This is a genomic window from Hydrogenophaga sp., assembly GCF_031426985.1.
In the GTDB taxonomy this organism is placed as follows: Bacteria; Pseudomonadota; Gammaproteobacteria; order Burkholderiales; family Burkholderiaceae_C; genus Hydrogenophaga.
The window spans coordinates 1-56,176 of sequence record NZ_JASJOY010000177.1; the positions used below are offsets into that span (position 1 = coordinate 1).

General features: G+C 66.2%; 50 protein-coding genes and 1 pseudogene (1 of these 51 cut by a window edge). 13 read left to right on the forward strand and 38 right to left on the reverse strand.

Annotated features, from left to right (window positions below; genetic code table 11):
* The 5 genes from RMP09_RS18760 to RMP09_RS18780 all read right to left on the reverse strand — a co-directional run.
* A partial coding sequence (locus tag RMP09_RS18760) for an electron transfer flavoprotein subunit alpha/FixB family protein (RefSeq protein ID WP_310567496.1) occupies positions 1-658 on the reverse strand: 658 nt, incomplete at its 3' end.
* A gap of 37 nt (positions 659-695) precedes the next feature.
* Positions 696-1,445 carry an electron transfer flavoprotein subunit beta/FixA family protein gene (locus RMP09_RS18765; RefSeq protein WP_310567497.1) on the reverse strand — a complete coding sequence of 250 codons (750 nt, stop codon included), beginning with the start codon at positions 1,443-1,445 and terminating at the stop codon, positions 696-698.
* A 42-nt stretch (positions 1,446-1,487) separates the two neighbouring features.
* A complete protein-coding gene (locus RMP09_RS18770) occupies positions 1,488-3,023 on the reverse strand; it encodes a class I adenylate-forming enzyme family protein (RefSeq protein ID WP_310567498.1) in 1,536 nt (511 codons plus the stop codon).
* A 12-nt stretch (positions 3,024-3,035) separates the two neighbouring features.
* A complete protein-coding gene (locus tag RMP09_RS18775) occupies positions 3,036-4,166 on the reverse strand; it encodes an acyl-CoA dehydrogenase family protein (RefSeq protein ID WP_310567499.1) in 1,131 nt (376 codons plus the stop codon).
* Between the two features lie 9 nt (positions 4,167-4,175).
* A complete protein-coding gene (locus RMP09_RS18780) occupies positions 4,176-5,372 on the reverse strand; it encodes an acyl-CoA dehydrogenase family protein (RefSeq protein ID WP_310567500.1) in 1,197 nt (398 codons plus the stop codon).
* Positions 5,373-5,489: 117 nt separating this feature from the next.
* Between RMP09_RS18780 and RMP09_RS18785 the strand changes: the two genes are divergently transcribed.
* Positions 5,490-6,374: a LysR family transcriptional regulator gene (locus RMP09_RS18785; RefSeq protein ID WP_310567501.1), complete on the forward strand. Its 885-nt coding sequence runs from the start codon at positions 5,490-5,492 to the stop codon at positions 6,372-6,374.
* 330 nt (positions 6,375-6,704) lie between these two features.
* On the opposite strand, the gene RMP09_RS18790 is transcribed toward RMP09_RS18785, so the two are convergent.
* The 9 genes from RMP09_RS18790 to RMP09_RS18830 form a co-directional block, all read right to left on the reverse strand.
* Entirely contained in the window at positions 6,705-6,833 is a 129-nt protein-coding gene (locus RMP09_RS18790) for a hypothetical protein (RefSeq protein WP_310567502.1), read from the reverse strand.
* 83 nt (positions 6,834-6,916) lie between these two features.
* Positions 6,917-7,417 (reverse strand): GNAT family N-acetyltransferase, encoded by a 501-nt coding sequence (locus tag RMP09_RS18795; RefSeq protein WP_310567503.1) that lies wholly within the window; start codon positions 7,415-7,417, stop codon positions 6,917-6,919.
* On the reverse strand, positions 7,417-7,710 hold the full coding sequence (locus tag RMP09_RS18800; protein WP_310567504.1) for a DUF1778 domain-containing protein: 294 nt from the start codon (positions 7,708-7,710) through the stop codon (positions 7,417-7,419). Before RMP09_RS18800 ends, RMP09_RS18795 begins: the two co-directional genes overlap by 1 nt.
* A 560-nt stretch (positions 7,711-8,270) precedes the next feature.
* Positions 8,271-10,199: an alkyl/aryl-sulfatase gene (locus RMP09_RS18805; RefSeq protein ID WP_310567505.1), complete on the reverse strand. Its 1,929-nt coding sequence runs from the start codon at positions 10,197-10,199 to the stop codon at positions 8,271-8,273.
* A 42-nt stretch (positions 10,200-10,241) separates the two neighbouring features.
* The gene (locus RMP09_RS18810; RefSeq protein ID WP_310567506.1) at positions 10,242-11,741 is read right to left on the reverse strand and encodes a tripartite tricarboxylate transporter permease; all 1,500 of its coding nucleotides are present in this window, start codon (positions 11,739-11,741) and stop codon (positions 10,242-10,244) included.
* Between the two features lie 10 nt (positions 11,742-11,751).
* Positions 11,752-12,213, reverse strand: coding sequence for a tripartite tricarboxylate transporter TctB family protein (locus RMP09_RS18815; RefSeq protein WP_310567507.1), 462 nt, complete (start codon positions 12,211-12,213; stop codon positions 11,752-11,754).
* A gap of 31 nt (positions 12,214-12,244) precedes the next feature.
* Entirely contained in the window at positions 12,245-13,213 is a 969-nt protein-coding gene (locus RMP09_RS18820; RefSeq protein ID WP_310567508.1) for a tripartite tricarboxylate transporter substrate binding protein, read from the reverse strand.
* An 87-nt stretch (positions 13,214-13,300) separates the two neighbouring features.
* Positions 13,301-14,857: an AMP-binding protein gene (locus RMP09_RS18825; protein WP_310567509.1), complete on the reverse strand. Its 1,557-nt coding sequence runs from the start codon at positions 14,855-14,857 to the stop codon at positions 13,301-13,303.
* A 55-nt stretch (positions 14,858-14,912) separates the two neighbouring features.
* A complete protein-coding gene (locus RMP09_RS18830; protein WP_310567510.1) occupies positions 14,913-16,094 on the reverse strand; it encodes an acyl-CoA dehydrogenase family protein in 1,182 nt (393 codons plus the stop codon).
* Between the two features lie 148 nt (positions 16,095-16,242).
* Here RMP09_RS18830 and RMP09_RS18835 point away from each other — a divergent pair, with 148 nt between their 5' ends.
* Positions 16,243-17,169 carry a LysR family transcriptional regulator gene (locus RMP09_RS18835; RefSeq protein WP_310567511.1) on the forward strand — a complete coding sequence of 309 codons (927 nt, stop codon included), beginning with the start codon at positions 16,243-16,245 and terminating at the stop codon, positions 17,167-17,169.
* Positions 17,170-17,782: 613 nt separating this feature from the next.
* Here the strand turns inward: RMP09_RS18835 and RMP09_RS18840 are convergent.
* The 5 genes from RMP09_RS18840 to RMP09_RS18860 form a co-directional block, all read right to left on the reverse strand.
* Positions 17,783-18,388 (reverse strand): hypothetical protein, encoded by a 606-nt coding sequence (locus RMP09_RS18840; RefSeq protein WP_310567512.1) that lies wholly within the window; start codon positions 18,386-18,388, stop codon positions 17,783-17,785.
* 166 nt (positions 18,389-18,554) lie between these two features.
* Positions 18,555-18,818, reverse strand: coding sequence for a hypothetical protein (locus RMP09_RS18845; protein WP_310567513.1), 264 nt, complete (start codon positions 18,816-18,818; stop codon positions 18,555-18,557).
* 253 nt (positions 18,819-19,071) lie between these two features.
* Complete coding sequence (locus tag RMP09_RS18850; RefSeq protein ID WP_310567514.1) at positions 19,072-21,291, reverse strand: copper-translocating P-type ATPase; 2,220 nt, start codon at positions 21,289-21,291, stop codon at positions 19,072-19,074.
* 72 nt (positions 21,292-21,363) lie between these two features.
* Positions 21,364-21,600: an SHOCT domain-containing protein gene (locus RMP09_RS18855; RefSeq protein ID WP_310567515.1), complete on the reverse strand. Its 237-nt coding sequence runs from the start codon at positions 21,598-21,600 to the stop codon at positions 21,364-21,366.
* Between the two features lie 4 nt (positions 21,601-21,604).
* The gene (locus RMP09_RS18860) at positions 21,605-21,814 is read right to left on the reverse strand and encodes a hypothetical protein (RefSeq protein ID WP_310567516.1); all 210 of its coding nucleotides are present in this window, start codon (positions 21,812-21,814) and stop codon (positions 21,605-21,607) included.
* A 604-nt stretch (positions 21,815-22,418) separates the two neighbouring features.
* Here RMP09_RS18860 and RMP09_RS18865 point away from each other — a divergent pair.
* Genes RMP09_RS18865 through RMP09_RS18875 form a run of 3 tightly spaced genes read left to right on the forward strand, consistent with a single transcriptional unit; the run spans position 22,419 to position 25,378 of the window.
* On the forward strand, positions 22,419-22,994 hold the full coding sequence (locus tag RMP09_RS18865; RefSeq protein ID WP_310567517.1) for a 2'-5' RNA ligase family protein: 576 nt from the start codon (positions 22,419-22,421) through the stop codon (positions 22,992-22,994).
* Positions 22,995-23,028: 34 nt separating this feature from the next.
* Complete coding sequence (gene tadA, locus RMP09_RS18870; protein WP_310567518.1) at positions 23,029-24,402, forward strand: tRNA adenosine(34) deaminase TadA; 1,374 nt, start codon at positions 23,029-23,031, stop codon at positions 24,400-24,402.
* Between the two features lie 34 nt (positions 24,403-24,436).
* Positions 24,437-25,378 (forward strand): LD-carboxypeptidase, encoded by a 942-nt coding sequence (locus tag RMP09_RS18875; RefSeq protein WP_310567519.1) that lies wholly within the window; start codon positions 24,437-24,439, stop codon positions 25,376-25,378.
* 67 nt (positions 25,379-25,445) lie between these two features.
* On the opposite strand, the gene RMP09_RS18880 is transcribed toward RMP09_RS18875, so the two are convergent.
* Complete coding sequence (locus RMP09_RS18880) at positions 25,446-25,571, reverse strand: hypothetical protein (RefSeq protein WP_310567549.1); 126 nt, start codon at positions 25,569-25,571, stop codon at positions 25,446-25,448.
* Between the two features lie 18 nt (positions 25,572-25,589).
* Here RMP09_RS18880 and RMP09_RS18885 point away from each other — a divergent pair.
* Positions 25,590-25,715: pseudogene (locus tag RMP09_RS18885) on the forward strand (LD-carboxypeptidase); the annotation flags it as partial.
* 67 nt (positions 25,716-25,782) lie between these two features.
* Here the strand turns inward: RMP09_RS18885 and RMP09_RS18890 are convergent.
* A complete protein-coding gene (locus RMP09_RS18890; RefSeq protein WP_310567520.1) occupies positions 25,783-26,106 on the reverse strand; it encodes a hypothetical protein in 324 nt (107 codons plus the stop codon).
* Between the two features lie 400 nt (positions 26,107-26,506).
* Here RMP09_RS18890 and RMP09_RS18895 point away from each other — a divergent pair, with 400 nt between their 5' ends.
* Both RMP09_RS18895 and RMP09_RS18900 read left to right on the forward strand, forming a co-directional pair.
* Positions 26,507-27,451 carry an adenylate/guanylate cyclase domain-containing protein gene (locus RMP09_RS18895; RefSeq protein WP_310567521.1) on the forward strand — a complete coding sequence of 315 codons (945 nt, stop codon included), beginning with the start codon at positions 26,507-26,509 and terminating at the stop codon, positions 27,449-27,451.
* A gap of 12 nt (positions 27,452-27,463) precedes the next feature.
* A complete protein-coding gene (locus RMP09_RS18900; RefSeq protein WP_310567522.1) occupies positions 27,464-29,956 on the forward strand; it encodes a penicillin acylase family protein in 2,493 nt (830 codons plus the stop codon).
* An 18-nt stretch (positions 29,957-29,974) separates the two neighbouring features.
* Here the strand turns inward: RMP09_RS18900 and RMP09_RS18905 are convergent, their stop codons facing one another.
* The 7 genes from RMP09_RS18905 to RMP09_RS18935 form a co-directional block, all read right to left on the reverse strand.
* On the reverse strand, positions 29,975-30,742 hold the full coding sequence (locus RMP09_RS18905) for an ABC transporter ATP-binding protein (RefSeq protein ID WP_310567523.1): 768 nt from the start codon (positions 30,740-30,742) through the stop codon (positions 29,975-29,977).
* A gap of 10 nt (positions 30,743-30,752) precedes the next feature.
* Positions 30,753-31,874: a M14 family metallopeptidase gene (locus tag RMP09_RS18910; protein WP_310567524.1), complete on the reverse strand. Its 1,122-nt coding sequence runs from the start codon at positions 31,872-31,874 to the stop codon at positions 30,753-30,755.
* Positions 31,875-31,910: 36 nt separating this feature from the next.
* On the reverse strand, positions 31,911-32,627 hold the full coding sequence (locus RMP09_RS18915) for an ABC transporter permease subunit (protein ID WP_310567525.1): 717 nt from the start codon (positions 32,625-32,627) through the stop codon (positions 31,911-31,913).
* Positions 32,627-33,328: an ABC transporter permease subunit gene (locus RMP09_RS18920; protein WP_310567526.1), complete on the reverse strand. Its 702-nt coding sequence runs from the start codon at positions 33,326-33,328 to the stop codon at positions 32,627-32,629. Before RMP09_RS18920 ends, RMP09_RS18915 begins: the two co-directional genes overlap by 1 nt.
* Before the next feature lie 29 nt (positions 33,329-33,357).
* The gene (locus RMP09_RS18925) at positions 33,358-34,209 is read right to left on the reverse strand and encodes a transporter substrate-binding domain-containing protein (protein WP_310567527.1); all 852 of its coding nucleotides are present in this window, start codon (positions 34,207-34,209) and stop codon (positions 33,358-33,360) included.
* Between the two features lie 207 nt (positions 34,210-34,416).
* A complete protein-coding gene (locus tag RMP09_RS18930) occupies positions 34,417-34,851 on the reverse strand; it encodes a cupin domain-containing protein (protein ID WP_310567528.1) in 435 nt (144 codons plus the stop codon).
* A gap of 41 nt (positions 34,852-34,892) precedes the next feature.
* Positions 34,893-35,201, reverse strand: a complete 309-nt coding sequence (locus tag RMP09_RS18935) for a hypothetical protein (protein WP_310567529.1) — start codon at positions 35,199-35,201, stop codon at positions 34,893-34,895.
* A gap of 126 nt (positions 35,202-35,327) precedes the next feature.
* On the opposite strand from RMP09_RS18935, the gene RMP09_RS18940 reads away from it, so the two are divergent.
* Positions 35,328-36,914, forward strand: coding sequence for a winged helix-turn-helix domain-containing protein (locus RMP09_RS18940; protein ID WP_310567530.1), 1,587 nt, complete (start codon positions 35,328-35,330; stop codon positions 36,912-36,914).
* Positions 36,915-37,111: 197 nt separating this feature from the next.
* Here RMP09_RS18940 and RMP09_RS18945 read toward each other — a convergent pair whose 3' ends face one another.
* The 8 genes from RMP09_RS18945 to mltG form a co-directional block, all read right to left on the reverse strand.
* Positions 37,112-38,623 (reverse strand): tripartite tricarboxylate transporter permease, encoded by a 1,512-nt coding sequence (locus RMP09_RS18945; RefSeq protein ID WP_310567531.1) that lies wholly within the window; start codon positions 38,621-38,623, stop codon positions 37,112-37,114.
* A gap of 18 nt (positions 38,624-38,641) precedes the next feature.
* Positions 38,642-39,130, reverse strand: a complete 489-nt coding sequence (locus tag RMP09_RS18950; protein ID WP_310567532.1) for a tripartite tricarboxylate transporter TctB family protein — start codon at positions 39,128-39,130, stop codon at positions 38,642-38,644.
* 103 nt (positions 39,131-39,233) lie between these two features.
* Complete coding sequence (locus RMP09_RS18955) at positions 39,234-39,902, reverse strand: ankyrin repeat domain-containing protein (protein ID WP_310567533.1); 669 nt, start codon at positions 39,900-39,902, stop codon at positions 39,234-39,236.
* Positions 39,903-39,920: 18 nt separating this feature from the next.
* Positions 39,921-40,730: a TatD family hydrolase gene (locus RMP09_RS18960; RefSeq protein WP_310567534.1), complete on the reverse strand. Its 810-nt coding sequence runs from the start codon at positions 40,728-40,730 to the stop codon at positions 39,921-39,923.
* A gap of 52 nt (positions 40,731-40,782) precedes the next feature.
* Positions 40,783-41,154: a PilZ domain-containing protein gene (locus RMP09_RS18965; RefSeq protein ID WP_310567535.1), complete on the reverse strand. Its 372-nt coding sequence runs from the start codon at positions 41,152-41,154 to the stop codon at positions 40,783-40,785.
* Positions 41,155-41,261: 107 nt separating this feature from the next.
* A complete protein-coding gene (locus tag RMP09_RS18970) occupies positions 41,262-42,284 on the reverse strand; it encodes a DNA polymerase III subunit (RefSeq protein ID WP_310567536.1) in 1,023 nt (340 codons plus the stop codon).
* Positions 42,281-42,958 (reverse strand): dTMP kinase, encoded by a 678-nt coding sequence (gene tmk / locus RMP09_RS18975; RefSeq protein WP_310567537.1) that lies wholly within the window; start codon positions 42,956-42,958, stop codon positions 42,281-42,283. Before tmk ends, RMP09_RS18970 begins: the two co-directional genes overlap by 4 nt.
* 8 nt (positions 42,959-42,966) lie before the next feature.
* On the reverse strand, positions 42,967-43,974 hold the full coding sequence (gene mltG / locus RMP09_RS18980; RefSeq protein WP_310567538.1) for an endolytic transglycosylase MltG: 1,008 nt from the start codon (positions 43,972-43,974) through the stop codon (positions 42,967-42,969).
* A gap of 122 nt (positions 43,975-44,096) precedes the next feature.
* Between mltG and RMP09_RS18985 the strand changes: the two genes are divergently transcribed.
* Positions 44,097-45,026 (forward strand): folate-binding protein, encoded by a 930-nt coding sequence (locus RMP09_RS18985; RefSeq protein WP_310567539.1) that lies wholly within the window; start codon positions 44,097-44,099, stop codon positions 45,024-45,026.
* A 19-nt stretch (positions 45,027-45,045) separates the two neighbouring features.
* Entirely contained in the window at positions 45,046-45,870 is an 825-nt protein-coding gene (locus RMP09_RS18990; RefSeq protein WP_310567540.1) for an NRDE family protein, read from the forward strand.
* Positions 45,871-45,921: 51 nt separating this feature from the next.
* On the opposite strand, the gene RMP09_RS18995 is transcribed toward RMP09_RS18990, so the two are convergent.
* Positions 45,922-48,114: an O-antigen ligase family protein gene (locus tag RMP09_RS18995; RefSeq protein ID WP_310567541.1), complete on the reverse strand. Its 2,193-nt coding sequence runs from the start codon at positions 48,112-48,114 to the stop codon at positions 45,922-45,924.
* Positions 48,115-48,350: 236 nt separating this feature from the next.
* Entirely contained in the window at positions 48,351-49,214 is an 864-nt protein-coding gene (locus RMP09_RS19000; protein WP_310567542.1) for a YbgC/FadM family acyl-CoA thioesterase, read from the reverse strand.
* 148 nt (positions 49,215-49,362) lie between these two features.
* Between RMP09_RS19000 and tssI the strand changes: the two genes are divergently transcribed.
* Both tssI and RMP09_RS19010 read left to right on the forward strand, forming a co-directional pair.
* Entirely contained in the window at positions 49,363-55,824 is a 6,462-nt protein-coding gene (gene tssI, locus RMP09_RS19005) for a type VI secretion system tip protein TssI/VgrG (protein WP_310567543.1), read from the forward strand.
* 318 nt (positions 55,825-56,142) lie between these two features.
* A protein-coding gene (locus RMP09_RS19010) for a pentapeptide repeat-containing protein (protein ID WP_310567544.1) crosses the window boundary here: on the forward strand, positions 56,143-56,176 show its beginning. The gene runs 464 nt beyond the window's last position; 34 of the gene's 498 nt are visible here — the first part of the coding sequence; its start codon is at positions 56,143-56,145; the stop codon falls past the right edge of the window.

The window sequence follows — 56,176 nt, forward strand, 5'->3', positions numbered from 1 at the left end:
GCTTGTCGGCCAGCGGGGTCATGACTTCGTTGAACTTCTCGCTGCTGCCCAGCGCGCGACCACCGGAGACGATGATCTTGGCGGCGGTCAGCTCGGGGCGGTCGTTCTTGGCGATCTCGCTGCCGACGTAGGCGCTCTTGCCATTGCCCGCGGAGGCGGCCACGGTTTCCACGGCGGCCGATCCACCCTGGCCCGCGGCGTCAAAGCCGGTGGCGCGCACGGTGATGACCTTGGTGGCGTCGCTGCTCTGCACGGTGGCGATCGCGTTGCCGGCGTAGATGGGACGCTCGAAGGTGTCGGCGCTGATGACCTTGCTGATTTCGCTGATCTGCGCGACGTCCAGCTTGGCGGCCACGCGCGGGGCCACGTTCTTGCCCGCCGCCGTGGCGGGGAACAGGATGTGGCTGTAGCTGGACGCGATGGCCAGTACCTGGGCGGCGACGTTTTCGGCCAGGCCGTGGGCGAAGCCTTCGGCGTCGGCGTGGATCACCTTGCTGACGCCGGCGATCTGAGCGGCGGCAGCGGCGGCGGCACCGGCGCTGTGACCGGCCACGAGAACGTGGACGTCACCGCCGCAGGCTGCGGCGGCGGTCACGGTGTTGAGGGTTGCGCCCTTGATGGAGGCGTTGTCGTGTTCGGCAATGACGAGTGCTGTCATGTTCGGTATTCCTCTGGATCGTTGGGTTCAGCGGTCTTCAGATGACCTTGGCTTCGTTCTTCAGCTTGTCGACCAGGGTGGCCACATCGGGCACCTTGATGCCGGCGCCGCGCTTGGGGGGTTCGGCCACCTTCAGGGTCTTCAGGCGCGGGGCCACGTCCACGCCCAGGTCCTCGGGCTTGACGGTCTCCAGCGGCTTCTTCTTGGCCTTCATGATGTTGGGCAGCGTCACGTAACGCGGCTCGTTCAGGCGCAGGTCGGTGGTGACCACCGCGGGCAGCGTGACTTCCAGCGTCTCCAGACCGCCGTCGACTTCACGGGTGACCTTGGCCTTGCCGTCGGCGACTTCCACCTTGGAGGCAAACGTGGCTTGCGGCAGGTCGGCCAGCGCGGCGAGCATCTGGCCGGTCTGGTTGGCGTCGTCGTCGATCGCCTGCTTGCCCAGGATCACCAGGCCGGGTTGTTCCTTGTCCACCAGGGCCTTCAGCAGCTTGGCCACGGCCAGGGGCTGCAGTTCGACATCGGTCTCGACCAGAATGGCGCGGTCGGCACCGATGGCCATGGCCGTGCGCAGGGTTTCCTGACATTGCGCCACGCCGCAGGAGACGGCGATGACTTCGGTGACCACGCCCTTTTCTTTCAGGCGCACGGCTTCTTCCACCGCGATCTCGTCAAACGGGTTCATGCTCATCTTGACGTTGGCGATGTCCACACCGGTGCCGTCGCTCTTGACGCGCACCTTGACGTTGTAGTCCACCACGCGTTTGACGGGGACGAGGATTTTCATGAGGGCTCCTGTGGGAAGTGAGGAAATCGGCGCCGAACGGCTTCAGCGCACGGGTGTTTTGAGGCGCTCGCGCAGTTCACGCTTGAGCACCTTGCCGATGGCGCTGCGCGGCAGTTCGTCGATGAACTGCAACGCGGCCAGGCGCTGGGTCTTGCCCGAGCGCTCGTTGTGCCAAGCGATCAGTGCGGCTTCGTCGGTTGCATCGCCAGCGCGGCGCACCACAAAGGCCACCGGCGTCTCGCCCCACTGTTCGGACGCCACGCCGACCACGGCTGCGTCGTCCACGGCCGGGTGCTGGCGCAGCAAGGCTTCGAGATCGCTCGGGTAGAGGTTGAAGCCGCCGCTGATGATCATGTCCTTGCGGCGGTCCATCAGCACCAGGAAACCGTCTTCGTCGAAGCGGCCGACGTCGCCGGTGCGGATGAAGCGCTGGCCGCTGGCGTCGAACCACTCGACTTCGCGCGTCTTCTCAGGCTGGTGGTGGTAGCCGGCCATCATCGCGCCCGAACGGCCGACCACCTCGCCGGTGCTGCCTGGCGGCAGTTCGCGCCCGTCTTCGTCGATCAGGCGGATGTCGTGGCCCGGTGCGGGCTGGCCCACGGTGTGCAGTTTGTCCGGGTGTTCGTGCGCGTTGAGGATGCAGGTGCCGCCGCCTTCGGTCATGCCGTAGAACTCGACCAGGCCGCCGGGCCAGCGCGCCAGCACGTCGGCCTTGAGGTCGGCACGGAACGGCGCGCTGGTGCAGAACTTCATCTGGAAGGCGCGCAGGTCGAAGCGTCCGAAGTCCGGCACGGCCATGAGGCGCTGGTACTGCACCGGAACCAGCATGGTGTGGGTGATGCGCCGTTCTTCGGCCAGGGCCAGGTAGCGCGTGGCGTCGAACTTCGGCATCAGGTGCACGCAGCCGCCAAACGCCAGCGTGGGGAAGAACACCACCAGCGTGGTATTGGAGTACAGCGGCGTGGACAGCAAGGTCTGCGTCTGCGCGCTGTAGCCGTAGCGTGCGCCGCGGCACACGTGTTGCCAGCGCATGCCGTGCGACTGCACGATGCCTTTGGGCGTGCCCGTTGTGCCCGACGAATAGATGATGTTGAACGGCGCTTCGGTTGGCAGGTCCACCGCCTGCGGCGTATAGCCGGGGGGCGCCAGCCAGTCGTCGAAGCCTGGCGCCGCGCTGCCGTCGAGCCACACCGCCGAAGCCTGACCGGGCAACAGTTCGCGCGCGGCGGTGTCGGCAAACACGCGCTGCGCCTGTGCGTCGTCGAGCATTTGCGCCAGGCTCTCGCGTGTGACCGACGGCGCCAGCGGCGCCACCACCACGCCCGCGCGCAGCGCGCCCAGGTAGAGCGCGGCATAACGCACCGAACTGGCAGCGCAGATGCCAATGGCGTCACCCGGCCGCACGCCGTCGCGCTGCAGCGCCGCGGCCACCCGGTCCATCAGCGCGTCGAGCTCGCGCCAGTTCAGGGTCTGCACGTCGTCGCGCAGGGCGGCGTCACCGGGTCGTTCTTGCGCGTGTTCGCGCACCAGCGCAGCGATGGTGAGGAAGGGCGTTTCGTCGGTGATGGGGCGGGGCATGGAGGCACGCGGTCAGTGGCTACCCAGCGCAATGTAGCGCGCCAGGTGGTGGTCTTCGTCCCCGAGCTGGTGGTCGATCATCACCAGGCGCTTGGCGTAGTGCGCCATGGGCAGTTCCCAGGTCATGCCGATGCCGCCGTGCAGCTGGATGCTTTCTTCGGCCACCAGGGTGCCGATGCGGCCGATGCTGTACTTGGCGGCCGACAGCGCGCGTTCGCGCGTGACGCGATCGGCGCCCATGGCGGCTGCGGCGTTGATCACCGCAGAGCGGGCCTGCTCGATCTCCAGCAGCACGTCGGCCATGCGGTGCTGCAGCGCCTGGAAGCTGCCGATGGGCACGCCGAACTGCTTGCGTGTGCGCAGGTAGTCCAGCGTGTGCTGCCGGGTCACGTCCATCGCGCCCACAGCTTCGGCGGACAGCGCCAGCAGGCCCCAGCCCACAGCCTGCTCCAGCACGGCCAGACCCTGACCTTCGGCGCCCAGCCGGGCGGTGGCGGGCAGCTGCACCTGGTTGAACACCAGCTCGGCCACGCGGCCGCCGTCAACCCGGCCGTAGCCCTGGTGGGCGATGCCCGCCGTGTCGGCCGGCACCAGGAACAGGGAGATGCCGGCCTCGTCGTCCACCGCGCCGCTGCTGCGGGCGCTGACCAGCAACAAGCCCGCGGTGTCGCCGTGCAACACCACGCCCTTGCGGCCATCGAGCCGGTAGCCATCGGCGGTCCGGGTGGCCTGCAGGCCCACGTGCGCCAGTTCGTAGTGGCCCCCGGCCTCGTCGTGCGCCAGGGTCGCCACCGTGCTGCCGTCCAGGATGCCGCCGAGCCGGGCCTTCTGGGCGTCGGTGCCGGCGGCCACGATCGCGCGGCCCACCACCAGCGCGCCCAGAAAGGGTTCGATCACCAGGCCCTTGCCCAGGCTCTCGAACACAACGGCGACATCAAAGCCCTCGCCGCCGAAGCCACCCACGACTTCAGGAAACAGCGCGCCGATGGCGCCCAGCCCGGCCAGGCCGTTCCAGACCTCGGCGCTGTAGCCGGTGGCCGATGCCGCAGCGGCGTGGCGCGCTTCGATGGGGTACTGCTCGGACAGGAAGCGGTCCAGCGTGTCGGCGAGCATGCGCCGGTCTTCGGTGTGTTCAAAGTTCATGGTCGCGCCTCACAGTCCGAGGATCATCTTGGAGATGATGTTTTTCTGGATTTCGTTGGAGCCGCCGAAGATCGACAGCTTGCGGTAGTTGAAGTACTGGGCCGCGGCGGCCCTGGCTTCGTCGGGACCCGACCAGGGCCCGTCGTAGCCCGCGTGCAGGGCTTCTTCAAAGAAGGGCAGGGCGTAGGGCCCCATTGCGCGGCGCATCAGCGCGAGCAGTTCCTGGCGGATCTCGGTGCCGCGGATCTTGAGCATGGAGCTTTCCGCCCCCGGCACACCGCCGCCGGCCACGGCGGCGATCACGCGCAGGTTGGTGGTCTTCATGTTCTCCAGGTCGATCTCCACCTTGGCCAGCCGGGCGGCGAACATCGGGTCCTGCAGCAGCGGCATGCCCTTGTGCAACACGCGAGACGCCACCGCCTTGAGCTTCTCCAGCCCCGCCACCGAAAAACCCACGCCGGCAATGTTGGTGCGCTCGTAGGTCAGCAGGTACTTGGCGCAGGTCCAGCCCTTGTTTTCTTCGCCAACCAGGTTCTCGATCGGCACCTTCACGTCGGTGAAGAACACCTCGTTGACTTCGTGCTCGCCGTCCAGCGTGATGATGGGCCGCACCTCGACGCCGGGGCTGTTCATGTCCACCAGCAGGAAGCTGATGCCCTCTTGCTTCTTGGCTTCGCGGTTGGTGCGCACCAGACAGAAGATCATGTTGGCGTGCTGGCCCAGCGTGGTCCAGGTCTTCTGCCCGTTGACGATGTAGTGGTCGCCCTCGCGCACGGCGGTGGTCTTCACTCCCGCCAGGTCGGAGCCCGCGCCCGGCTCCGAATAGCCCTGGCACCACCAGTCTTCGCCGCTCAGGATGCGCGGCAGCCAATGGCGCTTCTGCGCCTCGTTGCCGTACTTGATCAGCACCGGGCCCAGCATGCCGACACCAAAAGGCACGATGCGGGGCGTGTGGGCCAGCGCGCATTCGAGCTCGAAGATGAATTTTTGCACCGCCGTCCAGCCCGGACCACCGTACTGCTCGGGCCAGTGGTTGGCCAGCCAGCCGCGCTGGTTGAGGATGCCGTGCCATTGCTCCATGTCGGCCTTGCTCAAGTGCTGGCCGTTGCGCACCTGGGACGACAGCCGCTCGGGCAGGTGTTGCTGGAGGAAGCCGCGCACCTCGGTGCGAAAGGCCTCTTCCTCGGGGGTGAAGTTCAGATCCATGCCGTGTCTCCTTCGTTGAAAATGGTTCAACGTTCTGCAGTGCAGATTATCAATGGCGGGTTTGTATTGGACAATAGGGTTTTGTGTTGACACACTGTCAAACCAAGCTTGTCAATCATGGACCCCAACGACCTTGCCTTGCTGGTGGAAATCCACGACGCCGGCAACCTCAGCCAGGCAGCGCGGCGCCTGAAGATGACGCGCGCCAACGTCAGCTACCGGCTCGCGCAGTTGGAGCGCGCGGTGGGCGCGCAGCTGTTTCGCCGCACCACGCGCCATGTGGAAGCCACCGAGCTGGGACTGCGCCTCTACCAGCACGGCCTGGCGGTGCGCAACGAACTGCAGGCGGCGCAAGAAACGCTGGCGTCACTGGGCCAGGGCCTGCAGGGCCGGGTGCGGCTGAGCGTGCCCAGCGGCTACGGGCAGATGGTCATGGCGCCCTGGCTGATCGCCTTCAAGCGCGAATACCCGGGTGTGGTGCTGGACGTGCTGTTCGAGAACCGGGTGGACGACCTGATGCGTGACGAGGTGGACGTGGCGGTGCGCATCATGGCCGCGCCGCCCGCAACGCTCGTGGCGCGCGACATGGGGCGGGTGCGTTACCTCTGCTGCGCTTCGGCCGGCTACGCGGCCGCACACGGCCTGCCGCAGAACCTGGCCCAGCTGCGCCAGACGCCGCTGATCACCTCGGGCGTGGTGGGGCGCGAACTGCGCCTGGCCGCCTACCGGGGCGAACAGCGCGAAGAGGTGACGCTGGAACCCACCCTGATCTCGGAGCATTTTCCGTTCCTGCGCGAGGCCGTCCTGGCCGGGCTGGGCGTGGGGTTGGTGCCCGACTACGTGGTGCAGGACGCGGTCGACAGTGGCGCCATCGTGACCGCGCTGGACGATCTGCGACTGAGCATCTTCGGCAACCAGATCTTCATGCTCTACATGCCGAACCGGCACCAGACGCGTTCGGCGCGCGCGCTGATCGACTACTTGCTGGCGCTTGCAGGCTGAAGCGGGGCGCTCGCATGGATGCTTCCACGTCCCTTGCGCAGTTGCCTGGTGCCTCCCAAATCGACGCCTTCATTTTCTTGTCGATGGATACCTCGCAGCGCCGAGGCTGTTGTGTGAAGCCGGTTCAGTCGAAGCAGCACCTTGAAGCTGTACCCCTCCAAAATGGACTGACATCCTCGCCGCATCATGTGCACCAGATGCTGACCAGCAAGCGTTGTCTGAGGTCTTCTGGGATCGTGTCCCAGCGTTGCCGGGCCAGGGGAGTGCCGTTGGGTCGCTGGTTCACGCTCATGCCCTCTATCGCGCGCAACCGCCAGGCCGATTCAAAACTCAGGCCAGGTCTTCGACGGTGATGCCGTGGGCGCGCATGGTCGCCAGGATGTCCTCAATCACCTGAAGGCGCTGAGCGTCCTTGTCAGTTTCAGCCACTGAGAAGAACGCGCTGGCCTGGGCCAGCAAGCTCTGGTAGCGAGCGTCAGAAAGCTGGGTGTGGTCTGGTCGTGGCGGCACCGGGCTGCCGCGTTGTTGTCGTATCTGAAAACTCATCGAATCTGAGCGCGAGCATCTTTCAAGAGGAGCAGCAACTGATCGTCACGCAGCGGCGACCTGATGAAGCCAAACCGGAAGTAGAAGCGTGCGGCGTCTTCGTCGATCGGGTGGGTCAACAAGGCGCGGATACCGGCGTGCTCTGCGATCAACAAGGCGAGGCGAATGGCCTCTTTGAGCATTCCGACGCCGATGCCTTTGCCTTGATCCTGAGTGGACACAGCCAGCCTGGCCAGGACGATCACCGGAATCGGGAACTGTCCCATTCCTTTGCGTATGCGGTCGGGCGCGTCGGTGGTGTCAACTTGGCCCACCGTGAGGCTGAAATACCCGACTACCCGGTGGTCAGCGCCATCCACTGCGACGAACGTCCGGGCTGAGCCGCTGCTGCCGGCCTGGAGCGCGTGCTTCACCAACCAGTCGTTGAGCGCCGGCTTGCCACAGTCGAAACCGTCGAGCCGGTGCGATGTGTTGAGCGGGACGGGCGCCCTCGGCATCAACGGGTTTCCCAGGGGTCTTTACGAGAGAACAGGTCGCGCAGACCATCATTGGGCTGTGCAGGACGGTCCAGCAGCTCCAGCAGCTCCTGGCACTTCGAGCCCGAGGCGACGAACAGGCGTTGATCGAGCAACGTCTGTTCTGCGACCGAATATGCGCTCTGGAGGATGAAATCGGTCAACGACTTGTGGGCCACCTCGGCAGCGCGACGGATCACCGCCTCTTGCTCAGGTGTGGCGCGAAAGCCGAGTCTGGCCGAACGGCTGTTGGACGTGGAGGCAACGGTAGACATGTGAGGGCCTCGGAAGGATTGTTCATTTTATGTTAGTACAACAGGCGTACAAAGTCAAATAAACGGCAAGAGAGATCGTGATACCGTCAAGTCACTCTTGCATACCGTCATCGCCTTCGGGAGCGAGCTCCTGATACCGTCATTGCGTTACAAACATGCCACTTTCGCATTCCAATCGCTGCCGCAAACCATCAATGACCAAGATTGAAAGCAAAGAGCCCTGGGACGGGCTCTCGTACGGTGACGGTAAATCTGTCGGTATCGGGCCCGTTCGCACCCTGCAAACAGGGCGCTTTTTCCTCTGTGCCGCGACCGGCTGTTGACAATTGAGTGGGAATGACGGGATCCAAAAAAGTCTATATAGATCAATGGCTTGAAGTTAACCGTTGATGACGTGACTGCACATCGCGGACGCGGCTCACTGCTTCCACCGGTCAGCGGCATCAGGCGGGCAGGGAAGGGCGGTCGTTTCTCGGTGGCTTTGCCTGTCCGGTCCCGCCGCCGTCTGAAGCACCAATCGACCCGCTGCGCATGATCGCCCGCATCCGCCCAGGACGGTTTCAGGGCGTCACGATCGAAAAGCCGGGTTCGAAGGTGTCCAGACAGGCGAGAAAGCGCTGCCAGAGCGCCTCGTCGCCCTGCACGTCCACCCCATGGGTGGTGAGCAGCGGGGCCGCGGCACTGTCGGCGCGCAGCACCTGGGCCAGTGCGCTCCGCGTGGCGCGCACCACCAGATCCGCGGCCTCGCCGTGGCGGCCAGGCCCGTGGCTCAGCGCCCCGTTGGACAGGGTCAGGCGGTGGCTGGCGGCCTCGTCGGCCACGAACCAGTCGATGCGCAGGCTCAGCGCGGCCGCGTCCGCGCCGCGCACGCGGATGGCCAGGTAGTCCAGGAAACTCTCGACCGGCAGGCAGGCGATGACGTCGGGCGCGATCCGGTTGGCCTTGCCGGCGATGGGCAGCACGCCTTGGCGCAACTCGCTCGCGCCCAGCAGGTAGGCGTTGCGCCAGGTGGCCGACTCCGCCTGGTAGCCGAGTTGCTCCATCGCCTCGGCCGCGAGCGATCGCACATCCGCCCGCTCGGGGTGCGCGAACACAGCGTGCCCCATCAACTGCACGGCCCAGCGGAAATCCCCGCTCTCGACCGCTTGCCGTGCACGTTCCACAACGGCGTCGATGCCGCCCATGCTTTCCACGTAACGTTGCCCGCCTTCGGCCGGTGGCAGGCGGTGCAGGTTGAAGGGGTTGCCGTCGTAGGGCCCCATGTAGTGGGCGTAGATGGCCTGCACGTTGTGGACGATGGCGCCGTAGTAGCCCCGCGCGTGCCAGCGCGAGGCCAGGCCGCGGGGCAGCAGCATCTGTTCGGCGATCTCGGTGGCGGTGAGGCCGTGCGACATCAGCCGCAGGGTCTGGTCGTGCAGGAAGCGGTAGAGGTCACGCTGCTCGGCCACAAAGCGGTGGATGGTCTCCTGCCCCCAGAGCGGCCAGTGGTGCTGCGCAAACACCACGTCCACCTGGGGCACGTATGCGGTCAGCGCCTCGTCCAGGTAGCGCGACCAGGCCAGGGCATCCCGGGTCTTGGCGCCCCGCAAGGGGCAGAGGTTGTGCAGGGTGTGGCAGGCGTTTTCGGCCAGGTTCAGCGCCCGCAACTGTGGGAAGTGGAAGTTCATCTCGGCGGGCGCTTCGGCGCCAGGCGTGAGCTGGAACTCGATCGCCACCCCGTCGATGACGTGGCGCTCCCGCGCCTGGGTGATGACCCGGGTGGGCGGGATCAGGCCTTGTGTGCCGCGCCCCATGGCCTTGCCCAGACCGCTGTCCACATGGCCGCGCGGCCCGGGGGCCAGAAAGGTGCCGAACTGGTACTGCGAGCGCCGCCCCATGGGCACGCCGCACAGGACGTTTTCCGACACCGCTTCCTCCAGGAACTTCTCGGGCGCGATCACCTGCACCCGCCCCTCGCGCACATCGACGTCGCCGATCACGCCGCGCACGCCGCCGTAGTGGTCCGCGTGGCTGTGGCTGTAGATGACGCAGCGCACCGGCTGGTCGCCCCGGTGCTGCCGGTACAGGGCGAGCGCCGCGGCGGCCGACTCTTCGCAGGTCAGGGGGTCGATGACGATCAGGCCGGTGTCGCCCTCGATGAAGGTGATGTTGGCGATGTCGAAGCCGCGCACCTGGTAGATGCGTTCGGTCACCTTGAACAGCCCGTGGATGGCGTTCAGGCGCGACATGCGCCAGAGGCTGGGGTTCACGGTGGGCGGCGCGGTCTCTTCATCCAGAAACCGGTAGGGGGCCAGGTCCCAGACCGTGAAGCCGCGCGCGGTCTTGATCTGGGCGTCCGGGATCGTGCCGACAAAGCCCCGGCGGGCCGCGTCGAAGTCCGCGCGGTCGTCGAAATCCAGCGACGCCAGGACCTCGCGCTGCCGGGCCTCGGTCGCGGGGCGCGCAGGAAGACTCGTGGCCAGGCTGGTGGCCAAAGACAGTGGTTGCATGGAAAGCTCCGTGGAGGGCAAGGCGCCGGGTGGCCGCGCCCGTTATTCGGCGAACGCTTCGTCGCGTTTTTTCTGCAGGGCCGGGACGAGCACCACCACCAGTGCCACCAGCGCGAGCGCCAGCATGGCGCCGCTGATGGGGCGTTGGACGAACACCATCGGGTCGTTGTCCGACAGCAGCAGGGCGCGGCGCAGGTGCTCTTCCATCATGGGGCCGAGGATCAGCGCCAGCAGCAGCGGCGCGGGCTCCATGTCGAGCTTGAGGAAAACGTAACCGACGAGGCCGAAGCCGGCCATCATGAAGAGGTCGAACTCGCTGTTGCCCAGGCTGAACACGCCGATGGCGCTGAACATCAGGATCGCCGGGTACAGCAGGTGGTAGGGCACCGACACCAGGCGCGCCCACATGCCCACCAGCGGCAGGTTCAGGACCACCAGGAACAGGTTGCCGATCCACATCGACGCCACCAGGCCCCAGAACAGCTCGGGCTGTTCGCTGATGACCCCCGGCCCGGGCTGAATGCCCTGCACGATCATGGCGCCGATCATCAGGGCCATGACGGAGTTCGACGGGATGCCCAGCGTGAGCATGGGAATGAACGAGGTTTGCGCGCCCGCGTTGTTCGCCGACTCGGGCGCGGCCACCCCCTCGATGGCCCCGTGGCCGAACTGCGCCGCGTGGGGGGACACCTTTTTCTCGATGGAGTAGGCGACAAAGGACGCCAGGGCCGCGCCGCCGCCGGGCAACACGCCGAGCACCGACCCCAAGACCGTGCCGCGCAGCACCGGCGCCACGATGCGGCGGACATCCTCCCGCTTGGGCAGCAGGCCGTCGATCCGGGTGGTCACGAGCATGCGCGAGCCCTCGTGTTCGAGATTGCGGATGATCTCGGCCAGACCGAACAGGCCCATGGCGATCACGACAAAGTTCAGGCCGTCGGTCAGGGCCGGCACGTCGAAGGTGAAGCGCTGCGTGCCCGAGTTGACGTCGATGCCGACCATGCCCAGCAGCAGGCCCAGCGCGATCATGCCCAGGGCGCGCAGCAGCGAGCCGCGGGCCATGACCACCGAGGCGACCAGCCCGAGCACCATGAGCGAGAAGTACTCGGCGGAGCCGAAGGTCAGCGCCAGTTCCGACAGCGGCGGCGCAAAGGCCGCCAGCAGCACGGTGGCCACGCTGCCGGCAAAGAAGGAACCCAGTGCCGCCACCGCCAGCGCCTTGCCCGCCTGGCCGCGGCGGGCCATTTCATGGCCGTCGATCGCCGTCACCAGCGAGGACGCCTCGCCGGGCAGGTTGATCAGGATGGCGGTGGTCGAGCCACCGTACTGGGCCCCGTAGTAGATGCCCGAGAGCATGATCATCGCCGTCACCGGCGGCAGCGTGAACGTCGCCGGCAGCAACATGGCAATCGTGGTGATCGGCCCCAGCCCGGGCAGAACGCCGATGGCGGTGCCGAGGAACACGCCGACGAAGCAGTAGAGCAGGTTGTCCAGACTGAAGGCGGTGGCAAAGCCCAGGGACAGGTGCGCGAGCAGTTCCATGACACGCCTCTCAAAAACCCAGCCAGGGGCCGATCGCCGGAATCGGCAGCCCCAGACCCTTGACGAACACCAGGACGCTGAAGCCCGCCATCACCAGCGCCAGCAACAGGTACCGCCCCGCGTGAAAACGCCGATGGGCCGAACCGGACACCAGCGTCAGCACGAGCACGGCGACGATCAGGCCGGCGCCGCGCAGCAGCGCAGCGAACAGCACGACCGAGGCCAGCACCAGGCACCCGTTGCGCAGCGCCCAGCCGTCCACGCGGACCGGGGGGCCGGCCAGGGAACGGAGCATGGAGGCCACGCCGATCAGCGCCAGCAGCACCGACAGCGCGGCGGGAAAGTAGCCAGGTCCCATGCTGCCGTCCGATCCCCGGTCGTAGTCGGCGCCGAGCCCGAAGGCCAGCAGCCCCACCGCGAGGAAGATCAGACCGGCCCAGAAGTCCTTGTGGTTGCGGATGCGGGTGGGCATGTGAGCCTCGGTGACCGTTGACCGGGCCGCATCAGTTGCGCTGCAGGCCGACGTCGCCCACCCACTCCGACAGCCGTCGCGCCTCATCGCTGTAGTACGTGGCGGTTTCCTGCGGCGTGAGCACGAGGATTTCACCGCCCAGCTTCTGGTAGTAGTCCACCGTGCGCGGATCGCGCAGCACCTGGGCAAAGGCCTTGTTGAGCCGGTCGACAACGGCGCCGGGGGTGTTCGCCGGCGCCGCGATCACGCTCCACGGCTCCAGCACCAGCCCTTTGGGGAAGGACTCCGCCAGCGTGGGCACCTGCGGGAACACCGCATGGCGGGTGTCGGAGGTCACGGCCAGCGCGCGGGCCTTGCCCGACTTGACCACCGGAGCGGCCACGCCCGCGGTCGCGATCACGTAGTCCAGATGACCACCCATGAGGGCCGTCACCGATTCGGGGGCGCCCTTGTAGGGCACGTGGACGACGTTGAGACCGGCCTGGCGCGCAAACACCTGGCCCGCCAGATGCGCCGGACTGCCGATGCCGCCGGAGCCGAACTTGAGCGTCCCGGTCTGCGCCTTGGCGTTCGCGATGAAGGACTTGAGGTCCGTCGCGGGATTGCTTGAAGGCACCAGCAACACCTGGGCGCTGCGCCCCAACATGGACACAGGGGCGAAAGCCTTGAGCGGGTCGTAGGGCATCTTGGCCACCATGTAGGGGTGCAACAGATGCTGGTTCGACAGGTAGCCCAGGGTGTAGCCATCCGGCGGCGCCTTGGCCACCGCATCGCCCCCGAGCAGGCCGCCGGCCCCCGGGCGGTTGTCGATCACGATGGGTTGTTTGAGCACCTCCGCGAGCTGCTGCCCCAGAAAGCGCATGGTGGCATCGGGTGAGCTGCCGGGCTGGAACGGGACGACCACCCGGATGGGGTGGTTGGGGTACGCGTCGTCGGCGTGGGCGGCCACGGCCACCGAGCACGACAGGACCAGTGCGCTGATGAGGGTCTGCAGTTTCATGATGTCTCCAATCTATTTATAGGCGGCCTGCTGCTGCATGGCGGTCGCTTGTGCGGGGCGCACCATGCGTGCGCGAGGGGTTCACAACTACACGCGCCGGTCGGCCTCGGACCAATGGCGATCCCGCAGGACCTTGCGGGCGATCTTGCCGTTCGGGTTCTTCGGCAACTCGGTCAGGAACTCGAAGCTGCGGGGCTTCTTGAAGTCGGCCAGCTGGGTCGCACAGAACTGCATCAGCGCGTCGGCGGTGAGCGCGGAGCCCGCACGGCTCACCACGGCGGCGCGCACGGCCTCGCCCCAGCGTTCGTCGGGGATCCCGTACACGCAGACCTCCACCACATCGGGGTGCCGGGCCAGCGCCTGTTCCACCTCGTTGGTGTAGACGTTGAAACCGCCCGAAATGATCATGTCTTTCTTGCGGTCGACGATGTAGATGAAGCCCTCGTCGTCCAGGCGGGCCAGGTCGCCGGAGTGCCACCAGCCGTCGATGAGGCATTCCTGCGTGAGCTCGGGCGCTTTCCAGTAGCCCGCGAACACGTTGGCGCCGCGCACCACGATCTCCCCGATCTCGTCGCCCCGCACCGGCTCGCCCTGTTCGTTGACCACGCGCACGTCGGCCTCGCCGAACGGACGGCCGCAGGTCAGCAGTCGTTCGGGCCGCTGGGCGAGCGCCAGCTGGTGGTCCTCGATGCCGAAGTGGGTCACGCCGCCGGTGGTTTCCGCCGCGCCGTAGCCCTGGGTCAGGATCGGCCCGAACGCGGCCCACGCGGCCTCGATCTGGCGCGCCGCCATGGGCGCGCCGCCGTACGAGATCGAGCGCAGGCTCGACAGATCGTGCCGTTTGAGGCCCGGGTGCTCCAGCAGCATGTTCATCATGGTCGGCACCATGAAGACGTGGGTGATGCGATCGCGCTCGATGGCCGCCAGGAAGGCGTCGGGATCGAAACGCGGGAACACGCAGAGCGTCACGCCACGCGAGAGAAAGGGCTGGATCAGCATGCCGGTGGCGTGCGTCATCGGCCCCACCATGGCCATGCGGTCGCCCGGCCCCGGTGCGCCGCTGCCGCGCCCGATCAGCAGGTTGCGCAGCGAAGCGTGCCGATTGCCGTAGGTCTGCATGGCCGCCTTCAGGCGCCCGGTCGACCCCGAGGTGTAGTGCAGCACGGCGATGTCGTCGTCGCGCTTGACCACGTCGGGCAGGCGTTCGGCGCCGGCCTGCAGCAACGCCTCGTAGTCGGACCAGCCCTCCAGGGCGCCGTCGATGCAGAGGCGGTGGCGCAGGCTGTCCATGCGCACGGCCGCGGCGGCCAGTTGCTCGACATGGCCCTGGCTGGCGATGAAGGCGCTGGCCTCGGCGTCCGCCACCATCTGCTCGACCTCCACCGGCGACAGGCGGGCGTTGACCGGCACCTTCACCAGGCCGGCCTTGTAGAGCGCCGACTCGACTTCGACCACGGCCGGGCGGTTCTGGGTCTGGATCGCCACCCGGTCGCCCGGTCGCAGGCCCAGGCCCAGCAGGGCATTGGCCAACTGGCTGGAGCGGCGGTCCAGCGCCCGAAAACTCATGGATCGGCCTTGAAACTGGATGGCCGTCCGGTCGGCCCAATAGCGTGCCGCGCGCGGCAGGTACAAGCTGATGTCCATAGCGGTGATGTGTGGTTGGGTGAAGGAGGCGGGCCCGACGGCGCGTCAGAACGCGTCAGGCGGCTGGCGAGGCGGGCTCGAGAATGGCCTTGGCGATGGTGTTGCGCTGGATTTCGCTGGTGCCGGTGAAGACCCGGAACATGCGCAACAGGCGGAAGGTCCGTTCCACCGGGTGGCCACGGGTGACGCCCACGTTGCCGTGGATCTGCACGGCCTTGTCGGCGATCTCGAAGCAGCGCTCCGAGACGAACAGCTTGCAGGCGGCCGCCTTCATGCGCAGGTCGCCACCGGCGTCCGCCAGCATCGCGGTCTGGGCGATCATGCTTTCGCAGGCCCACAGCGCGGCGGCCATGTCGGCCAGCATGTGCTGGATGGCCTGGAAGCGCGCGATCGGCCCACCGAACTGGCGGCGCTGGCCCGCGTAGTCGAGCGACATGCGGTAGGCGCGGTCGGCCAGGCCCAGCATGCTGGGGCAGTGCAGCAGGCGGTTGACGTTGATGCGCGACATGCCCAGGGCAAAACCGCGGCCCAGGCCCCCCAGCACACACGACCGCGGCACCCGCACCTGGTCCATGACGATGTCGGCGTCGATGTGCTGGCCCGACATCGGCACGTATTCGTGCGACACGGTCACCCCCGGCAGGTCCAGATCCACCAGCACCGCGGTGATCGCGGGGGGCGTGGTTTCCGGATCGGTCACGCACATCACGATCGCGAAATCCGCGAACGGGGCGCCGCTGATGTAGTGCTTGTGGCCGGTGATGACCAGGTCGTCGCCATCGCTCACGGCGCGGGTTCGGATGCTCATCACATCCGAACCCGAATGCGGTTCGGTCAGGGCAAAGCAGGTCGAGCGTTCGCCGCGGATGACCGGCAGGAAATAGCGCTCCAGCTGCTCGGGCGTGGCGTGCTTGAGCATGTTGCCCACCCGCGGCGGCCCGCCCAGATCCCCCAGCACGTGGGGGGCCAGCGCACAGCCGCTGGCGGCGAGGTCGGCCTTGAGCGCGCATTGCTCCAGGATGCCCAGCCCTTTGCCGCCCAGAGCCTGCGGCAGGCAGGCCGCGTAGTAGCCCAGCGCCGCCGAACGGCGCCACACCTTGCGCAGCACCTCGACCGGCAAGGGGGACTCGGCGTCCAGCCCCAGCTCGCGCTCCATGGGCCGCAGCTCTTCGTCCACAAAGCGCTGAATGCCTTGGCGGATCGCCACGAACGGCGGATCCTGCAATTGTTCGAACATCTTGTCTCCTGTGGTTCTGGCGGCCGGTGGCCTGGTTCGCCGGCCCCGCGATGCCTGTCCCGGTGCGGGTCTGAGGGCCAATGTAGGACGGCCCAATCATTCCTACAATAAAACGGTTTTCATAAAGTCATAACCAAAGGGAATCCCAATGGACACACGGGACATGGGCTACGTGCTGGCGGTTCAGGAGCACGGCGGTATCGGCCGCGCGGCCGACGCACTGGGCATCAGCCAGCCGGCGCTTTCCAAGGCGATCCAGCGGGTGGAAGCCACGGCAGGGCTGCCGCTGTTCGAACGCAGCCCCAGCGGCATGGCGACCACCCACGCCGGCGCCGTCTTCATCGCGCGGGCCAGGCGCATCCAGCTGGAGTTCGACGACGCGATGAAAGAGATGCGGGGCCTTCGTGGCGGCGAGCTGGGCTTGCTGCGCGTCGGCAGCTCACCCTCGGTCGCCTCGGACCTGATCGTGAAGACCTGCCGCCAGCTGCTGAGCGAGCGACCGGTGGCCCGCCTGCAACTGAGCCGGCGCTTTGCGAGGGACCTGCTGGAGATGGTCGCCAACAACCAGCTCGACCTGGCGGTGGTCCCATTGCCCCCGGTGGACCTGGGCACCTTCCGGGTCCAGCGGCTGTTCGATGATCGGCTGGCCGTCATGGCGGATGAAGACCACCCGCTGCAGAAAAAACGGAACCTGCGCCTGGACGCCTTGGTTGACCAGCAGTGGCTGCTGCCGGGATCGCAGTTCGCCATTCGCCAGCAGCTCGAAAGCGCGTTCGTCAGCAAGGGGCTGCCCGCGCCCAGCTTGCGGGTGGAGGTGGACTTCGGCGGCGCGCTCACCTTCGACCTGATCCGCGGCAGCCGGCTGCTGACCTTGGCCGGCACCGACACGGCGGGCATCACCGACGGCTTTCGCGCCCTGGACATCCGCGAAGGCGAACTGGACCTGCGGCGCCACGTGGGCGTGGTGACCCGCGCGCATGGCTACGTCTCACCGTTGGCCGACCGGTTGATGGTGCTGCTCTCAACGCAGTCGGGCACGCCTGCGACCGAGGCATCCTCTCAGCAACGTCGCTAGGGGCCGCCATGGTGCTCATCCTGAGGGAGCTTTCCGGCGTGCCGAGCAGTCACCCGGGGGCGTGGATCTGAGAATGGCTGGTTGATGCCCTCGTGAACGCTCGGGTATCCGGTTCGAGTAACGGCCCCCCAGCCTTCACCAAACCTTGATCACGCCAAGTGAACCGCTGTTCCTGGCCGGGTTGAGGCGGATGGTCAACCAGCCGAAAGCGGTCGCTGGGTTTGGGGCAACAGTCGCTCAGTTCATGCCCTCTCGACCTGCCGTAGACGCCGCGGACGGTCGATGGGCACCGGAAGTTTTGACTCCGTCACAGCAGAGGACCATACCGCCATTGGACGGGGCCGGCGATGCCGTCAAAACTGCCAAGCCGGGCACCGGTCGCGTGGCAAGCTCCAAATCTCGACACTTCATGACCAGTAGCAACAAAAAGGAGTTGCTTTGTGCAATCCTTTCCTGACCGTTGTTCGCCTTTGCAGCCGCAATTTTCTGGAATGCGGTCTGGCGCCATCTGGAAATTTGTCGAAAAAATCTTTTCGAAACAAGTGGCTGTATTCAATTGATCGATTCGTCATTTGGAAAATCGATCCGCGGCAAACGCAACTGCGATGCGCTGTCAGCTGGTGTGTTGCGGGCCAGCGTCGTCGGATTCCACGCCGTCAAAACGGCTCCACAGCGCCGTTTTGAACCACTCTGGCATGTATTCACTCTTCATCTCCAGCTCGTGGCCGCCCGTGGCTTCTGCCACCCACAGCCGCTCGTGCCCGGAGTTGTCAAACAGGTACGCGCGGTCGGCGCATTCCACCGCGCTCAGCAGCAGCGCCAGCGAGCCGTGGTAGCGCGAAACGATCTTGTCTTCTGCCACCGGGTGTCCGCCTGAGGCCACGCGCTGACGCACTCGCTCGATATTGATCACCGGGTCTTCCGTGGCCACGTAGTACAGGTAGGTGCGAAAACCCTGCGCCCGGGCTTTGCACAGGAAGTCCACCTTGTCGGGCGACGGCATCACCGTTTTAAACGTGAACGACAGGCCTGCAGCCAGCAATTGGTGTCGCATGAAATCCGACAACACCGAAGCCCAGTACGAGTCCACCGCCACCGGACCAAACACCAGGCGTTGGTCTTGGAAGGCCAGCAGATCCACCTGAGCCAGCAGATTCGCTTTGGCTAGCAGCCGCGACGCTTTCAGGAAACCGAACAGGATCTCGTGGGTCGTCGTCAAAGAAAAATCCGCCAGCGACAGAAAGCCGTCGCGGCGGATGCTTTTTTCAATCTCGTCGGGGTTGATGTAGATCCCAAGCCATCGTCAGGGATCACTTCCTTGATGGTGCTTTTGCCTGAGCCGTTGGGACCGGCAAACATGCGCGGCCGTGGGGCGGGCGCGCTCATCAGTCGGTGATGGGGGCGCTGTCGTTGCTGGTGGTGCGGCGAACGCGCTTGAGCCCCACGGTGACCCGTGTCGGCGTGGGCAGGGATTTCAGCACGCGGCGCTGTCCCTCGACCGTGAACTCCACCAGCTCACCGTTCACCGCCTCGATCACCCGACCGTGGCTGGTGAGGGCCTGGGCATAGGCCTTGCGGATGGCGCCACTGGCCAGCGCGGGAATACCGACTTCCAGGTTCAGCATGGCGGCTTCGCTGAGGATTCTCATGGGCATAGCTCCTGAATCGGTGTATGGGTCATCCTACCCAATCGCCGTCGATTCGGCTGGTGTCGGCTGATACACCCAGACAGGCTTCAATGAAGGCGATACCGTCAGATCCCATGACGGTATCTCGGCCCCGCGACAAGGAGCCGATCGGTGGCCACGCTCGTGGACCGAGATGCGGCGGCCCAGGCGCCGGTGTCGATGCACCCTGGCGGTTCCTATGCCCACCCACAAACCGTGGGCCAGTTGTCCGCAGTCAATGCTGCCCTTGTGGCACCCCCGGTCGAATGCGGACCGCACGCAGACGCAATGCGTTGCCGATGACCGAGACCGAACTCAGGCTCATGGCCAGCGCGGCGATCATCGGTGAGAGCAACCAGCCGGTGAGCGAATACAGAAGACCCGCTGCCAGCGGAATGCCCAGCGCGTTGTACACAAAAGCGAATGTCAGGTTCTGCTTCATGTTGGCCACGGTGGCCACCGAGAGGTCGCGCGCGGTGGCGATGCCGCGCAGGTCCCCCTTCACCAGGGTGAGCTGGGCGCTGTTCATGGCCACGTCGGTGCCGGTCCCCATGGCGATGCCGACATCGGCGCGAGCCAGCGCCGGCGCGTCGTTGATGCCGTCGCCCGCCATCGCCACCACGCGGCCTTCGGCCTGGAGTTGTTCGACCAGCTGGAGTTTGTCGGCGGGCTTGACCTCCCCATGCACCTCGTCGATGCCCAGGCGCTGGCCCACGGCGCGCGCGGTGGTCAGGCCGTCGCCGGTGGCCATCACCACGCGGATATTGGCCTGGCGCAGCGAGGCCAGGGCATCGGCCGTGGTGGCCTTGATCGGGTCCGACACCGCCAGCAGTCCGGCCAGTTTCCGGCCCACCGCCAGGTGCATGACGCTGGCCCCCTGACCACGCAGGGCTTCAGCCTCGGTGGCCAGCGGCGACACGTCCACACCGAGCTGCTGCATCAGTGCGGTGTTGCCCAGCGCCAGTGACCGCGAACCCACGACACCTTTCACGCCGATGCCTGATTCGGAGTCGAACTGCTCGGGCTTGTCCAGCACCAGCCCCCGGGCCTTGGCCGCCGCCACGATGGCAGCGGCCAGCGGGTGTTCGCTGCCCTGGTCGAGGCTGGCCGCCAGTCGAAGCACCTCGTCCTCGGGGTAGCCCGCGAAGCCCACCGCCCGCTCGAAGCTCGGCCGCCCTTCGGTCAGGGTGCCGGTCTTGTCCACGATCAGCGTGTCCACTTTGCGCAGGTTCTCGATGGCAGCGGCGTCGCGGAACAACACGCCGAGCGTGGCACCGCGACCGGTCGCGACCATGATCGACATCGGCGTCGCCAGCCCCAGGGCACAGGGGCAGGCGATGATCAGCACGGCCACGGCGTTGATCAGTGCATACACCCAGCTGGGCTCGGGCCCGAACAGGCCCCAGCCCAGGAACGTGAGCAGCGCGATGCCCACCACAGCGACCACGAAGTAGCCCGCCACCTGGTCGGCCATGCGCTGCATGGGGGCGCGCGAGCGCTGCGCCAGGGCCACCATCTGCACGATCTGCGACAGCACGGTGGCCGAGCCCACGTGTTCGGCGCGCATCACCAGCGCGCCGCTGGTGTTGAGCGTGGCGCCGATCAGCTTATCGCCCACCCGCTTGGTGACGGGCAGCGGTTCGCCGGTGAGCATGGATTCGTCGAGTGCGCTGCTGCCCTCGACCACCGTGCCGTCCACCGGCACCTTCTCGCCGGGTCGCACGCGCAGCAGATCGCCCACGTGCACGTGGCCCAGCGGCACGTCCTCCTCCTGGCCGTCGGCCCCGATGCGGCGAGCGGTCTTGGGCGCCAGGCCCAGCAGCGAGCGGATCGCGGCCGACGTCTGTGAGCGGGCCTTGAGTTCCAGCAACTGCCCCAGCAGGGTGAGCGAGATGATCACCGCAGCCGCTTCGTAGTACACCGCCACGCGCCCCATGGAAACAAACGAATCGGGGAAGACCTGCGGAGCCACCGTGGCCACCGCGCTGTACACAAAGGCCGCACCGGTGCCCAGAGCGATCAGGGTCCACATGTTGGGACTGCGGTTCAAGACGGACTGTGCGCCGCGCACGAAGAAAGGCCAGCCGGCCCACAGCACGATCGGCACCGTGAGCATCAGTTCGATCCAGCTCTGCTCCGCCATGTCGAACCAACCCAGGCTGTGGCCAGCCATGGCCAGCACGGTGACGACCACGGTGAGCGGGAGGGTCCACCAGAAGCGGCGCTGGAAGTCTTTGAGTTCGGGGTTCTCCAGCTTCTCCAGCTCGGGCAGCAAGGGCTCCAGCGTCATGCCGCATTTGGGGCAGTTGCCGGGGTGGTCCTGGCGCACCTCGGGGTGCATGGGGCAGGTGTAGACGGTGTCTGACGCCAGGGGCGTCAAGGTCGCAGGGGCCTCGCTCGACGCAGCGTCCCTGGTGCCCGGCGAACGCGCATGGTGGTGATGGGAATGCTCCATGGTCTGCGGCTTTTCCGTTGCGGGTGGGGGTCATGACACTTTCATGGCCCCCACGGCCTTCTTCGGTCGCGCTCAGTGCTTGCCAGCGTCCCGGTCCAGCAGCGCCTTCGCCTGCTCATAGGCTTCGGGGGTGATTTCGCCCTTTGCCAGTCGCCGCTGCAGCAGATCGTGTGGGGACTCACGTTCCGACCGCCGAGAGCGTCGCTGCGGAGACCAAACCGCGTAGACCACGGCGATCATCAGGATCAGCCAGAACAACCACCAGAAGGTGTGCATGCCCCCCATGAAGTACCCATGATCAAAAAACATGACATCACCTCCGGGTTCGGTTGGGCGCTGCGACAGGCGCGCGCTGCATCAGCACAGTCATCATGCGCTGCATCACGTCCACGCCTGCCTGCATGGTCTTCATGTGCTCGGCTGCCGTGGTGGCCGCGGCCGGCTGGGCGCGCAGCGGTTGCATGGGGGCTACGTGCTGCTGCATGCCTTGTTGCATCTGCGTCATCGACAGGCCCGTGGGCATGCCGGCTTGAGGCGTGATCGGTTGGGTGGAGGCCGTTGCGAAAGAGGGGGCCGATGCGGCAGCCGGAGGGTGCTGGATGTGCTCAGCGTCCTGCTGCGCTGAAGCAGAGAGGGCACACCGGTGACGAGCACCGTCAAAAGGGTCCGGATGCCTTGGGACATTTCGATCTCCTTTCATGCCTGAACGGAGGCGGAGTTGCCATGTGGGCACTCTAGGCATTGGCTGGGTACGGCAAGATGACCCGAAGATGACAAATAAGTCAGCATCAGCGCGGCATGGACTGGTTGGCCTGGGGTCGGTCTCGTCGTGATGGGCTGGGAACGTGTGTGGGCCAGTTTTGCTTGGCGCATCCCGGCGTACCGCCGTCGGGCTCTGTGGGCTGCGCCTGCACCCCGTAACGGGTCCCGGCCTTCCGGGTTCGATCCCTTGACGACTACGACCGGAGGCACGCCCTTCGGGCTGCGCGCGCGCACATGGCGCAGCAGGTGGTTGGCGATGTGCACGCCGGCCCACTTGCCGTTGCCGTCGGTCGCATCAATACTGTTCAAAACAACAGTATTCGTGCAAAATCGGTCCACGCAGTCACCACCCGAGGAGGTGTTGCATGGGGCCTCGCCACGATCTGTATCTGATGCTGCACCCGCCACCCGCGGTCGCCGAGGTGATCGTTCAGCTGCAGCTGCAGCTGAACCGCTCGTACCGCGGTCCTTCCAAACCCATGGCCGCGGAGCGGCTGCACGCCACACTGGTGCCGCTGGGGTCCTACGCGCCGGGCATCCCTCCTGACATCCTGCAACGGGTCCGAAACGCCGGGGCGCTGCTGGACGAGGCGCCGTTCCGGGTGTGTTTCGACACCCTGCAGTCGCGCGGACCACACAGCAGGGTCGGTACCGTCGAGCTGGCCGGGCACGGCGCCGGTGTGCTGCCGCTGTTCCGTCTGCGCCGCCAGCTGGTCGATGGCCTGCTCCGGGTCGGATGGCCCGGGGAACTGATCCGGAGCGCCTTTTACCCGCACATCACCGTGGACTACCAGCATGAACCCGTCGGTATTCGGCGCATCGAGCCCCTGGTGTGGGACGTGACCGAGGTGCTCCTGGTCGACAGCCTCTATGGCCAGGGACACCACGACCTGCTGGCCCGCTGGCCCTTGCAGAACCTTCAGCCGTCGCTGTTCGACTGAAGGCCCACCCCAGCGGGTGCGGGACAATGGCGCCATGAACGATGCCGACTACATGGGGCTGGCCCTGAAAGAAGCCCAGGCGGCACATGCCGCAGGCGAGGTGCCGGTCGGCGCCGTGGTGGTGCATCAGGGGCGGGTGGTGGGGGTCGGGCGCAACGCACCGATCGCCGCACACGACCCGACCGCCCACGCCGAAATCGTCGCCCTGCGGGCGGCAGCCCAGGCCCTGGGCAACTACCGGCTGGACGATTGCGAGCTCTATGTGACGCTGGAGCCCTGTGCCATGTGCAGCGGCGCGATGCTGCATGCGCGCATCCGGCGGGTGGTTTTCGGCGCCAGCGACCCCAAAACGGGGGCCGCTGGCTCGGTGGTCAACCTGTTCGACCAGCCGCAGTTGAACCACCAGACGCAGGTGCAGGGCGGTGTGCGGGCGCAGGAAAGCGGTGCGTTGCTCAGCGATTTTTTCAAGGCGCGGCGCGACCACCAACGCCGCGAGGCGCACCCTTTGCGCGACGACGCGCTGCGCACGCCTGATCGGCACTTCCAGGACCTGCCGGGGTACCCGTGGGCGCCCCGCTACCTGAGCGATCTGCCATCGCTCGATGGGCTGCGCCTGCACCACCTGGACGAGGGCCCCGAGGATGCGCCGCGCACCTGGCTGTGTCTGCACGGCAATCCGGCCTGGAGCTACCTCTACCGCAAGATGGTTCCGGCCTTTCTGGCGGCTGGGGACCGCGTGGTCGCGCCCGATCTGATCGGCTTTGGCAAGAGCGACAAACCCAAGAAAGATCACTGGCACAGCTTCAGCCGACACCGCCAGGTGTTGCTCGAATTCGTCGAGCGCCTGGACCTGCGCAACGTGGTGCTGGTGGTGCAGGACTGGGGCGGCCTGCTGGGCCTGACGCTGCCCATGGCCGCCCCGCAGCGCTACCGCGGCTTGCTGGTGATGAACACGATGCTGGCGACGGGCGACGTGCCGCTGTCGGCGGGCTTTCTGGACTGGCGCGAGATGTGCGCGAAGAAGCCGGACTACGACGTCGCGCGCCTGCTGGCGCGTGGCAACCCGCAGCTCAGCGCGGCCGAATGTGCGGCCTACGCCGCACCGTTCCCTGACCGCGGGCACCGCGCCGCCCTGCGCGCCTTTCCCGCCCTGGTGCCCGAACACGCCGACGACGATGGCGCCGAGGTGTCACGGCAGGCGCGCGATTTCTGGCGCCGCGACTGGCAAGGGCAGTGCCTCATGGCCGTCGGTCAGCAGGACCCCGTGCTGGGCGACGCGGTGATGCAGGGCCTGCGCGCCGACATCCGTGGCGGCGTTGATCTCGTCCAGCTGCCCCAGGCCGGCCATTTCGTACCGGAGCAGAGCGAGGACATCGCGCACCGGGCCTGCGCTTTTTTTGCGCGATGATCGCGCCACCGCATCCGCACCATTCCTCACATCCATGAGCCACATCTACATCTATTCCCCCTCCAGCGCCGTGCGCGACAAAGCCGCCTTTCGACGTGGCGTCAAGCGCTTGCAGCAGCTGGGGCACGAGGTGGAAATCGACGAGGCGGCGCTGGCCAGCCACATGCGTTTCGCGGGCGACGACAGCACCCGCATCGCTGCCGTGGGCCGGGCCGCCGCCAGCGGCGCCGACATTGCGCTGATCTCGCGCGGCGGCTACGGGCTCACGCGCATCCTGCCGGACCTGCCCTACAAACAGATCGCCAAGGCCATTACCAAAGGCACGCAGTTCGTGGGCTTGAGCGACTTCACCGCCCTGCAGTGCGCGCTGCTGGCCAAGACCGGTGCCGTCAGCTGGGCCGGGCCGGCACTGGGCGAAGACTTTGGCACCGAGGACACGCCCGATGACATCATGGAAGCGTGTTTCGACGACCTCGTCTGCGGCCAGGGCGAGGGCTCGGGCTGGCAACTGCCCAAGTCCGATCTGCCGGCCCTGGCGGCACGCCGCAGCGCTGCGGCCGAAGGACAAGCCTCGCTCAAGGTGGGCAACGCCACGCTGTGGGGCGGCAACCTCACGGTGTTGAGCTCGCTGGTCGGCACGCCCTGGCTGCCGCGCGTCAAGGGCGGCGTGTTGTTCCTCGAAGATGTGAACGAGCACCCGTACCGCATCGAACGCCAGCTGACCCAGTTGCTGCACGCCGGCATCCTGGGTGAACAGAAAGCGGTGCTGCTCGGCTCGTTCAACCGCTACCAGCTCGGGCCGCACGACAAGGGCTTCAAGCTGCAGACGGTGGTGGACTGGCTGCGCAGCCAGACCCGCACACCGGTGCTGACCGGCCTGCCGTTCGGCCACGTGCCCACCAAGGTGCTGTTGCCGGTCGGACACCAGGTGGATCTGCTGGTGCAGGACCGCGACGCCTTGCTGTTCTGGGGCTGAGCGCCCCAAAAAACAAACAGCCGCATAAAGGCGGCTGTTGGAGGAGGGCAGAGGCGCGGGGGGCTGCTCAGCGGCGCATGCGGCACGAGTCCATCATGCTCTTGGGCAGCAGGCCTTGAAACACCGGCGACAGGCGGATCACCGTGTCCACCGCCTTGGCTTCGCCGTGCAGGCTGCTGAGCACCGCCACCATGTCGGACCGTGCGTACGCCAGACCCGCACACCGGTGCTGACCGGCCTGCCGTTCGGCCACGTGCCCACCAAGGTGCTGTTGCCGGTCGGACACCAGGTGGATCTGCTGGTGCAGGACCGCGACGCCTTGCTGTTCTGGGGCTGAGCGCCCCAAAAAACAAACAGCCGCATAAAGGCGGCTGTTGGAGGAGGGCAGAGGCGCGGGGGGCTGCTCAGCGGCGCATGCGGCACGAGTCCATCATGCTCTTGGGCAGCAGGCCTTGAAACACCGGCGACAGGCGGATCACCGTGTCCACCGCCTTGGCTTCGCCGTGCAGGCTGCTGAGCACCGCCACCATGTCGGACCGTGCGTACCACAGGGCGTGAACGTCGTGCAGGTACATCAGGCGGTGCTTGAGCCGGGGGTTCATTTCGGCCCCTTTTTCGCCCAGCGCGGCGAGCATGGCCTGGCGAACCGGCTCCAGGGCTTCCGGGGAATCCCGGCGCACCTCGGAGCCCAGCAAGGCAGAGATGGTGTTGCGCAATCCAGGTTTCATCCAACGCATGACGAACGCCTCAACGACTGTAGGAATAGTGATGTGAAGAATACGGGGAGGAGCACCGCACGCGCAACCGTGTTTGTATGACCCACGTCAAAAAAACAACTGCCAAATCATGCGTTTACTGGTTTTCCTTGAGGGAGTACCTGATGTTTCTTAGAACCTTTGCATGTCGGGCCGACCGAAACCGTGGTCTTTGGGGGCAGGACCCGGGTGCCCAAGCAGGGCCGGAAGGTTTCATCGATGGAATACAGGGGGGGATCGGGCGCATTCCCTACAAAGGCCTTTGTCACGACGTGCTAAAAGTCACAACGTGATGGCGAAAGCCGAGCGGCGCAAGGGCGCTCAACTACGCTCGGTCGCTGTGATGTAATGAAATCATTCCTACCGATTGCCCATGGCTGAACTGACGATTGCTTTTGTGGATTTGACCGGCAGCGTGTCCGTGTTCGAAACACTGGGCAATGACCGTGCCACACAGGCGGTCACCAAGCTGACGCAGTGGATCGGTGCCACCGGCCAGGAGCACGGGGGCAAGGTTGTCAAGATGCTGGGCGACGGCGTGTTGCTGTCCTTCACCAACAACCGCCACGCCGTGGAGGCGATGACCCAGATCCAGCAAGAGCATTCGCAACGTGTGGCGCAGTGGCCCAACCGCCTCAAGCTGCTGATGCAGATCGGCATGGCGCGCGGCCAGGTGGTGCAAATCGACGGCGACTGTTTCGGTGATGCGGTGAACGTCGCCTCGCGCCTGAGCGATCTGGCCGGGCCCGAGCAGATCCTGGCCACCGACACCGTGGTCCGCAAGCTCGGCGCCCGCAGCGGCGTGCGCAGCCGCAGCCTGGGCCCCATGCGCATCAAAGGCCGGGTGGAGCCCTGCGAGGTGTTTCGCATCGAATGGCAGAAGGAAATGCTGTCCGAATTCCTCACCCTGCCGGCCGATCTGCATGCCCTGCGCAAGACCACCGAATCGGTGTTCGGTGGCATCGAACTCGGATGGTTGGACGCCAATCACGCGTTCAGCCTGACCGACCTGCCGCTGAAGATTGGTCGCGTGCCCGAGGCCGACTTTGTGGTGAGCGATCCACGCGTCTCGCGCATGCACGCCAGCATCGACATCCGCTCGGGCAACTACGTGCTCGAAGACACCAGCAGCTACGGCACCTGGGTGCGCTTTGCGGGCGGCGACAACGTGATCGCCCTGCGCCGGCAGGAGTGTTTGCTGCACAGCGACGGTGAGATCGCCATGGGCGCGCCGTTCAACGACTACAGCGCGCCCACCGTGGTCTTCCGGCTGGTGGACGGCAGCATGGTGCTGGGCCACGGCCCGCTGTTTGCCTGATCGCGGACGGGCATGAAACGCTGGCTGAGCCGTTCCCTCTGGGCATTGCTCGCGGTGCTGCTGGTGGCCGCCGCCGCGCTCGCCTGGTACGCGCGCCAGAGCCTGCCCCAGACCGATGGCGAACTGCGTCTGCCCGGCCTGCGGGCTGCTGTGGAGGTGCAACGCGACGCCAGTGATGTGACCCACATCCAGGCCAAAGACCCGAGGGACGTCTGGATGGCCATGGGCTATGTGCATGCCCAGGAACGCGGCTGGCAGCTGGAGTTCAATCGCCGCATCATGCGCGGCACGCTCTCCGAACTGCTAGGCCCCGCCACGCTGGACACCGACCGATTGATGCGCACCCTGGGCATTCGCGAAGCCGCGCAGCGCCAGGTGGCGCGCCTGCCGCAGGAGGCGCAGGCCGCCCTGCAGGCCTACAGCGATGGGGTCAACGCCTTTTTTGCCCAGAGCGACCAGGCGCTTTCGCCCGAGTTCCTGCTGATGCGCACCGACCCGCGCGAACCGGCCCGCGCCGGGCGCTACTGGGACCCGGCCGACAGCGCGGGTTGGGCGCTCATGATGGCGCTGGACCTGGGTGGCAACTGGGGCAACGAAGTGGCGCGCCTGTCGGCCCTGCAGGTGCTCGACACGCAGCAGCTGTGGCAGCTGTTTCCGCCCTACCCGGGCGAGCCCCCCGCATCGGCCACCGACCTGGCCCGCCTGTACCGTGAGCTGGACGTGTACCGGCCGCAAGCCTCCAAACTTTCCGACGCGGGGGAGGGCGACCATGGTGCCGTGGCCAGTGGCCTGGCGACCGACGTGGTGGCCTGGACTCAGGAGCTGGGCAACATCGAAGGCAAGGGTTCGAACAACTGGGTGGTGGACGGCTCGCGCAGCAAGAGCGGCAAACCGCTGCTGGCCAACGACCCGCACCTGGGTCTGAGCGCACCGGCCATCTGGTACTTCGCGCGCCTGCAGGCGCCCGATGCGGGCGGCATCAAGGGCATGGACGTGATCGGCGCCACGCTGCCGGGCACGCCGTTTGTGGTGCTGGGGCGCACGGCCGGCGTGGCCTGGGGTTTCACCAACACCGGGCCGGATGTGCAGGACCTGTACCTGGAGCAGATCCACCCGGACCAGGCGAACCAGTACCGGGTGCCGGCGCCCGACGGGCAGGTCGCCTGGGCGCCGTTCGAGACCCGGGTCGAGACCATCCGCGTCAAAGGCCAAGCCGATGTGCAGCACACCGTGCGTCGCAGCCGCCACGGGCCGCTCATCAGCGACGTGCCGGGCCGCACGCGCGACCTGATCGACACCGGCCGTTACGCCCTGGCCCTGCGCTGGACCGCGCTGGAAGAAAACGACAGCAACGTGCAGGCCACCCTGGCGTCCAACCGGGCGCAGTCGGTGGCCGATCTGTTGGCGGCGTACCGTGACTTCCACGCGCCGATGCAGAACGTGCTGATGGCCGACCGCAGCGGTCGCATCGCCTACAAGGCCGTTGGCCGGGTGCCGGTGCGGGGACCGCAGCACGACATCCGCGGCATTGCCCCGGCACCGGGCTGGGACGCACGTTACGACTGGACCGGCTGGCTTCCCTACGACGACACGCCGCACGACGATGGCGCCAAAGGCTGGATCGCCACCGCCAACCAGCGCATCCACGCGGCCGATTACCCGCATTTCCTCACCCAGGACTGGGCGCCGTCCTACCGGCAGCAGCGCATCGAGGCCTTGCTGGCGCAGACGCCGCAACACGACGTCGACTCGTTCAAGACCATGCACGCCGATCGGCAGTCGGCCGCCACGGTGCTGCTGCTGCCGCACCTGCAACAGACGCGCTCCGACCACGCGCTGGCCCCGGCGGCCATGGCCGCACTGAAAGGTTTTGGCGGTGACATGACGGCGGACAGCGCGGCGCCGCTGATCTTCACCGCCTGGGTCGACGAGTTCACGCGTGGCGTGATCGGCGGTCGGCTGGGGCGGGAACGTTTTGAGGGCCTGTACGGCAAACGGCTGTTCCGCAACGCGGTGGAGGGCATCCTGGCCCGCGACGACCAGGGCTGGTGCGGGGCCGATGGCTGTGCCGCGGCCAGCACCGCCGCGCTGGGCCGTGCGCTGGACAAGCTCTCGCAGATGCAGGGTGCCGATGTGAGCGCGTGGCGCTGGGGCGTGTCTCACCAGGCCTATTCGGTGCACAAGCCACTGGGCAACGTGCCTGCGCTGGCACAGCTGTTCGATGTGCGCCGCCCCACCGGCGGCGACCCGTTCACCGTGAACGTGGGCCAGTACCACCTGGACAAGGCTGACGCCCCCTACGCCAACCGCCATGCGGCCAGCCTGCGCACCATCTACGATCTGGCCGACCCGGAGCAATCGCGCTTCATCTACCAGACGGGGCAGAGTGGCAACGTGTTTTCAGGCCGCTACCGCGACATGGCCGACGAGTGGGCCGCCGTGCAGTACCGGCCGTTGCAACTGGCACCCAACGCCTGGACCAGCCGCCTGACGCTCAAGCCCTGAGCGCAGGCCGGCCGCTTATTACTTGAGGTTGCCCGAGAGGAACTGCGACAGGCGTTCGCTCTTCGGTTTGGCCAGCACTTCGCGGGGCACGCCCTGTTCTTCGATGCAGCCCTGATGCAGAAAGATCAGGTGGTTGGACACCTCACGGGCAAAGCCCATTTCGTGCGTGACCACCACCATGGTGCGGCCTTCTTCGGCCAGGGTGCGCATCACGCGCAGCACCTCGGTCACCAGTTCGGGGTCGAGCGCGCTGGTCGGTTCGTCGAACAGCATCACCTCGGGTTCCATGGACAGGGCGCGTGCAATGGCCACGCGCTGCTGCTGGCCACCCGACATGTGGGCGGGGTACTTGCCCTCGACGTTGCGCAGACCGACCTTGTCCAGGTACTTGCGTGCGGTCGCGATGGCCTCGTCCTTGCCCTTGCCGAGCACGTGCATCGGCGCTTCGATGATGTTTTCGAGCACCGTCAGGTGCGACCAGAGGTTGAAGTGCTGGAACACCATGGCCAGCTTGGCGCGGGCGCGCTGCAGCTGCTTGTCGTCGGCGGCCTTGAGCATGCCGTCCTTGGCGGTGACCAGTTGCAGTTCTTCGCCGGCCACGATGATGCGGCCTTGTTGTGGCCGCTCCAGCAGGTTCATGCAGCGCAGGAAGGTGGATTTGCCCGAACCGGACGAACCGATGATGCTGATGACGTCACCCGCTTTGGCGGTCAGCGAAATGCCCTTGAGCACTTCGTGCGAGCCATAGCTTTTGCGGATGTCGAGGGCTTCGAGTTTGGTGGTCATGGGCGGATTTTCAGGGGCTGAGCAGGTTGCCCGAACGGATGGGGACGGCGCCGGCCACGCGGCAGACTTCCATGCCGGTGGTGGCCCAGCGCAGGTTGTGGCGGGCGTAGATCACGCCGTCGGTGCGGGTGGTGATGGGGGTGCGGCGCTGGTTCAGCGGGTCGACGATGTGGGCCAGCACGTCACCGGCTTTCACCACGTCGCCCACCTGGCGGTGGAACACGACCACGCCGGAGTGGGGCGCATGCATGTCGTCGGTGGCGGCCAGGGGCGTGGCGGCGCACAAAGCCGGCGGCAGGGCAGGGGCGGGGCCGGCCAGCACACCGCGCTCGCGCAGGTAGTTCACGATCGCCTGGGCGTCCTGCGCCGCGAGTTCGTCGGACACCTCGGTCTGGCTGCGCAGTTCCACCGTGGTGCTGGCACAGGCCAGCGGGATGGGTGCACGGTCCTTGAAATGCTCCTGCAGGCGCCACCACGGCCCCGACAAGGCTTCGTCGAACGAGATGAGCGGGCCAGACCCCCGAGCCCACAGCAGCGCACGGGCGCCGAGGTAACGTGCCAGAGGCTCGATCTGGTCGACCATCGGCTGCTCGACGTACAGGTGCATCACGGCCTCGAAGTCGCAATGCAGGTCCAGCACCAGGTCGGCGTCGTGCGACAGCGTCATCAACACCTGGCGCTGGCTCTGCAGCTCGGTGGTGGGCGTCTGGGCGTCCAGCGCCTGGCGCATGGCAGCGCGGATCAGGCGCTTGTTGGTGTCGGCATCGGGGCCCAGCTGGTCGGCCACCACGTCCTTGACGAGCTTGAAAAAGTCCGGGTAGTGGCGGTTGAAGTTCTCCATCGCGCCCAGCTCGAAGCGACCGATCTGGTGGTGCATCACGGTCTGCGACAGGCCGATGGGGTTGGCCATGGGCACCAGCACCACCTCGCCCAGCAGTTCGCCGCGGGCCTCGGCCGCGTCGAGAAGCCCGCGCAGGTGGTCGGCCACCAGCATGCCGGGCAGCTCGTCGGCGTGCAGGCTGGCCTGGATGTAAACCTTGCGGCCAGCGCCGGCGCGGCCGAAATGCCAGCTCACCAGCTGGCGTTGCGTGCCCAGCGATGGCGAGAGGAGGGGGTGCAGTTGCTGTTGCATCGTGAACGGTGGGCGCAGGGCAGGGCCTGCGCCTCTTCAATGGGCTTGGGGACGCAGGTAGGCCAGGAAGCGGCGTTCAAGCAGGCGGAACACGTACACCAGTGCGAAGGTGAGCACAAAGTACAGCACCGCCACCACGATGAACGGCTGGAACGCCAGGTAGTAGGTCTTGTAGATGGAATAGGCCGCGTTGGTCAGGTCGTACAAAGCAGGCACCACACTGGCCAGTGACGTGGCGTGCAACATCATCACCACTTCGTTCGAATAGCCGGGCAGGGTGCGGCGCAGGGCGCTGGGCAGCACCAGGCGGAACATCATGTTCCACTTGCCAAAGCCGGCCGCCTGGGCGGCTTCGATTTCGCCGGCCGGGGTTTCCTTGATCGCGCCGGCCAGCATCTCCACCGTGTAGGCACAGGTGTTGAGCGTGAACGCCAGCACGGCGCAGAAGAACGGGTCTTTGAACCAGGTGAAGGGCCAGTGCGTGTCCCACAGCGACTGCACCCATTCCAGCTGCGCGATGCCGTAGTAAATGAAATACACCTGGATCAGCAGCGGCGTGCCGCGCACCACGTAGGTGAACAGCCAGACCGGCCACCACAGCCACTTGCTGCTGGAGACGCGCATCAGCGTCAGGGGCAGGGTGAGCAGGCCACCGGCGATCAGGCTGATGGCCAGAAGCTCCAGGGTGGCGATGAAGCCGGTCCAGTACAGCTCCAGGTTCTGGGGCTGGAAGATGATGGCGAATTTGTCCATCAGAAATCTCCCCGCTTCACACCCACCGAGTAACGCCGTTCCGCCTTGCGCAACAGGTACAGGCTGATGGAGGAGATCAGCAGGTACAGCACACCGGCAAAGGCCATGAAGATGATGGCCGCGCCCGGGATCTGGCCCCGCGCGGCGGCGCCGGCCTGCTTGGCCAGGTTGGTGATGTCGGCCAGCCCGATGACCGAGACCAGGGCCGTGGCTTTGAGCAAGACCAGCCAGTTGTTGGTGAAACTCGGCAGGGCAAACCGCACCATCTGCGGCAGCACCATGCGCCGGAAGGTGTAGAAGCGGCTCATGCCGAAGGCCCAGCCCGCTTCGGACTGGCCCTTGGGCACGCTCATGATGGCGCCGCGGAAGGTTTCGGTCATGTACGCGCCGTACACGAAGCCGATGGTCAGCACACCCGCCACAAACGGGTTGATCTGCGGACCGCGCCGAAAGCCCAGGGCTTCGGCGATGTCATTGACGAGGATCTGCCCGCCGAAGTACAGCAGCAGCATCCAGACCAGATCCGGGACGCCCCGGATCACGGTGGAATAGATGTCGCCCAACCAGTTGAGCGACTTGTAGGGCGAGAGCTTGGCGGCCGCCCCGGCCAGGCCGAGGATGGCGGCCACCACCAGGGCGCCCAGGGCCACGCCGATGGTGACAAGCAGTCCTTGAAGAATGCTGAGAAAGTAAGTCGTCATCGGATCTCGGCCGCCGGGCGCTCAAAGACTCAGGAACCCCAGATGTCCACGCCGGGGACGTGCTTGTCGGCCAGTTCTTTCCACTTGCCGTTGTCACGGATGGCCTTGATGCCGGCGTCCAGCGCATCGCGCAGCGCGGTGTCTTCCTTGCGGATCGCGACGCCGGCGCCAGCGCCAAAGTACTTGGCGTCGAACTCGACCGGGATGCGGCCGCCAGCGCAGCTGTAGTCCTTGCCGTCCGGGGTGGACAGGAAGCCGCCATTGACTTCGACCACGTCGGCCACGGTGCCGTCCAGACGGCCCGACTTGATGTCCAGGTAGACCTGGTCCTGGGCGTCGTAGGGCACGACGGTGGCGCCAGCGGCCTTGAGTTCACCCATGGCGTACTTTTCCTGGGTCGATGCCTTGAGCACGCCCAGCTTCTTGCCCTTGAAATTCGCGGCTTCCGCGCCCAGGTTCAGCGCCGACTTCACCACCACGCAGGACGGGGTGTTGTAGTACTTGCCCGTGAAGTCCACCGCTTGCTTGCGCTCTTCGGTGATCGACATCGACGAGATGATCGCGTCGTACTTCTTGGCCTGCAGGCCGGGGATCATGCCGTCCCAGGCCTGTTCCACGAACACGCACTTGCTCTTGAGTTCATCGCACAGGGCCTTGGCCACGTCGACGTCGAAGCCAGCAGGTTCGCCGGCTTCGGTTTTGTAGGTGAACGGCTTGTAAGTTGGGTCGATGGCCACGCGCAGTTCAGGCCACTGGCTGGCTGGCGCTGCGGCGGCGGGTTCGGGCGCTGCAGGTGCGGCCGGTGCCGGTGCTTCGGTCTTGCTGCAACCCGCCAGGGTTGCGGCGGCGATCACACTCAGGGACAGGAACAGGTGCTTCATGGATTTCCTTGCGAAGGTTGAATGAGGGTGGCCGGATTGGACTCCTGCCGGAGGGTCACATTGTAGGTCTGGGCAGTCCAATTGCCCGATGCACCATGCTGGTGTTTCCCCGAATGGGCGGCATCACACGTGCCTCAAGCAAGTCATGGGCCAATGACACCGCCCAGGTGAGGGCGTAGCGTTGTGCACGAGGTCGGGTTGCGTGGGTCAGTTGCCGGCGACAGTGGTCGGCTTGCCGGCTTCTCCGACAAAGACCACCAGCAAGCGGCTCGGACCACCAGCGGCCACGTTGAACGCTTGGTGACGGCGGTTCTGTGATTCGATGAAAGCCTGCCCGGCCTTGTAGCGCTGCGGGGCGCTGCCGTCGGTGCGCAGTTCGATTTCACCCTCCATCACATAAACGTAAACCGGCACCGGGTGCATGTGCAAGGGCGTGCGGCCGTCTTTCTCCAGGGTTCCGATCACCGAAATCATCTCTGCACCCGCGGTCGGATAGCGAATGGGTTCGTTGTCGCGCGTCATGCCGGTCTTGAGCAACGGCTGGGTGGTGAAACCGGCGGGCAGTGGATTGTCCTGCGTGTGGCCGGGCAGATGGGCACCCAGCAACAGCAGGGCGGCCAGAGGGATGTAACGAACTTTCATTTTCATGCTCCTTCATAAAAGCGCCGCTCGAAATGAACGGCTCACGTCACCACCTTCAGGATGTCCCAGCGGGTTGAGCCGGACACGAGCAGCGGCTCCACCCGGAGGGAAAACGCCTTGTGTTCGGGGAAATGCGCCAGCTGGTCCCATTGGGACTGCAGTTCGGCCATGTCCGCGCAGCGCACGTCCACCGTGACGAGGGACTCGGCCGCGCCGACACTGCCGGTCAGGATGGTGGTGTTGGTCTGTCCGATGTCGCGCCCAACGGTTTGCCACCAGTTCCTGATCTCGTCGATCAGCTCTTGTTTGTGCCCGAAACGGGCGTTGACTTGCCAACGTGCGACGATCATGATTTGCTCCAAATGGCATGAGGGGAGTTCATGTTGCCCAGAGGAGCGACGTGGTGTCCTTAAGAAACGCTTGTCTATTTCTGGTGTTTTTCTGCGGTGGATTCCAGCGCAATTCTTGAGAGCGCCATGGACATCCTGTTTGAAGACTTCGTGCTGGACATGTCCCGGCGAGAGCTCACCCTCGGGGGCTCAGAGGTCGCGCTCGAACCCCAGGTCTTCGATTTGTTGGCGTACCTGATCGGTGAGCGGGAGCGGGTGGTCGACAAGGACGAACTGGTGCAGCAGGTCTGGAAGGGCCGGGCCGTGAGCGACTCGACCATCGAAAGTCGCCTGTCGGTGCTGCGAAAGGCCCTGCATGACGATGGGCGCAGCCAGCGACTGATCCGGACCTACGCGCGCAAAGGTGTGCGTTTCATTGGTGAGGTGAGGGCGGGCAGCGGCCTGGTCAGCACCATCACGCCGAGAACGCCAGCCAACGGCACGCCCGTCGACCTGCCGATGGCGTCCGAGAACGGGCCACGTCCCTCGGTGGCCGTCATTCCCTTTGACAACCTGAGCGGCGATGCTGCACAAGACCATTTGGCCGTCGGCATTGCGGCGGACCTCATCGGCCTGCTCACCCGCTGCCGCACGCTGTTTGTGCTCGCCCGCAACGCGAGTTTTGCTTACAGGCACTCGAATCCGACCACGGCTGCCGCAGCGTTGCAGGTGGACTACCTCGTGGACGGCACCATTCGCTGCGCACAGGGGCGCCTTCGCATCAGTTTTCAGCTGGTCGACACCAGGCGGGGGTGTGCCGTGCTGGCCGAACATTACGACAGCGACATGGGCGACATTTTTTCGGTGCAGGATGACATTGCCGAAAAAATCGCCGGGCGCATCGAACCTGAGATTGGGCATTTCACGCGCCAGGCGCTGGTGCGCCATCTGCCCCGTTCGCTGGAAGCTTGGGACCATTTCCACCTCGGCATGTCCCACCTGTACCGCGCCACACCGAGGGACAACCTCGAAGCCCAGGCATGGCTGCGACGTGCGGTCCAGCTGGACCCGCAGTTCTCGCACGCCTACGCGTTTCTGTCTTATGCGATGGTGCTGAGCATGATCTATTTCGATGCGCCACCTTTGCCTCAGCAGCTGGATGAGGCCTTGAGGACGGCTCAGCGGGCCGCCGAACTCGATGACCAGGACGCGTCCGTGCGTTTTGCATTGGGCAGGGTGCTCACGGTCAGCAAGCGCTATGACGATGCGATCGACGAGATGACGCTGGCCACCGGCCTGAATCCGGCGCTGGCCGTTGCCTGGTGTGGCCTGGCCGATTCATACGTCTACAACGGGGACTTTGAGCTCGCCGACCCTTTGTTTCAGCACGCGCTGGACCTCAGCCCGCACGACCCCATGCGTTGGGCCTTTCTTTCCTACCGCGCGCAGGCCAAGCTGTTTGCCCGCGATTTTGCGCGCGCCAATGCGTATGCCAGCCAGGCGGTCAGGGCACCCAACTGTCACTACTGGCCTTTTGCGCATCGGCTGGCTGCGCTGGGACATCTGGGCGCCAGCGACGAACTCGAGCGAGCGCGCCAGCAGATGTTTGAGCGCAAACCGGACTTCAATTGCGACTGGACGCGGGAGCGGCTGTTTTATGTGCTCGATGCCGATCAGGTGGCCGTCTATGTGCAGGGATTGCGTTGCGCAGGGGTTCCTGACAGTGGTGGCTGAGGGGCTATCTTTGTTTCTTCGAAACTTGACATAATATACATCGTGGAATATCAAAACCGCAGCCAGAAAGTCACTGCGGCGTCCCCTTGTCGGTGTCCATCACGACGCACCAGCGCCGTTCACGATGTGGGCACCGATCAAAAAAAAGACCCGACAGGTCTGCACCTGTCGGGTCTTGGGCGTGGCGTGTGCCCGGATCAGTCTTCGACGAAGGCCTCTTCGCGCTTTTTCTTGACCGACGGCATCAGCACCACCGCCAGCAGGACCGCCGCAACCACCAGCAGGCTGGCCGACAGCGGACGGGTCACGAAGACCGACCAGTCGCCACGGGAGATCAGCAGCGCTCGGCGCAGGTACTCTTCCATCATGGGGCCCAGGATCAGGCCCAGCAGCAGCGGCGCGGGCTCACAGCCGAGCTTGATGAAGCCATAACCGATCAGGCCGAACAGCGCCACCATCCAGATGTCGAAGCTGTTGTTGTTGGTCGAGTACACGCCGATCGCACAGAACAGCACGATGGCCGGGAACAGCCAGCGGTAGGGCACGGTCAGCAGCTTGATCCAGATGCCGATCAGCGGCAGGTTCAGGATCACCAGCATCAGGTTGCCGATCCACATCGAGGCGATCAGGCCCCAGAACAGCTCGGGGTTGCTGGTCATGACCTGCGGACCCGGCTGGATGTTGTGGATGGTCATGGCACCGACCATCAGCGCCATCACGGCGTTGGGCGGAATGCCCAGCGTCAGCAGCGGAATGAACGAGGTCTGGGCACCGGCGTTGTTGGCGGCTTCTGGTGCCGCCACACCGCGGATGTTGCCCTGGCCGAAGGGCACTTCGCCCGGCTTGAGCTTGGTTTTCTTTTCGATGGTGTAGGCCGTGAAGGCCGACAGCAGCGCGCCACCGCCGGGCAGGATGCCCAGGGCCGAACCCAGAGCGGTGCCTCGCAACACGGCCGGAATCATGTTCTTGAAGTCTTCCTTCGTCGGCATGATGCCTTCGACCTTGCCGGTGAACACTTCGCGGTGCTCATCGGGTTGCGACAGGTTGCTGATGATTTCGCCGTAGCCGAACACACCCATGGCAATGGCCAGGAAGCTGATGCCGTCGGTGAGTTCCGGAATGTCGAAGCTGTAGCGCGCCACGCCGGAGTTGACGTCGGTACCCACCAGGCCCAGCAGCAGGCCGAGCACGATCATGGCCAACGCTTTGCTCAGCGAGCCCGAAGCCAGCACCACGGCGCCGATCAGGCCGACGATCATCAGCGAGAAGTACTCGGCGGGACCGAACTCCAGGGCCAGTTCGGTCAGCGGCGCGGCAAAACCAGCCAAGATCAAGGTGCCGACGCAACCGGCAAAGAAAGAACCCATGCCGGCGGCGGCCAGTGCGGGGCCTGCCCTGCCCTTGCGCGCCATCTGGTAACCATCGATCACGGTCACGACAGACGACGATTCGCCCGGCAGGTTCACCAGGATGGCGGTGGTGGAGCCCCCGTACTGCGCACCATAGTAGATGCCGGCCAGCATGATGAGCGCGGCCACCGGCGGCAGGCCGTAGGTGGCAGGCAGCAGCATGGCGATGGTGGCCAGCGGGCCGATGCCGGGCAGCACCCCGATCAGCGTGCCCAGCAGGCAGCCGATGAAGGCGTAGGCGAGGTTCTGCAGGGTGAAGGCAACGCCAAAACCCAGCGCGAGGTTGTTGATCAGATCCATGTGGGTGTTTCCTCGTGTTCAGTTCGCGAGGAACCAGGGCAGGACCGGGAACTGCAGGTTCAGCAGTTTCACGAAGGCGAGGTAGCTGCCAGCAGCCAGGATGGCGGCCAGGATCAGCGACTCCTTGAGCTTGGCGCCTTGGCGGGCGTAACCGGCCATGATGACCAGACCGAAGATCGCCACGATCAGGCCGAAGGCCGGAATGCCGAACTTGGGGATACCCACCAGCAGCGTGCCGAACAGCAGGTTGGCACCGAGAATGAACACCAGCGGGCGCCAGGCGATGGCGCCGATCTTGTCGCCCCCTGGTGCCCCGGACCTGAAGGCGTTGAAGGTGACCAGCGCACCGAGCCCGAGCAGGATCAGACCGAGCATGAAGGGAAAGTAGCCAGGCCCCATGCGGGCGGCATCGCCGATTTCGTAGTCCACAGCGCCCCAGGCGAACGAGCCGCCCACCGCCATGAACATGAGACCGGACGCAAAATCTTTCTGACTGGCCAAGGCCACGGTTATCTCCTTTGTAGTTAGATCACCGCGGATTCTCTAGTGCTTTGGCCCGCTGCTCCATGTGGGTTACACCTACGGGCCAGTCCCCCGAGACACCTTGGCGTCACCAGGTGCCCGTGGGTTGCCGGGCCCGCAACGCGGCGGTCAGCAGCCGCACAGCGTCCTTGCGCTCGGCGCGCTGGGCGAAGTCCAGCGCGGTCAGGTTCTGTTCGTTGCGCAGGGTCGGATCGGCCCCCTCTTCCAGCAACAGCTTCACCACGTCGGGCGTCCCGTACCGCGCGGCCATCATCAGCGGCGTGGTCTTGTTGGGCGATTCGGCGTCGATGTAGGCATGGTGTTCAAGCAGCAGGCGCACCAGTTCCAGCCCCACCGGTTCGGCATTGGCGGCGGCGTAATGCAAGGGTGCCCAGCCGGGTTTGTTGACTTCGGCCTGGCGCTCGATCAGCCGTTTGGCCAGCGGCAGGTGGCCCTTGATCGCCGCCATCATGAGCGGGCTTTCGCCACGGGGATTGCGCGCCTCGACCTGCACCAGCGGTTGTTCCAGCAGAAAGGTGGCGACCCTCAACGAACCCTCACGCATGGCCACCAGCAGCGCGTGGTTGCCGTGCTCGTCCCGGGTGTTGAGGTCCAGCCCCCGCAGTGCCAGCTTCACGACGGTGGATTCATCGTCACGCCGCACGGCCGCAAAAAAATCCTCGGTGGCACCGGCGCTGGCAAACAGGCAGATCGACAAAAGCCATATCAAAACAAATGGCTTTTTCAATTTGTTCATGTGATGTCTCATGTTTTCTCAAGCCACCATGCGGGTGAACAACTGATCCACATTGGCACTGGTGGCCCGCGCCACCGCTTCCACCGGTACGCCTTTGATGTCGGCGATCTGCTGCGCCACGTGGGGCACGTACGACGGGTTGTTGGTCTTGCCGCGGTAGGGAACAGGCGCCAGGTACGGGCTGTCGGTTTCGATCAGGGTGCGGTCCAGCGGCACGAAGCGCGCCACCTCGCGCAAGTCGGCCGCGTTGCGAAAGGTCAGGATGCCGGAGAACGAAATGTAGAAACCCAGGTCCAGCGCGGCGCGCGCGACGGCCTCGGTTTCGGTGAAGCAGTGGAACACGCCGCGCGAGCTGGGCAGGCCCGCGTTGGCCCCGCTGCCCAGGCTTCCGGCTTCGCGCAGGATGGCCAGGGTGTCGTCCGACGCGCTGCGGGTGTGGATCACCAGCGGCAGGTCGGTCTGGCGGCCCGCCTGGATGTGGGTGCGGTAACGCTCGCGCTGCCAGGCCATGTCGGCCACGTTGCGGCCATTGAGGCGGTAGTAGTCCAGCCCGGTTTCGCCGATGCCCACCACGCGCGGCAAGGCGGCGCGGCTCAGCAGGTCGTCCAGGGTGGGTTCGCGCACGCCCTCGTTGTCGGGGTGCACGCCGACGGTGGACCACAGTTGTGCGTGGTCGGTCGCCAGGGCATGCACATCGTCGAATTCTTCCAGGGTGGTGCAGATGCACAGGGCACGGTCCACCCGCGCCTGTTGCATGGCGTCCAGGATGCTGGGCAGCTGCTCACGCAGCTCGGGAAAACTCAGGTGGCAGTGAGAATCGGTGAACATCTGCCGAGCATAAAGGCAGCGGCGCCCTGCCCTGGCCGTGCGGGCCGAATGTTCAGATGGTCTGTGTGGGTCTGTCCGACCCCAGTGCCGTGCCGAGGATCTCTTCGATCTTGAGCTTGAGCTGGCGCGACTTTTCGTCGGCCGGGAAGCGGATGCCCACGCCCTGGGTGCGCCCGCCCTGCGCCTTGGCCGGTGTGACCCAGGCGACCTTGCCGGCCACCGGGTAGCGCTGCGGGTCGTCGGGCAGACTGAGCAGCACGTACACATCGTCGCCCAACCGGTAGTCGCGCGAGGACGGGATGAAGATGCCCCCGTCGGCGAACAGCGGGATGTAGGCGGCGTACAGCGCCGCCTTCTCCTTGATGGAGAGCTGGATCACGCTCGGGCGCGCAGACGCGGCCGACGGAGTGGGAGATGTGCTCATGACGCGCGAGTTTAGCGGCAAAGGTCGACCGCAAGCCCGGCAACAACAGGCGGTCAGCCCCTCAGATCGGGGCTGGCGTCGTGCGGCGGTATTTCCGCACGCCCGCCTCAGGGTCGGGCCGCCCGCACACGCAGCACCTGGCGGGTCCGCGCGGCCCAGGCCTCCTGCATCAGTCCCGCGTTGAAGGGGTGTTCCACCGTCCGGGCGGCGGCCATCAGTTCTTTGGACCAGGCGGCCAGCAGCACCATGCGCGGCGCGGGTGGCAGCTGGTCGGCCTGGAAGTAACGCGTCGGAGCGCCAGCGGCGTGCGCCATGAGGTCGTGGCACAGCTTCTGCAGCACTTCCAGCTGTTGCGCCGCCGGCCAGTCGCCCATGGCCGCCCAGTCGCCCCGGGCCAGCGCGGCCGGCAGTTCGGTCCAGGTCTTGGCGCTGAGCCCGCCGGCGCCCCAGGCCAGGGCGTCGCTGGGGCGGCCGCCGGCGGCCTGCAACCAGACACGCGCCTGTTCCCGGGTAGGGGCGGTGGCACCGCGCGCGGCGGCTTGCTGCACCAGCCAGTCCAGTGCTTCGTCTTCGGTCGGCCAGACCATGGCGTGGCCCTGGCAGCGGCTGCGGATGGTGGGCAGCAGCTGGTGGGTGGACTCGCATGCCAGCACGAAACGCGTGTCGCCCGGCGGCTCTTCCAGCGTCTTGAGCAGCGCATTGGCGGTCACGTGGTTCATGCGCTCGGCCGGGTACACCAGCACCGCCAGGCCGCGCCCGCGCGCACTGGTGCGCTGGGCGAAGGCCACGGTGTCGCGCATGGCCTCGACGCGGATGTCCTTGCTGGGCTTGCGTTTCTTGTCGTCGATCTCTTTCTGCGCGGCCTCGGGCAGCGGCCAGCCCAGGTCCAGCATCACGGTCTCGGGCATGAGCACCACGAAGTCGGGGTGGGCGTGGCTGTGGATCAGGTGGCAGCTGCCGCAGGTACCACAGGGGCCGTCGGCCGTGGGCTGCTCGCACAACCAGGCCTGCGCCATCGACAGGGCCAGCTCGTACTGGCCCAGGCCGGACGGGCCTTGCAGCAGCCAGGCGTGGCCGCGCTGGGCCAGCAGCGGTGTCAGCTGGCGCTGGATCCAGGGCGCGCGGCTCATGCGGCACCGCCTTGCGCCAGGGCTGCCAGCCAGCCGCGTTGCGTCAGGGCCTGGACCACGCCCCGCCAGACCTGTTCGCGCGGCTGGTCGGCGTTGATGCGCGCAAACCGTTGCGGCTGGGCGGCCGCGCGGGCGGCGTAGCCGGCGATCACGTGTTCAAAGAAGGCCACGGGCTGGGCCTCGAAGCGGTCGGGCGCGCGGGCGTCGGCCAGACGGGCGGCCGCGGTGGCGGCCGGCAGGTCGAACCAGATCGTCAGGTCGGGCTGGCGAACCGCGCCGTCGGCGAGCGCCGGCACGCCCTGCACCCAGCGTTCGAGCGTGCTCAGGGTGTCCAGATCAAAGCCACGCCCCCCGCCCTGGTAAGCAAAGGTGGCGTCGGTGAAGCGGTCGCACAGCACCACCTCGCCGCGGGCCAGCGCCGGTTCGATCACCGTGACCAGGTGGTCGCGTCGTGCGGCGAACACCAGCAGCGACTCGGTCAGCGGGTCCATGGCATCGCCCAGCACCAGCGCGCGCAGCTTTTCGGCCAGCGGCGTGCCGCCGGGCTCCCGCGTCAACGTCACCGTGCGGCCCTGGGCCTTGAAGGCGTTGGCCAGGCCGGCGATGTGGGTGGACTTGCCGGCGCCGTCGATGCCTTCGAAGCTGATGAACAGGCCTGTGGATGGAGCGGTCATGGGGGTCATCATCGTTGGAGCTGGTAGCGCTGCACCGCAGCGTTGTGCTCGGCCAGGCTGCCGCTGAAGTGGCTGCTGCCATCGCCGCGCGCCACGAAGTACAGCGCGGGGGTTTGTGCCGGCTGCACCGCGGCCATGAGCGAGGCCCAGCCCGGCATGGCGATCGGCGTGGGCGGCAGGCCGGCGCGGGTGTAGCTGTTGTAGGGGGTGTCGGCCAGCAGGTCAGCCTTGCGCAGGTTGCCGTCGAAGCGGTCACCCAGGCCGTAGATCACGCTGGGGTCGGTCTGCAGGCGCATGCCGATGCGCAGGCGGTTGTTGAACACACCGCCGACCAGGGCGCGGTCGCTGTCGACGCCGGTTTCCTTCTCGATGATGCTGGCCAGGATCAGCGCCTGCTCGGGCGTTTTCACCACGGCGCCCGGGGCCCGCTGGGCCCAGGCCTGGGCCAGGCGCTGGTCCATGGCCTGGGCGGCCTGGCGCAGCACGCTGGCCGCGCTGGCGCCGCGCACCATGCGGTAGGTGTCGGGGAAGAAACGCCCTTCCGGGTGGCGGCCGGGGTAGCCGATGCGGGCCATGATGTCGGCCGCGCTCAGGCCCTCCAGGTCCTGCGCCAGGTCGGGCGAGCGGCGCACCGCCTGCAGCAACTCGCGGAAGTTCCAGCCTTCGAGCAGGGTCAGGCTGCGCAGCGCCTGTTCACCTTTGACCAGCTTGTCCAGCAGGCTGCGGGGGGTCAGCCCGGCTTCGAGTTCGTAGTACCCGGCCTTGATGGCGCGCGACTGGCCCGACAGCCGGAACCAGGCGTACAGCAGCAGTGGCGGCGTCTGCACCCCGGCACTGACCAGGGCCTGTGCGGCGCCACGGGCCGACACGCCGGCGCCGATCTGCACCGACAGCGGCGGCTCAACCCCGTCGGCCGCCTGCAGGGCCAGCGGGCGCTGCAGCCACCACGCGCCCGCCGCCGCCAGCAGCACAGCCGCGGCGACCAGGGCGAGCAGCAGCGTTTTGAACAGGCGCATGGCGGGACACAACGGGAAAGTGAAAGGGAGGCTGCCACGGTGCAAATGCACCTCTGCGGCAATGGAGAAAGACGCCGGGCATGATAATCGCTCACCCGTTTTCACCCCACCCTGCCCCGACCATGAACACCGTCGCACACACCGCCCCGGCCCACACCTCCACCACCAGTGCCACGGCGCTGCGTTCGCTGGGTGTGATCCGCGCCCAGGGGGAAGACGCGGCCAAGTTTCTGCACAGTCAGTTGACCCAGGACTTTTCGCTGCTGGGCCTGTCCGAAGCGCGGCTGGCCGGCTTCTGTTCGGCCAAGGGGCGCCTGCTGGCCAGCTTCGTCGGCTTCAAGCGCGCGCACGACGACATCCTGCTGGTGTGCGGCCGCGACGTGCTGCCCGCCACGCTCAAGCGCCTGAGCATGTTCGTGCTGCGCGCCAAGGTGAAGCTGAGCGACGCCACCGAGGCCTTTCAGCTCTGGGGCCTGAGCGGCACCGACACAACGGCCCGGCCCTGGAGCAAAAGCGATGGCGCCGACGGCAGCCAGACCGTGGTGCTGTACCCGGCCGCCGGCCGGGACCGCGCGCTCTGGGTGGCGCCGGCGGACGTGGCCGCCCCCGCCCTGCCCGTGCAGGAAACCGCCCAGTGGGACTGGCTGGACGTGATGAGCGCCATCGCGCCGGTGAGCCAGCCCATCGTCGAGGCCTTTGTGCCCCAGATGCTGAACTACGAATCGGTGGGCGGCGTGAACTTCAAGAAAGGTTGCTACCCCGGCCAGGAAGTGGTGGCGCGCAGCCAGTTCCGCGGCACGCTCAAGCGCCGGGCTTACCTCGTGTCCAGCGACGCGGCGCTGTCGGTGGGCCAGGACGTGTTCCACAGCAGCGACGCCGAGCAGCCCTGCGGCACCGTGGCCGCCGCGGCCGCCAACCCGGCCGGGGGCTGGAACGCCATCGTGTCGATGCAGACCCAGGCCGCCGCCGATGGCACGCTGCACGCGGGCAACGCCAGCGGGCCGGCGCTGAGCCTGCTGCCCCTGCCCTACCCGCTGCTCGACGACATCTGAGGTCGCCCGGGCCAACGCCATGTGCCTGATCGCCTTCGCCATCGGCGCACACCCGGCCTGTCCGCTGCTGCTGGCCGGCAACCGGGACGAATTTTTCGACCGCCCGACGCAGCCGCTGCACCGCTGGCCCGACAGCCCGGTGGGCATCTGGGCCGGGCGCGACCAGCGCGACGGCGGCACCTGGCTGGGCATCAGCGAAGCCGGCCGCGTGGCCCTGCTGACCAATGTGCGCAGCGCGCAACCCGGCCCCGGCGCGCGCAGCCGGGGCGAGCTGGCCACCCGCTGGCTGCAGGGCGACACCAGTGAGGACGCCTTCGCCGCCGGCCTGGACCCCGGCGCCTACGGCGGCTTCAACCTGGTGCTGGGCGATCTGAGGGGCGGCGGCTGGACCTGGCTGTGCAACCGGGACCCGTTGGCGCCGCACACCGACCACGCCGCTGCCGCGCTGCACCGGCAGGACCTGCCCCCGGGGATCTACGGTGTCTCCAACGCGGCGCTGGACACGCCCTGGCCCAAGACGCAGCGCCTGAAAACGGCCGTGTCCAGGGCCTTGGAATCCCTGGACACCGAAGCCGCCTGGCTGCCGCCGCTGCGGGCCGCGCTGGCCGATGATAAGCTGCTGGCTCCCGACGCCCTGCCCGCCACCGGTGTACCGCCGGACTGGGAGCGCGCCTTGTCCAGCCCCTTCGTGCGGGCGCCAGAGCGCGGCTACGGCACCCGCAGCAGCCTCGTCATGCGGGTGCAGGCAGGAGCAGTCGGTCACCGTGCCGAGTTGCACGAATGGACCCACACACCCTCCGGCTGGAGCCCCTCAGCCCCCGCCCGCCATCACCTGAGTTTGTGACCACCGCGCGGGAATCGCCCCGCGTCAGTGGCGGGGCGTGGTCGGGTCAGATCACTTCTGCAGCTGCGGCCACAGGCCCTGCGGAATGCCGTTGAGCATGGTCTGGCGTTGCCCCGCCGGCGTGGCGGCCAGGGCGGCGCGGAAGTGCTCCAGCGCCTTGTTCACATTGCCTTTGCCGATCCAGGCGTTGCCGATCTTGGCGTCGCCGTCGGCCCGGGTGTCCGGCCAACCCTTGGTGCGCAGTTCGACGGACTTGATCGCCAGGTCCCAGTCCTGGGCCCGCATGGCCAGCACGAAGCCGGTGTTGACCATGTCGTAGTCGTACTTGCCGGCGTTGATGTCCTCACGGGCGATCGCCAGTGCCTTGGCCTCGTTGCCGTTGCGGCTGAGCAGGATCACCTCCAGCGAGCGCACCGAGGGCGCGCTGCGCTGGATTTTCTTGGCGCGTTCGAGCATGGCCATGGCCTTGTCCGGCTCGCCCATCTGGGCGTAGCCGCGCGCCACGTTGGTCATGATGGCGGCCACGTACGGGCGCGAGCCCAGCACCGACTCCCAGACCCAGACCGCGTTCTTCCAGTCGCCCCACTTGGCCAGCTCGTCGGCCACCATGGGCGTGATCTTGCGGTAGTGCGGGTTGATCGCGATACCCTCCTCGATCAGGCCGAGCATCTCGTCGCGTTGCGGAATCCACTTGGGGTTGTTGTAGTCGCCCGACTGGCTGACCAGCAGGGCCAGCTTGGTGGCGCGCACGATCAGGCTTTCGCTGGCCGCGGCCTGCTGGGTGATGAAGCTCGCCAGCGCCAGGCAGCCCACGGCGGTGACCGCCGCCACCTGCGAAAACACCGGCTTCCACGGCAGCCGCGTGGCCGCGGTCCAACCGCGCTGCGCCAGGCGCGCATCCGACGCGGCCAGGATGGCCAGGAACAAGGCAAACAATGCGCCAGTGCTGGCCATGCGCCAGGGGAAGCCCGCGTTGCTGACGATCAGGAAAGCCATCAGCCCGGCCAGCGTGACCGCGCGCAACAGCCCTTCTTCCTGCTCATCGGGCCCCTTGAGCCACCAGGTGCGCCAGGTGGCGCGCAGCAGGTAGGCCACCAGCGCCAGCAGGAAGATCCAGCCCACCAGCCCGTACTCGGCCAGCAGCTGCAGGATTTCGTTGTGCACGTAGTAGTCGGTTTCCAGCTGCGAGCCTTCGTCCTGGTAGAGCGGGATGTCCACTTCCCAGGCGCCGGCGCCCACGCCGGTCAGCGGGCGCTGCTGGATGATGCGGCCGGTGGCCTTCCACATGACCCAGCGCACCGAGAACGAGCGCTCGGTGTATTCCTCGGTCTGCGTCATCGACTTGGCGCGCAGGAAACTGCGTTCCAGTGCGTTCATGCCCTTGCCTTCGACCACGTGCTCTTCAATCAGCTTGGCGTTGCCGGTGTTGATGAGGCCCAGCCCCAGCACGCTGATGAGCAACACCCCGGCCGCCAGGATGCGCGTGCCCGAATCCCAGCTTTTGAAAGCCAGCTGCCCGCGAAAGCGCCACAGGACGACCGGTGTGACCACCGCCAGCGCCAGCAGTGCCAGCAGCGCCGAGCGCGTGCCGGTCATGAACATGGCCACCAGGTTGAAGCCCAGCGAAAACGCCAGCAGCGCCACCGTGGCGCTGTTGCGGGCGCGCACCAGCAGCCAGACCGAGAACGGCAGCGTGCAGACCAGGAACTCGGCGAAGAAGTTGCGGTTGACGAAGGTGGACGCCGGGTTGGGCCCTTGCGGGAAGAAGGCCATGTCGGTCCAGAACTGCAGCGCAGTCCAGAGCGCCGCGACGAAGGCGCCGGTATGGATGCCCCAGGCCAGCAGGGGCATGCGTTCGCGGTCCAGCGTGTTCAGGCCCAGCCAGACGATGAGCGTGAAGATGAACCAGCGGATGGCTTCCACCCCGGCCAGGTAGGTGTGCGACCAGACCATGCTGCCCAGCGCGTACAGCGTCAGCATCAGGGGCAGCCAGACCAGGGCGTGCCAGCGCAGGGCCGTGTCGCGGTTGCGCTGGTTCCAGAAGAAGAACAGCGCGGCGGCCAGCACGGCGAACGACACGACGATGGACTTGAGCGTGTCCTGCAGCATCAGTTCGTTGGGCACGCCCAGGGCCGGCGCCAGGAACATCATCAGCGCCAGCAGGGCCACGGTCCAGTCGCCCTTGAGCACCTCGGTGGGCAGGGGCAGGCTGGCTGCGCGCGCGGGTGCGGCCGGACTGCGCACGGTCTGTCTGGCCGCGGGTGGCGGTGCAACAGGGGCCGGACGGGGGGTGGGGGTTGCGCCGCCAGCGGGCGGTGCATTGCGCTTTTTCTTGGCCATGGGAGAGCGGGTCGGCGGACAGCAACGGGGGCCGGGTGCGCGGTGCTCACGGCCAGGGGTACTCGCCGACATGGCGAGTACAAAAGACCGCTATTGTCGCTTGACTGAAGCGGCTCGCCGGCCACTGCGCGGCACGGCGGTCACAGCACCGTGACCATCTCCACATGGCTCACGCCCGCCTCCACGAACGGCTCGCCCCGGCGTTGCCAGCCCAGGCGGTCGTAGAAGCCTTCGGCGCTGCGCTGGGCGTGCAGCATCAGCTCGCGGTCGCCACGGGCGCGGGCGGCCTCGGTCAGGGCCAGCAGCAACTGCCGCCCCACCCCGCCGCCCCGCAACACGCGGTGCACCGCCAGCCGGCCGACCTGCGCGCGACCGGCCTGGGCGGGCAGCAGGCGCCCGGTGGCCACGGCCTGGCCCAGGCGGTTGTAGGCCACGGCGTGCAGCGCCTGCTCATCGGCCGCGTCCTGCTCCAGGTCTTTGGGGATGCCCTGCTCCTGCACGAACACCTCGGCGCGGATGCGCCGGGCGTCGGCGCCCAGCCCGGTCCAGCGGCCGACCTTCATGTCCACCATCGCCTCGCCCGCTTCGTAGCCCAGCAGCACCTCGCGCAGCGCCTGCGGCACGGGTTTGGAGGTCTGGGTGGCCGGATCGGCGAACACATAGACGATCTCGCCCGAAATCAGGTGCTGATCGCCGCGGAAGATGGCACCGGTGAAGGTCATGGACGAGGTGCCGATGCGGCTGCACTTCATGGCCACCTCGATCTGGTCGTCCACCCGCGCCGAGGCGTGGAACTCCACCGTCGCCTTGACCACGTACAGGTCGCCCTCCAGGCTGTCCATGGCTTCCTGGTACGGCAGCGCCAGTGCCCGCCAGTAGTCGGCGATGGCGGTGTCGAAGTACATGAGGTAGTGGGCGTTGAAGACGATCTTCTGCATGTCCACCTCGGCCCAGCGCACGCGCAGGCGGTGAAAGAAGCGGAAGTCGGCGCGGTTGTGCGTCATCTTGGGTGTCCTGGTGATGGGGGGATCGGGCCAGAGCATGCCACCGCTTCAGATCACGTGATAAATTAACACCAACGAATTACTGATGCCGACGTTTGGGCTCCGCATGGGCGGCGCCCATCCGATCGCGGAACAGGGAGGAACACACATGGGCAGCATCCGCGAGGCCGTGCAGTCGCTGCACGCCCTTATCAATGACCAGCGCCAGGCACGGCGCATCCTGAAACTGTCCTTCCCCAAGGACGATGGCCCGGCGGCCACATTGCTGGTCGCCAACAAGCTCGACGCGCACGAAGGCCTGAGCCGCGACTTCCGCTACACGGTGGAGATCCTGTCCGACCGCTCGGACATTCCGCTCAAGGACGTGCTGGGCAAGATGATGAGCATCGAACTGGCCCGAACCGACGGCGGCCAGCGCTGGTTCAACGGTTACGTCTTCGACTTCCGTTTCATCAAAAACGACGCCGGTTTCACCTATTACCAGGCCGAGCTGCGCCCGTGGATGGCGTTTCTGCGCTATCGCCAGGACAACTACCTCTTCCACGGCAAAACGGTGGAAGAACAGACCGCCCTGATCTTCGGGGACTATGTGCAGGCCGACTGGCGGGTGCGTGACCTGGGCGCCGACCCGGTGATGACCGACGCCTGCCAGTTCGACGAGAGCGATCACAACTACCTGCACCGCCGCTGGGAGGCGATGGGCTGGCACTACGGGTACGAACACCGCAAAGACGGTCACACCCTGGTGCTCAGCGGTGACAGCACGGCCTGCGACCCCATCGATGGCAGCGGTTGCGACATCGCCTGGCAGGGCGACAACGGTGTGCGCAAAGCCGGCATGCTCAACTTCGCGCCGGTGCGGCAGATCGCGTCGACCCAATACGCGGCCAGCAGTTTCGATTTCAAGCGACCGAACCCGCTGAAGGCCGACCTGCCCACCCTGAACGAACAGGGCCTGCCCCCGACCCTGACCAGTGCGCTGGAGGTGTACGAGTACGCCGGCGCCTATGGCGTCAAGGACGAGATCGACGGCGACGACTTCGTGCGCCTGCGCATGCAGGAGATCGAGGCGGCGGCCAAGCACTTTGAAGGCTCGGGCGACGACGACCGGGTGCAACCGGGCCGCATGTTCAGGCTGACCGGGCATCGGGATTTTTCGCTGCTGGACCAGGGCGAGGACGAGGCCGACTTCCTGATCACGGAAGTTCACCACCTGGCCAGCAACAACTACGCGGCGGGTGCGGCCACGCCGTCCGAATACAGCCACCAGCTGCGCTGCCTGCGCAAGAAGATCCCGTGGCACCCGGGGCGCGGCTTTTCCAGCACCGAACCCAAGATCTACGGCCTGCAGACCGCGCTGGTGGTGGGCCCGGCGGGCGAAGAGATCCACACCGACGAGTACGGCCGCGTGCGCGTGCAGTTCCACTGGGACCGCGAAGGCGCCTACAACGAAAAATCCTCCGCCTGGGTGCGGGTGGCCTCGACCTGGGCGGGCAGCAACTTCGGCTTCGTCGCCATCCCGCGCATCGGGCAAGAAGTGCTGGTGCAATTCCTCGACGGCAACCCGGACCGCCCGCTGATCACCGGCCGCGTCTACAACCAGGACAACATGCCGCCCTGGGACCTGCCGGCCAACAAGACCCAGACTGGCTTGCTCAGCCGCTCCAGCCAGGGCGGCGGTTATGACAACGCGAACGCGCTGCGCTTTGAGGACAAGAAAGGCCAGGAAGAAGTCTGGCTGCACGCCGAGAAGGACCAGCGCATCGAGGTCGAGCACTGCGAAAACCACAGCGTGGGCGTGGACCGCAGCAAAAGCATCGGGAACAACGAAACGGTGAGCGTCGGCAACAACCGCAGCGAAAGCGTGGGGGTTGACGAGAGCATCAACATCGGCAACAACCGCACCGAATCGGTTGGCGTCAATGAAACCATCCACGTGGGCGTCAACCGCAGAGAATCGGTGGGCGTCAATGAGAGCGTGAGCGTTGGCGTAGCGCGCAGCCTGAGTGTGGGTGTGAGCGACAGCACCTCGGTGGGGGTGAGCCAGAGCACGAGTGTGGGCAAGAAGCAGTCCAACTCGGTGGGCAAGATGCGCACCGAAACCATCGGCCTGCTGCACATGCAGAACGTGGGGCTGATGCACATGCAGAGCACCGGCATGGTCGGCACCTCCAGCGTGGGCCTGTACCGAAGCGATTCGGCCGGCATGAACTGGAGCCAGAGCGCCGGCGAGAAGATGACGCTGACGGTGGGAGATACCTACAGCATCAGTTGCGGAGCGTCGTCGCTGACCATGAAGTCCGACGGCACGATCACCTTGACGGGCACCGAGGTCACGGTCAACGGCGGGGGCAGCGCCAGCACCTGGAACGCCAACTGTATCGGTCACGTGACCACCGGGCAGTGGATCGAATTCGCGGCCAGCCACAGCATGGTGGGGCCCGCCTCCAAGGGAGGCGAGGGAGCCGACTCGGACGGCAGGAGCGGCAGTGGCCAGATGTGCACAAAGGAATCCGCGAACAGCCAAAGTACTTGCGGCAGCATCTCTTTCTCGACCGGAGCAGAGCGCATCACGCACACCGACTTTTCGCTGCCCGCCCCCATGCCACTGACCTGGAGCCGCACCTACTGCTCCACCCACGTGGCCAACGACGATGCGACCCTGGGTGCCCGCTGGACCAACCGGTACACCACGCGCATCGCCCCAATCGACCCGAGCCAGGCCATTGCCACCGATCCAGCCATTCAGCACCTGCTGGTGCTGCGCTACCACGCGGCGGACGGCCGCAGCCACGACCTGCCCCTGCCCAGCGTGGGCGCCGAGTACTTTGATGCCGTCGAGAAGCTCACTCTCAAGCGCCTGTCGGCCGATCTGCTGCAGATCGCCATGGGACCGGACTGGCGGGAAACCTACGAACGTGCGGCGTTGCCGGCCATGGACACCGCAACGGACGCGCCGACCGCCCACCGCTGGCGACTGGTTCGGCTGGAGGAGTCGGCCGGCAAGCTCATGCAGTTGTATTACGCCGCGCCCGAGCTAGACGAAGCGCCGGCCGATGGCGTGATCGCCGCTATGGACGCGGTCTGGCCCAGACCGCTCGCGTCGGCCGAGGCGAATGGCGATCACCTGAGCGACGTCATCAGCTTCCAGGGTCAGGGCGCCAGCGCCCGGCCCCTGGCCCATGTGCGCCTGCGCTACAACGCCCGGGGCAAGATCGGCTCGCTCTGGCAGGTGCAGGTGGACGCGTCCACCGCATCCGACGCCAACCCGCAGGACGACCTGACCCCCGGCGTGGACAGCATGAGCGCCCAGCTGCTGGGCCTGATCGGTGACCTGCCCCATGACCAGCACAAGGCCACCGAGCTGACGCGTTGCCTGGCCTGCTACGGCCATGGCGAACACGGCGACCTGATCTGGGCGTTGAGCGAAGACCACGTGCCCACGCTCACGGCAGAGGGACTGGACAGCGCTGAAGGAGCCGAAACGATCAAGGCTGCGCTGGACAACGCGTGGCACTACGGCTACCAGGACCACCTGCTCACCCGCTACACCGACCGCACCGGGTGCGGCATGAACCTGGAATACAGCGGCCCCCTGCCCCCGCACGGGCTGCCGCGCGCGGTGCGCGAATGGGCCGACGACGGCAGCTTTGCCGCCACCATCGCCTGGACCGAAGGCACGGGAACCGTCAAAGCGGTCGACGCCCTGGGCCATGACACCACCTACGTCTTTGACCGCCTGGGCTTCACCCAGCGCATCGTTCACCCCGACGGCAGCACGGAACGCTTTGTGCGCGACCGCGCCCACAACGTGGTCGAACACCACCAGGTGGACGGCGCCATCGTGCGCCAGCAGTTCGACGAAGGCGGGCGCCTGATCGGCAAGACATCGCCCGGCGGCACCCGCACCCGCCAGCACTTTGACGCACAAGGCCGGCTGACCTTGCTGGAAGATGCGCTGGGCCGACTCTGGCGGCGTGAGTACAACCAGCAAGGCCTGATGGTGAGCAGCACCGACCCGCTGGGCCGGGTCACCCGCTACGAATACGACACCAAGGGCCAACTGGGCGCGCTGATCGACGCCAAGGGCGGGCGCAAGACCTTTGCCTACACCGACCAAGGCCAGCGGGCCAGCCACACCGATTGCTCGGGCAAGACCACCCGCATGGCATACGACGATGCCGGGCGGCTGCAAAGCGTGACCGACGCCGCTGGTGGCCAGACCCTTTACACCTATGACCGAGGCCAGGTCAGCGCCATCACCCACCCCGACGGAGGGTGCGTGACCTACGAGCGCGATGCCGAAGGCCGCCTGATCAGACAAACCGATCCCAACGGCCACAGCACCGAACACCGCTACGGCCCATCCGGCCAGCTCATCGAGCAACGCAACGCCCTGGGCAACAGTCTGCGCTTCGAATGGGACAAGAACGGCCGCCTGACCACGCTGGTCAACGAAAACCAGGCCCGCTACCACTTCACCTACGACGCCGCCGGGCGGCTGACGCAAGAGACCGACTTCGATGGCCAGGAAACCCGCTACCAGTACGACAAAGGCCGACTGATCGCGTCCCATACCGTTGGGCTGACGACCACCTACGGGTACGACGCCGATGGCCGCATGACCCAGCGCAGCGCCAGCGAGATCGACGACAAGGGCCAACCGGTACTCAGCAGCAGCCTGAGCGAACACTTCCAGTACGACGCACTGGGCCGCATGACCTGGGCCAAGAACGCCGACAGCCGGGTGCAGTTCCTGTACGACGAGGTGGGCAACCTGAGCCAGGAAGTCTGCCATTACGACTTCCTGCGCAACGGCCTGAGCATGGTCTGGCGCCATGAGTACGACGAACTGGGCAACCGCATCTGCACCACCCGGCCCGATGGCGAGAAGCTGCACTGGCTGGTCTACGGCAGCGGCCACGTGCACGGACTGGTCTGGGAACGGCCACAGCAAGGCAACGAAACACCTGAACGCATCGAACTGCTGGGCTACGAACGCGACGACCTGCACCGCGCCATCCGCCGCACGCAAGGCAATGGCCTGCAGCAGACCCTCAAGCTCGACCCTGTCGGCCGCATGCTGGAACAGACAGTCACCACCATGCGCAGCGCAGCGGGCGAAGCGCACCTGCACGGCAACGGTGCATCGGTCGCCAAACCGCTGATCCATCGCCGCTACAGCTACGACGCGGCCGGCCTACTCGGGGCTATCGACGACCAGTTGCGCGGGCGCACCGAATACCGCTACGACGAAACGGGCCGCTTGGTGCGGGCGCACCACGGACTGCCGCTGGACGGCGTACAGGCGCCCAATGCCCTGTCGCTGCTCGAACAGTTCGCCTTCGACCCAGCGGGCAACCTGCTGGGCAACAGCGCCAAACCCAACGACCACGAACTGAAATACCTGCAACGCGTGGTCGACAACCGCTTGCCCTCGTTCGTGCAGAAGGACGCCGACGGCACCGAACAGACCGTGCACTACCAGTACGACGCGCGTGGCCAGCGCATCGGCAAAGGCGTCACAAAAGGCGAGCGAAACGGCGTCTGGGACACCGAATACCGCTGGAACGTGTTCGGGCGTCTGGCCGGCGTGAGGACGCGAACGCTGCAGGCCCAGTACCAGTACGACCCGCTGGGGCGACGCCTGGGCAAGACGGTGCATGTCAACGGCACGTTCCGCGATGCGCAGGAGCAGCAACGGGCTGATGCTTCACTGGGGTATGGGCAGACCATTTTCAGCTGGGAGGGTGACCTGCTTAGCCTAGAGATCACGGAACACACAGGATTGATCCATAACCTGTACGAAATCGGCGGCTTTGTGCCAGCGGTGCAGATTCAAAAGCAGTCCTGGAACCCCCTAACAGCTCAACCCCACTTTGTTCAATGCGACCATCTGGGCACGCCGCAAGAGATAACAGATGGAAATGGCTTGAAAATATGGGCGGCAGAATTAAAAGCATTCGGCCAACTCAATAAATTGGATTCAAATTCAGGCAACATAAAGACGCATGAACTGCAGTTGAAGCAAAAAATTCAATTCCAGGGGCAGTACCTTGATGGCGAAGTCAATCTTCACTACAATCTGAATCGATATTTCGATCCGCAATCCGGGAATTACTTGAGCAAAGACCCAATAGGATTAAATGGAGATTCAAATTTATTTTCCTATGCGAGCGGGAGCCCAGTCAACCATATTGACCCATTGGGCTTGGTTAGCTTTGTGGGCCAAGTGGGAGGATCTTGGGTTCCCGGTGTAGGAGCTGAAGGTAATCTTGGAGCCTTTCTTACGCTCTACAAGGGCAGAGTCGATTTTGGGTTCTACTCTCAAGGCGGGCTATCAGTCGGAGCACAGAGTCCGGGGCTCTCCGGACAGGTGGGTTTAATTAAAGGTGATGTCAATACTATTCGTGGTGTCACCAAGAATTTTAATGTCGCCGCACCACTCCTTTGTGGAACCGCGATGACCACAGATAAGAATGAATTGCTTGGTGCAACTATTGGTGGAGGCGCAAAACTAGGCGGATCCATGACCTATTCAGACACGGGCGCATGGAGTGCAAGCGAAGCTCTAGGAAGAATGTTTGATAAGTACCTGGGGAAACCATAAGGGTAGTCATATGCCTCCACTCAAAAAATACCGACTTATATTTCTTCTTTTCTTTTTAACGGGATTTATTTTTATTTACTTAAGTCTTTATATTCATGAGGCGTTCCTGCTATTGCTGGCGGTTAATCTGATTTTCTGGAGTTGGCAAGCAAAGAAGGTGTGCTGCATTAACTGCAAATCCGCCATAGCCCCAGAAATCGGATCATCTTCACTTGAGATACTTCGAAGCCTAAATCAAACCAAATGCAGACATTGCAATGCAAAGTTAAACTGATTCATGAGTTTTAATGAAATAGCCCATAGAACACAGTCAAGCGCATGCCAGCAAAAATTCTGATCCAAGACCACGCCC

Excerpts from the sequence above, each read along its gene's own strand:
- RMP09_RS18765 (WP_310567497.1), bottom strand. The coding sequence starts at position 1,445 with ATGAAAATCCTCGTCCCCGTCAAACGCGTGGTGGACTACAACGTCAAG.
- RMP09_RS18770 (WP_310567498.1), bottom strand. The coding sequence starts at position 3,023 with ATGCCCCGCCCCATCACCGACGAAACGCCCTTCCTCACCATCGCTGCG.
- RMP09_RS18775 (WP_310567499.1), bottom strand. The coding sequence starts at position 4,166 with ATGAACTTTGAACACACCGAAGACCGGCGCATGCTCGCCGACACGCTG.
- RMP09_RS18780 (WP_310567500.1), bottom strand. The coding sequence starts at position 5,372 with ATGGATCTGAACTTCACCCCCGAGGAAGAGGCCTTTCGCACCGAGGTG.
- RMP09_RS18785 (WP_310567501.1), top strand. The coding sequence starts at position 5,490 with ATGGACCCCAACGACCTTGCCTTGCTGGTGGAAATCCACGACGCCGGC.
- RMP09_RS18795 (WP_310567503.1), bottom strand. The coding sequence starts at position 7,417 with ATGCCGAGGGCGCCCGTCCCGCTCAACACATCGCACCGGCTCGACGGT.
- RMP09_RS18800 (WP_310567504.1), bottom strand. The coding sequence starts at position 7,710 with ATGTCTACCGTTGCCTCCACGTCCAACAGCCGTTCGGCCAGACTCGGC.
- RMP09_RS18805 (WP_310567505.1), bottom strand. The coding sequence starts at position 10,199 with ATGCAACCACTGTCTTTGGCCACCAGCCTGGCCACGAGTCTTCCTGCG.
- RMP09_RS18810 (WP_310567506.1), bottom strand. The coding sequence starts at position 11,741 with ATGGAACTGCTCGCGCACCTGTCCCTGGGCTTTGCCACCGCCTTCAGT.
- RMP09_RS18815 (WP_310567507.1), bottom strand. The coding sequence starts at position 12,213 with ATGCCCACCCGCATCCGCAACCACAAGGACTTCTGGGCCGGTCTGATC.
- RMP09_RS18820 (WP_310567508.1), bottom strand. The coding sequence starts at position 13,213 with ATGAAACTGCAGACCCTCATCAGCGCACTGGTCCTGTCGTGCTCGGTG.
- RMP09_RS18825 (WP_310567509.1), bottom strand. The coding sequence starts at position 14,857 with ATGGACATCAGCTTGTACCTGCCGCGCGCGGCACGCTATTGGGCCGAC.
- RMP09_RS18830 (WP_310567510.1), bottom strand. The coding sequence starts at position 16,094 with ATGTTCGAACAATTGCAGGATCCGCCGTTCGTGGCGATCCGCCAAGGC.
- RMP09_RS18835 (WP_310567511.1), top strand. The coding sequence starts at position 16,243 with ATGGACACACGGGACATGGGCTACGTGCTGGCGGTTCAGGAGCACGGC.
- RMP09_RS18845 (WP_310567513.1), bottom strand. The coding sequence starts at position 18,818 with ATGAGAATCCTCAGCGAAGCCGCCATGCTGAACCTGGAAGTCGGTATT.
- RMP09_RS18850 (WP_310567514.1), bottom strand. The coding sequence starts at position 21,291 with ATGGAGCATTCCCATCACCACCATGCGCGTTCGCCGGGCACCAGGGAC.
- RMP09_RS18855 (WP_310567515.1), bottom strand. The coding sequence starts at position 21,600 with ATGTTTTTTGATCATGGGTACTTCATGGGGGGCATGCACACCTTCTGG.
- RMP09_RS18860 (WP_310567516.1), bottom strand. The coding sequence starts at position 21,814 with ATGCCCACGGGCCTGTCGATGACGCAGATGCAACAAGGCATGCAGCAG.
- RMP09_RS18865 (WP_310567517.1), top strand. The coding sequence starts at position 22,419 with ATGGGGCCTCGCCACGATCTGTATCTGATGCTGCACCCGCCACCCGCG.
- tadA (WP_310567518.1), top strand. The coding sequence starts at position 23,029 with ATGAACGATGCCGACTACATGGGGCTGGCCCTGAAAGAAGCCCAGGCG.
- RMP09_RS18875 (WP_310567519.1), top strand. The coding sequence starts at position 24,437 with ATGAGCCACATCTACATCTATTCCCCCTCCAGCGCCGTGCGCGACAAA.
- RMP09_RS18880 (WP_310567549.1), bottom strand. The coding sequence starts at position 25,571 with ATGGTGGCGGTGCTCAGCAGCCTGCACGGCGAAGCCAAGGCGGTGGAC.
- RMP09_RS18890 (WP_310567520.1), bottom strand. The coding sequence starts at position 26,106 with ATGAAACCTGGATTGCGCAACACCATCTCTGCCTTGCTGGGCTCCGAG.
- RMP09_RS18895 (WP_310567521.1), top strand. The coding sequence starts at position 26,507 with ATGGCTGAACTGACGATTGCTTTTGTGGATTTGACCGGCAGCGTGTCC.
- RMP09_RS18900 (WP_310567522.1), top strand. The coding sequence starts at position 27,464 with ATGAAACGCTGGCTGAGCCGTTCCCTCTGGGCATTGCTCGCGGTGCTG.
- RMP09_RS18905 (WP_310567523.1), bottom strand. The coding sequence starts at position 30,742 with ATGACCACCAAACTCGAAGCCCTCGACATCCGCAAAAGCTATGGCTCG.
- RMP09_RS18910 (WP_310567524.1), bottom strand. The coding sequence starts at position 31,874 with ATGCAACAGCAACTGCACCCCCTCCTCTCGCCATCGCTGGGCACGCAA.
- RMP09_RS18915 (WP_310567525.1), bottom strand. The coding sequence starts at position 32,627 with ATGGACAAATTCGCCATCATCTTCCAGCCCCAGAACCTGGAGCTGTAC.
- RMP09_RS18920 (WP_310567526.1), bottom strand. The coding sequence starts at position 33,328 with ATGACGACTTACTTTCTCAGCATTCTTCAAGGACTGCTTGTCACCATC.
- RMP09_RS18925 (WP_310567527.1), bottom strand. The coding sequence starts at position 34,209 with ATGAAGCACCTGTTCCTGTCCCTGAGTGTGATCGCCGCCGCAACCCTG.
- RMP09_RS18930 (WP_310567528.1), bottom strand. The coding sequence starts at position 34,851 with ATGAAAGTTCGTTACATCCCTCTGGCCGCCCTGCTGTTGCTGGGTGCC.
- RMP09_RS18935 (WP_310567529.1), bottom strand. The coding sequence starts at position 35,201 with ATGATCGTCGCACGTTGGCAAGTCAACGCCCGTTTCGGGCACAAACAA.
- RMP09_RS18940 (WP_310567530.1), top strand. The coding sequence starts at position 35,328 with ATGGACATCCTGTTTGAAGACTTCGTGCTGGACATGTCCCGGCGAGAG.
- RMP09_RS18945 (WP_310567531.1), bottom strand. The coding sequence starts at position 38,623 with ATGGATCTGATCAACAACCTCGCGCTGGGTTTTGGCGTTGCCTTCACC.
- RMP09_RS18955 (WP_310567533.1), bottom strand. The coding sequence starts at position 39,902 with ATGAACAAATTGAAAAAGCCATTTGTTTTGATATGGCTTTTGTCGATC.
- RMP09_RS18960 (WP_310567534.1), bottom strand. The coding sequence starts at position 40,730 with ATGTTCACCGATTCTCACTGCCACCTGAGTTTTCCCGAGCTGCGTGAG.
- RMP09_RS18965 (WP_310567535.1), bottom strand. The coding sequence starts at position 41,154 with ATGAGCACATCTCCCACTCCGTCGGCCGCGTCTGCGCGCCCGAGCGTG.
- RMP09_RS18970 (WP_310567536.1), bottom strand. The coding sequence starts at position 42,284 with ATGAGCCGCGCGCCCTGGATCCAGCGCCAGCTGACACCGCTGCTGGCC.
- tmk (WP_310567537.1), bottom strand. The coding sequence starts at position 42,958 with ATGACCGCTCCATCCACAGGCCTGTTCATCAGCTTCGAAGGCATCGAC.
- mltG (WP_310567538.1), bottom strand. The coding sequence starts at position 43,974 with ATGCGCCTGTTCAAAACGCTGCTGCTCGCCCTGGTCGCCGCGGCTGTG.
- RMP09_RS18985 (WP_310567539.1), top strand. The coding sequence starts at position 44,097 with ATGAACACCGTCGCACACACCGCCCCGGCCCACACCTCCACCACCAGT.
- RMP09_RS18990 (WP_310567540.1), top strand. The coding sequence starts at position 45,046 with ATGTGCCTGATCGCCTTCGCCATCGGCGCACACCCGGCCTGTCCGCTG.
- RMP09_RS19000 (WP_310567542.1), bottom strand. The coding sequence starts at position 49,214 with ATGACGCACAACCGCGCCGACTTCCGCTTCTTTCACCGCCTGCGCGTG.
- tssI (WP_310567543.1), top strand. The coding sequence starts at position 49,363 with ATGGGCAGCATCCGCGAGGCCGTGCAGTCGCTGCACGCCCTTATCAAT.